This window comes from Egibacteraceae bacterium, from assembly GCA_040905805.1.
Taxonomy (GTDB): domain Bacteria; phylum Actinomycetota; class Nitriliruptoria; order Euzebyales; family Egibacteraceae; genus DATLGH01.
Genome location: JBBDQS010000136.1, coordinates 1 through 57,671 on the forward strand (window position 1 = coordinate 1; position 57,671 = coordinate 57,671).

The window sequence follows — 57,671 nt, forward strand, 5'->3', positions numbered from 1 at the left end:
CCTGTGGTGGTCGCGTGGCCCGGCGACTTCCCCGGGTGTGTGGCCGGGCCAGATGGGCCGCCCTGTGGTGGTCGCGTGGCCCGGCGACTTCCCCGGGTGTGTGGCCGGGCCAGATGACCCCTCGAAGGTCGCGTGAGCGACCGCCATGGGATGCCGACTAGGCGTGGTGGGCCGTCTGGTCGTGGGGGTCGCCGCCGGCGTGGTCGCACGGGTTGACGTGCACGAGCGCATCCTCGAGGTGGCGGATCCCGTGCAACAGCGTGTGACGCACCTGTTCGGCGATGTCATGGCCGTCGGCGACGGTGATGTCGCGGTCCACCGTGACGGTGACGTCGGTCAGGAGGCGGTGCCCCAGCCAGCGGGCGCGCACGTGATCCACGCCCTGCACCCCGTCGACGACCGTGGTCGCGTCGACGATCTCCTCGATGAGGCCGGGCTCCACCCCGTCCATCAAGCGTCTGAAGACCTGTTTGGCCGTGGAGCGCAGGATGGCGGCGATCACCACGCAGATGAGCAGACCCACGATCGGGTCGATGATCGGGTATCCCAACCAGGTGCCGCCGACGGCGACCACCACGGCGAACGACGCGAGGGTGTCGCTGCGGGCGTGGTGGCCGTCTGCCACCAGCGCGGCCGAGCCGATCCGCCGGCCCACCCGCAACCGGTAGACGGCCACGAGCTCGTTGCCCGCGACGCCGATGAGGCCGGCCAGCAGCACCCACCCGAGGTGGTCCATGGGCCGGGGGTCGAGCAGCCGGTGCACCGACTCCCATGCCACGAGCACCAGCGAGGCGGCGATCATCAGGACGATGAAGACGCCCGCCAGGTCCTCTGCACGCCGGTAGCCGTAGGGGTAGCTCCGGTTCTGCTCGCGCCGGCCCAGAACGAACGCGATCCAGAGCGGGACACTCGTCAACGCGTCCGCGACGTTGTGCAACAGGTCGGCGAAGAGCGCGACGGAACCGCTGAGCACCGCGATGAGCACTTGCGCCAGCGCGGTGGTGAGGAGGGCCGCCAGGGTGATCTTCGTCGTGCGTATCCCCAGGGTGCTGGCCTCGAGCGCCGTGTCGATCTGGTCCGAGACGTCGTGGCTGTGGGGGCGCAGCACCGCACGGGCGCGACCCCACAGGCCGGTGGGGTCGTCGTGCTTGTGGTCGTGCACGGGGCTGTGGTCGTGCACGGGGCTGTGGTCGTGCACGGGGCTGTGGTCGTGCACGGGGCTGTGGTCGTCCTGCGCATCGGCACGGCGGTGGTCGTGGCTCACGGCCCCTCCGGGGGTCGGGTCGTGTCGGACCCACCCACGGTACGTCAAGGGGTCGATCAGGCGCCGCACAGGGTTCGCAAGACGCAGTCGTCCGCAACTGCGGGCGCGCTGCTGTTGGCCGCAGGGGCCGGCCTACTCGGCGGCGATGGCCGCGAGCACGTCCACGCGCGACGCACGGCGCGCCGGCAGCACGCCCGCAACCACGCCCGCCAGCGCCGCGAGCACCACCGCGACGAGCAGCTGGCCCGCGGGGAAGACGAACCGCAGCGCGAAGTCGTCGGCCAGCGCCTGCACGAGCAGCCAGCCGAAGAAGGCACCGACGACCAAGCCGAGGACCACCCCGAGCACGGCGATGAGCATCGACTCCCAGCGCACCATCGCCTTGACCTGCCCGCGGGTCATGCCAACGGCGCGCAGCAGACCGATCTCGCGGATCCGTTCGAACACGCTCAGCGCGAGCGTGTTGACGATGCCGAAGAACGCGATGACGACCGCCAGGGCGAGCAGCCCGTAGACCAGTCCGAGCAGCTGGTTGATCTGGTCGGTCAGCTGTTCACGCACGGCGCTGCGGTCCAGCGCCTGGACGCCGGGGTAGGGGGCCAGCACCTCGTCGATTGCCGTCTGCCCCGCCTCGAGGTCGACGCTGTCGGCCAGGCGCACCCCCACGGCGAACACCTCCTCGCCCCGGTAGCGCTCCCGGTAGGTCGCGGTATCCACGAAGTAGTCGACGTCCACGCTGGCGCCGTCGAAGACGCCCACCACCTCCAAGGCCCCCTCACCTGTCGCGGGGAACGTGGCTGTCAACGTGTCGCCCACCGCCAGGTCCTGCCCCTCGGACACGATCACGCCGCCGTCCAGCAGGGCGTCCAGGGAGCCGTCCACCATGTCGAGCGCGTAGATCTGGTCGATGCGGTCGGCGTCCGCGCCGATCACGAACCGGTCGGCGCCACCGTCGCGGGTGAAGGTCCCCATGCGTTGGGTGACCGCCAGGCGCACCTCGTCGAGCCCGCCCAGCTCGTCGGCGATGTCACCGGAGATGGGCTGGAACGTCGTCGACCGGACGTCGAAGTCCAGCAGGTAGACCTCGTCGACCGCGTCGGTGATCGAGGCGGTCATCGAGGCGGCGAAGATGGTGACGAAGCTCACCAGACCGACCCCGATCATGAGCGCGGACGCCGTGGTGGCCGTGCGCCGCGGATTGCGCATGGCGTTCTCGCGCGCGAGCTCGCCGCGGACCCCGAACCAGCGGGCGACCGGCCAGCCGAGCACCCGCACGATCGGCCGGGCGACGAGGGGGGCGAGAAAGGCGACGCCGAGGAAGACGGCGACAGCGCCGCCCCCCAACGCGATCAGGTCCGCTGCGCCGAAGAGGCCCAGCAGCAGCAGGGCCACCCCGCCCAGCAGCAGCACGGACCCCACGGCGCTGCGAATCCAGCCCTGCCGGCCGGTCGGGGGCGCGGCGACGGCCTGCAGCGCCTGCACCGGCGCGATGCGGGTGGCGCGCAGCGCCGGCGCGACCGCTGCCGTGACCGTGACCACCAGGCCCACCACGACCGCCACGACCACGGTCCGTACCTGGAACACCAGTCCCTCGGCCGGCAGGTCGAGACCGAACGCGGCCAACATCGCCCGCAGCGCGATCGCGAGGAGGGCGCCGAGCGCCAGGCCGACGGTGCCCCCCAGCAGCCCGATGACCCCCGCCTCGGTGAGCACGGACACCAGCACCTGCCGGCGGCTGGCACCGACGGCCCTCAGCAGCGCGAACTCGCGGACGCGCTGCGCGACGATGATCGAGAACGTGTTGACGATGATGAAGACGCCGACGAAGAGCGCCACGCCGGCGAAGACGAGCAGGGCGGTCGAGAAGATCCCAAGCACCTGCCCGATGGACTCGGTGTTCTCGTCGATCAGCTGCTGGGCGGTGGCCACCTCGAAGTCGTCGCTGATCGCCGCAGAGATGCGTTCGGCGAGGACGTCCCCGCTCACACCCTCGGCGGCGAGCACGTCGATGGAGTCGAAGTCACCATCGGGGCTGTAGCGGGCGACCGCCGTTTCGAGGTCGAACAGGGCCACCGTCGCCCCCGCGAGGTTGTCGGCCTCACCAAAGCCGACCACCCCGACCAGGGTCACCGTCTCCGCCGCCGCCCCGGCGGCCACACCGATCTCCTCGCCGACCTCGAACCCCTGGGTGCGGGCCGTGAACGCGTCCACGGCCACCTCGCCCTCGCGTTCGGGCAGCCGACCCTCGCGCACCTCGATGCCGCCGAAACCCGGGTGGCTCGGCGCGTTGAAGCCCAGCGTCGGCGCTCCCGTGCCCCCGACGGGCTCCCCGTCGGGACGCACGATCTGGGCGATGCCGCCAACGACGGGATCCGCCGCTGTGACGCCCTCCACGACGCGGACCGCTTCGAGCAGGGCCGCGGGCACGCTCGCGCGCTCCTGGGTGAAGCCCGCGCCGAAGGCGGGGTCGGCACCCGCGGGGCGGACGTTGGCGTCCACGCCGCCGGCCGTCTGCGTGATGACGTCGGCGAACGATCGCTCGATGGTGTCGGTGAGGATGAAGCTGCCCGCGACGAACGCGACGCCGAGGACGACGGCCAGGGCCGTCAGGGCCAGGCGCAGCTTGTGGGCCAGCAGGCCCTTCCAGGTGACGCGCCACATGCCGCCTAACCCTTCGCATCCGGGGCCGGTGTCGCGGTCTCGAGGTGCTTCAGGTGGTCCAGGACAGCCTCGGCGGTCGGATCGGCCATGTCGTCGACGACCGCCCCGTCGGCCAGGAAGAGGACGCGGTCGGCGTAGGCGGCCGCTGCTGCGTCGTGGGTGACCATCACGATGGTCTGGCCGAGCTCGCGCGCAGAACGTTGCAGGAGCTCGAGCAGCTCCGCGCCGGAGCGCGAGTCGAGGTTGCCGGTCGGCTCGTCGCCGAAGACGATCTCGGGCCGGGTCGCGAGGGCGCGCGCCGCCGCCACCCGTTGCTGCTGCCCGCCGGACAGCTCGGACGGACGGTGGGTCAGCCGGTCGCGGAGCCCGACCTGGTCGATGAGCGAGTCCACCCATTCGCGGTCCGGGGTGGCGCCCGCGAGGCGGATCGGCAACCAGATGTTCTCCTCGGCCGTCAGGGTCGGGATCAGGTTGAAGGCCTGGAAGATGAACCCGACGCGGTCGCGCCGCAGGCGCGTGAGGTCGTTCTCCTTCAGGGCGGTGATCTCCGTGTCACCGATGTGCACCGTTCCCGATGTCGGCCGGTCGAGCCCGGCCAGGCAGTGCAGGAGGGTCGACTTGCCGGATCCTGAGGGTCCCATCACCGCGGTGAAGCCGCCGACGGGGAACGCCACGCTGACCCCCGCCAGCGCACGCACCTGGGTGTCACCCGTGCCGTAGGTCTTCACCAGATCGTTCGCCGCTGCCGCAACGCGTGTGCGCAGCCCTGTCTCGTCAGCCATGTCTGGTCCGCTCCTCGCCTGCGCACCGCTCGTGTGACCGGCGTGCGCGCCCACACTGGCAGGCGTCTTTCCGCGCCGCCTCCTGCGTCCGGCTGATGTTGGACTCCTCCTGCGGGATGAGGTCCTACACGCCGGGCTGGACGAGGCCCGCCTCGTAGGCGAGCACGACCGCCTGCACGCGGTCGCGCAGCCCGAGCTTGGCGAGGATGTGCCCCACGTGGGTCTTGACCGTCGTCTCGCTCACCACCAGCTCCTCGGCGATCTCCTGGTTCGCGAGGCCGCGGGCGACCAGGCGCAGCACCTCGAGCTCGCGGTTGGTCAGACGCTCGAGGGCATCGGGGGGCGGTCCGTCGTCCTGTGAGCGTGCCGCGAACTCCTCGAGCATCCGCCGGGTGATCGCGGGGGCCAGCAGGGCGTCGCCGCGCGCGACGATGCGGACGGCCCGGATGAGATCCTCCGGCGGCGCGTCCTTGAGCAGGAACCCGCTGGCGCCTGCGCGCAACGACGCGTAGACGTACTCGTCCAGATCGAAGGTCGTGAGGATCAGGACGGCCGGACGGTCTCCGTCGCGGCCCTCCACGATGCGGCGTGTGGCCTCGACCCCGTCCACGCGCGGCATGCGGATGTCCATGAGGACCACATCGGGGCGCAGCGCCAGTGCCTGCTCGGCCGCCTCCTGGCCATCGCCTGCCTCGGCGACGACCTCGAGATCGTCCTCCGCCTCGATGATCATCCGAAAACCGGCGCGCATCAACGCCTGGTCGTCGGCGATGAGGATGCGGATGCTCATGGGGCGGTGGCCGCCGGTTCGACGGTCGATGCGTGCTGGTCGAGGGGGGCTGCGGGCAGGCGGGCGGTGACCTGGAAGCCACCACCCGACCGTGCACCGGTCTCCAGGCTGCCGCCGACCAGGTGCGCCCGTTCACGCATCCCGAGGATCCCGTGGCTCCCCTCGGCGCCGGGGCGGGGTTCCCGCGGTGGTCCTCGGCCGTCGTCGGTGATCGCAACGGTCAGGGCCGTATCGCTGTAGTCGAGCCGGACGGCCGCGTGCTCGGTGGCGGCGTGGCGCAGGACGTTCGTGAGGGACTCCTGCACGATGCGGTACGTCGAGAGCTCGACGCCGGCCGAGAGGGGTCGGCGTCGGCCGAGGACCTCGATCGTCACCCGCAAGCCGGCCTCGCCGAACTCCTGGAGGAGGTCGGGAAGGTCGTCCACGGTCGGCTGGGGAGCGAAGGTCCGGTCGGCCCCCAGCAGCCGGAACACCGCGCGCATCCGCGCGAGGCTGTCCCGGCCGCAGGCGATGATCTGCTCCACCGCCTGGCGCGCGCGTTCGGGGTCCCGGTAGACGAGCCGGCGGGCCCCGCCGGCCTGCACCACCATCACGCCCAGGCTGTGCGCGACGATGTCGTGCAGCTCCCGGGCGATGCGGGTGCGCTCCTGGGCGACGGCCAGCGCGGCCTCCCGCTGGCGTGCCTGCTCCAGCCCTGTGGAGCGGTGCTCCAGCTCGTCGGCGTACGCCAACCGGACCCGCTGACGGTCACCGAGCAACCAGGCTGCGCCGATGACCACCATCTGGCTGAGCAGGAATCCGGCCCCGCCGTGCGCCAGCAGCAGCACGACCGCGAGGCACTGCGTCGCGAGCAACCACGGGACGGAGATGCGCCGCTCCCGGTGCGCCGCCACGGTGTACAGGGCGATGAGCGGGGCCCACAGCTGGGCGGGCGCCTCCAGCTGGATGATCGTCACGGCGCCGGCCAGCGTGAGGGCCAGCACCAGCTGCGGCAGACGTCGCCGCAGCACCAGGGCCCCGATCATGGCCGTGAGCGCCAGGACCGCGGGCAGCGTCAGTCCGGTGTAGCCCTCCAGCAGCACGTCCTCCGGGCGGACGACCCAGTGCAGGGACAGCTCGACAGCCAGCACCACCGCGGCCAGCGCGGCGTCCTGGAGCGCAGCAGGGCCGGACCGGACCACGTGGCGCAGCCGCCTGGCGCGCCGCGCCATGGACCTCTGCGCCGGTGGCTCCTCGCGCCGTGATGCATCGGTGGAGGCCTCCCCGGATGATGGGTGGGTGTCCCCGGGTGGGTGGGCGGACTCCCCCTGCCGCAGCAGGCCCACCAGCCGGCGGAGCTCGAGCAGGCCCGCGCGACCGCTCTCCTCGACGGTCAGCAGCGCCGCTGCCGCCCGCTCGGGGGCCACAGCGAGCGTCCTGCCGGATGCCTGCGCCTGGGTCACCATCGCCGAGATGCTGTGCGCGAGGACGTCGCGGAGCTCTGTGGCGATGCGGTCGCGTTCGTCGCTGACCGCGAGGCTCGCCCGCTCGGCACGTGCCCGCTCGAGACCACGAGCCCGACTCTCGAGCTCGGTTGTCCTGGCGCGGTCCAGGCGCCGTCGGTCGCCGAGGAGCCATGCTGCTGCCAGGACGACGACGTTGGTGCCAAGGTGACGGACGGCGTCCGCCAGCACCAGGGCCAGCAGGGTCAGGGCCGCGAAGCCCGCCAGCGATGCCAGCGCCCGACGTCGGGGCGCCTCTGCGGCGACGGTGTACAGGGCCAACACGGCGGTGAGACCCGGGTTGGGCAGTGACAGGGCTGCCGCACCGACCATGGCGCACCCGACCGCGAGAAGGGTCGTGACCGGTGCACGGCGGCGCCAGGCGATCGGCACGGTGGTCGCCATGGTGACCGCGACGGCCAGTGGTGTCGGCCCGCGGTAGCCGGGGAGCAGGGCTTGGGCTTCAGGCACCCAGAGCAGCGGCAACGACACCGCGGTGAGCGCGACAGCCGCGAGGGCGTCGGCCACGGCAATGCGGGATGTGCGCTCGTCACCCTGGGGCATCACGCGACTGACCGTAGCGGGGGACGATGCCACGGGCATCCTCCCACACGACGAGGGCCGGCTCCTCCCCGAGGAGGAGCCGGCCCTCGTCAGCAGTGGAGCGGGTCTAGCCGATGAAGCCGTTCTCCTGCAGCCACTCGCGGGCGATGTCCTCCTCGAACTCGTCCTCGACGTCGCGGCGCGCGTTCAGCTCCTGCATCGTCTCGAGGTCCAGAGCGTTGGCGATCTCAGCGAACAACTCGCTCAGCTGGTCGCCGTGCTCCTCGTGGGTCTCCTCGCGGACGGTCACCGACGGGTTGTACGGCGGGAAGAAGCCTTGGTCGTCCTCCAGCACCGTCAGGTCGAGGGCGGCGATCCGGCCGTCGCTGGCGAAGACCTCACCGAAGTTGCAGGGGTCGCGGTCGGCGGTGGCCTGGTAGACCGGGCCGATGTCCAGCACGGTGATGATGTCGGTCGGCACGTCGTAGCCGTAGTGCTCCTCCATGCCCGGCAGCCCGTCGTCGCGGCTCTCGAACTCCGACTCGATGCACAGCGTCGCGTCGTCGGGGGAGGACTCGACCAGCTCGCCGTACTCGGTGAGATTGGTGACACCGAACTCGTCGGCGGCCTCCTGGCTCTGGGCCAGCGCGTAGGTGTTGTTCAGCGGTGCCGGCTCGTACCAGACGATGCCGTTCTCCTCGAGGTCGGCTTCTCTGACCTGCTCGTACAACGCGTCGCCATCGCTGGTCACCTCGGTCTCACCGAGGAACTCGATCCAGCCGGTGCCGTTGTAGTCCCAGTAGAGGTCGATGTCGCCCGACTCCAGCGCCTGGCGGGCCACGACCGTGCCGCCCAGGTTGGTCTGGTCGGTCACCGAAGCCCCGGCTGCCTCGAGGGCCGCGATCGCGATCTGGCCCAGGATGAGCTGCTCGGTGAAGTCCTTGGACCCGACCGTGAACGAGGCGCCGGACAGGTCGTAGTCCGCGGCGATCGAGCCTTCGTCCTCATCGGTCCCACCGCTGCCGCCGACGTCGTCGCCGTCGTCACCACATGCGGTGACAACCAGCGCCAGCACGGCGAGCAGGGTTGTCAGTCGTACGAATACCGATTTCATTGGGAACAACCTTCCGAAACGAACTGGGACCAACGCCAACGGGCGAGATCCATTACGAGCATAGTAGGTCCACGCCGAGTCTACAGACCCCGCGGGCTGAGCACGTCCTCGGCGATCCCGGCGAGCCAGTCGATCATCAGCGCCAGGCCCGCGACGATGACCGCTCCGGTGAACGCGATGGTCGTCGGGCGGCCGAGCGAGAGGCCCGTGTTGATCAGCCCGCCGAGACCACGGCCGCCGATGAACGTCGCCAGGGTGGCCGTGCCGGTGTTGATGATCAGCGCCGTGCGCACCCCGGCGAGCATCACGGGGACCGCGAGGGGCAGCTCGATGCCGAACAGGACCTGTGCCTTCGTGAGGCCCATCCCGCGCCCGGATTCGATGATGAACTCGTCCACCTGGTGCAGGCCGACCATGGTGTTGCGCAGGATAGGCAGGGCCGAGTAGGCGACGAGGGCGACGATCGCCGGCTGGGTGCCGAAGCCGATCACCAGCCCGACCAGCACCATGACGCCGAGGGATGGGGTGGCCTGCGCGATGTTGGCCATGCCGACGATCGGGGTGACGAAGCGCCGCGCGAAGGGGCGTGTGAGCGCCACGCCGAGCGGCAGCATCAGCGCGAGCACGATCGCCGTGGAGATGCTGACCAGGTAGAGGTGGGTCTCGATCTGGCGGCGGATGACGGTCGGGTTGAGCCGACGCTGCTCGATGGAGTCCAGGCCGAGGGAGCTCATGTACAGGTACAGGGCGAACATCGCCGCACCCACGAGGAGGGGCGTGCCGAGGTAGCGCACGAGGCGGCGCCCCTCGCGCGAGACCGGCTCGGGTGCGTGCGAGGAGCCGGTGTCGACCGGCGCGTTGGCGGCCGTGCCCGACACTAGGTGCTCGTCCCCTGGTGCTCCGTGCCGACCCGCTTGGCCCGCTCGACCTCGGCCGCGGCCGAACGCATGGACTTGATCGCCTCGGTGATGGTCTCGATGGTGACCACCCCCTGGAACGCCCCGGTCTTGTCCACCACCACCGAGCAGCCCCCGTAGGAGGTGAGCATCTCGTTCAACGCGTCAGCCAGGGTGGCCTGCGGTTCCACGATCGCGCGCACGGGCGTACCGATCTGGTCGACCGGCAGGTTGGAGGCGGTGTCCTTGGCGTTGACCCACCGGGTCGGTTTGCGTTCGCCGTCGAGCAGCAGCACGAAGTTGCGGTCGTTGTCGTCGAGGGTTCGCCGTAGGTCGGCGTGTGTGGCCTCGGGCCCCCCGGTCGGGTAGTCCTCGAGCTCGACATCGCGGACCCGGCTGAGGTTGAGGCGTTTCAGGGAGGCGCCGGAACCGATGAAGTCCGCGACGAAGTCGTCGGCCGGGGCCGTCAGGATGGTCTCTGGGGTGTCGAACTGGGCGATGCGCGCGCTCTGGCGGAGAATGGCAATCCGGTCGCCCATCTTGATGGCCTCGTCGATGTCGTGTGTGACGAAGATGATGGTCTTCTTGATCTCGGCTTGCAGCCGGAGGAACTCGTTCTGCAAGCGCTCGCGGGTGATGGGGTCGATGGCGCCGAAGGGCTCGTCCATCAGCATGACCGGCGGGTCTCCGGCCATGGCACGGGCGACACCGATGCGCTGGCGCTGTCCGCCCGACAGCTCCTTCGGGTAGCGGTTGCGGTACGCCCCGGGGTCCATGCCCACGGTCTCGAGCAGCTCGTCGACCCGCGCCGTGACCCGCTGCTTGTCCCAACCGAGCAGCTTCGGCACGGTGGCGATGTTGTCGGCGATGGTCTTGTGGGGGAACAACCCGATCTGCTGGATGACGTAGCCGATGCGCCGGCGCAGGTCGTCCGGGTTGATCCTGGTGACGTCCTTGCCCTCGAGGAAGATCGAGCCCGAGGTCGGCTCGATGATGCGGTTGATCATCTTCATGGTGGTGGTCTTGCCACACCCCGACGGGCCGACCAGGACCACGATCTCGCCCTTGGGGATCGCCATGGTCACCCGGTCCACCGCCGGGTCCTCCAGACCGGGGTAGCGCTTGGTCAGCTCCTCCAGCCGGATCATCGGTTCGCCTGAGGTGGGCGTGGTGCGTGCGGTCTCAGTCACGGAGCCCTCGCGAGGTCGTGAGCTTCTGGATCAGGAACAGGAACGCGTCGAAGATCAGGGCGATGACGACGATGCCGACGGTGCCACCCAGGGTGATGTTGACAGCCTGCGCGCTGCCCAGGCGCGACAGTCCGCCCATGATGTCCTCACCCAGGCCACCGGCGTTGACGAACACGCCGATCGCGGCGATGCCAACGGTGATCTGGGTGGCGACTCGGATGCCCGTGATGATGACCGGCCAAGCCAGGGGCAGCTCGATGCGCAGCAGCCGCTGGCGGGCGTTCAGGCCCATGCCCTTGGCCGACTCGACGACTGCCTGATCCACGCCCCGGAGCCCCGCGATGGTGTTGCGGGTGATCGGCAGGAGGCAGTACATGGTCAGGCCGATCATCGCGGGCGTGGCACCGATGCCCACGAACGGGATGAAGAGCACAAACAGTGCGAAGGAGGGGATCGTCAGGAACGTCGATGTCACCGAGATCGTGACGCTGCGAAACCAGTTGCTGTGGTAGCTCACGATGCCGAGCAGCAAGGAGATGACGGTGCCGACGATGACGGGGACAGCGACGAGGTAGGCGTGTTCGATGCCCTGTTCCACCAGATTCGGCCAGCGATTGCCCAGGTAGTTCAGGAATTCCACGTCAGTCCGCTCGTCGGCACGGTCGCGCAGCGCTGTGGGCCGACCCTGGGGAAGGGATCAGCGTCGATCTTTTGGAGGACCGTATCCAGGCCTCCCCGCGGCTGCAAGGGACGGGCCGGAGACCGGGCCCCGTCGCGAGAGGGCCCGCGCGCTGCGCAGGCCCTCTCAGCCGATGTCAGTGCGGAGCTAGCCGATCCACTCATCGACGGTCTCGCGGTTGTCCTCGATCCAGCTCGCGGCCGCCTCCTGCCAGTTCTCCCTCTCGTCGCCGGGCTCATCGCCCGCTTCCTCGACGGCGGCGTTGAGGCTCGAGAGCTCCTCATCGCTCATCTCCCACGTGGAAATCCACTCGGCGACCTCGGGGAAGTCGTCGGCGAACCCGGTCCGGGAAATCGCGTGCAGCTGCTCCTCGTCGCCCCAGGCGTTCTCCGGGTCCTCCAGGCGCTTGAGGTCCTTCAGCCCGTACTCGGGGTGGGGAGTCCACAGCGTCACGACGATCGGCTCCTCGGCGTCGTACGCCCGCTGGAGCTCGGCCCGCATGGCGGCGGTGCTCGACGACTCGAGGGTGAACGCCTCGTCGAGGCCGTAGGTGGGAATGACGTCGTCCTCGAGGATCTGCATCATGCCGGCGCCGGACTCGATGCCGGTGATCGTGCCGTCGAACAGGTCGGCGTTCTCCGCGAGATCCTCGAGGGAGTCGACTTCCTCGACGTAGGCGGGGACGGTCAACTCGAGCGTCGCGGAGTCGTACCACACGCCGAGGTCCTCGATGTCCTCGCCGAACTCCTCCTGATAGGGAGCGTGCGTGTTCGGCAGCCACATGTCGAGCATGAGGTCGACGTCGCCGCCCGCCACCGCGGCGAAGACCGGCGCGACGTCGAGCTGGCGCTCGGTGACCTCGTAGCCCTCCTGCTCAAGAAGCTCCTTCCACATGAAGGTCGCGGCGATGTTCTCCTCCCACGGGATCCACCCGAGGGCGACCTCACCGCCGGATTCGGGGGTTTCTTCGCCGCTGACGTCCTCGCCCTCGCCGCCGTCATCGCCTTCGTCCGTGGTTCCGCACGCCGTCATGACGAGCGCCATCACCATCAGGGCGACCAGGCCACGCCAGCGGGTGTGCATATGGGGTGCGGTGCTCATGTATTGCTCCTCTCTGGGATCAATGGGTCCTACTATCGTCTCCATAGCACCCTAACGTTTTCGCTGCTACTCGTCCGGAGCCGCGCGGTCCTTCATGAAGCTCGTGATGCGGTCGAGGAATATGGCGATGATCACCACCGCAAGCCCGCTCTCGACGCCGAGCCCGATCTGCAGACGCGTGATCCCCCGGAAGACGTCTTCGCCGAGGCCCCCGGCGCCGATCATCCCGGCGACGACGACCATGGACAGGGCCAGCATGATGACCTGGTTGACCCCCTGCATGATCGTCGGCATCGCCAGGGGGATCTGGACCCGGGTGAGGACCTGGTTGTTCGTGGCACCGAACGCGCGCGCCGCCTCGACCACCTCCGGGTCGACCTGGCGGATGCCGAGCGCGGTGAGGCGTACTCCGGGCGGGATGGCGAACACGAGTGTGGCGACGAGCCCGGGCGGGGTCCCTGTGCCGAACAGCAGGACGGCGGGGATGAGGTAGACGAACACGGGCAGGGTCTGCATGAGGTCGAGGACGGGTCGCACCGCCGCACCGAGCAGATGATTTCGCGCGGCCATGATGCCGGTCGGCACACCGATCGCCACGGCGAGAATCGTGGCGACCAGGACCAGCGCGAGGGTGTCCATCGTCGAGTTCCAGAAGCCCATCGACTGGATGAGCAGGAAGGCCAGGAGGGAGAACCCCCCGAAGCGCCACCCGCGCAGCCAGAAGCCGAGCACGCCCGCCAGCAGGGCGAACAGCAGCGGGTGGGGCCACGTCAGCGCGGTCTCGAGCCAGCCGATGGATGTCTCGAGGATGCGCCGGATGAAGTCGAAGAACGCGGACATCTCCCGTACGAGAAACCGCACGAAGGCGGCCGCCCATTCGCCGATCGGGACGCGGGGAAGATCAGGCACCGGAGGCCTCCTCGGGTGTGCCGAGCGCGCCGAGCAGCAGGGCACGCGGCACCACGCCGACGAACCGGTCGCCCTCCACGACAGCGACCGGGATCTCGTACCTGGCTGCGGGCTGCAGGAGCTCGGCGATGGGGGTCTCGGGCGTAGCGCAGGGATAGTCCTCATGGAGACACCCCTCGATCGTGGTATCCCCGCGGGACGCGGCCTCGGCGAGCTCCCGGTCGCGGACGGCGCCGAGCAGACGGTGTTGGTCAACGACGTAGAGCTCGGTGCGCTGGTGCTCCTTGAGCTCCATCAGGGCCACCTTGGGGCCGTGGCGCGGTGACAGCGTAGCCACGGGCTCTCGCATCACGGCGGAGGCGGTCAAGATCCGCGAGCGGTCGACGTCCTGGATGAAATCCGCGACGTAGTCGTCGGCGGGCTTGTGCAGGATCGCCTCGGGCGTGTCGTTCTGCACGATCGCTCCCGCCTTCATCACCGCGACACGGTCGCCGAGGCGCATGGCCTCGTTCAGGTCGTGGGTGATGAACACGATCGTGCGCCGCAGCTCTTGCTGGAGCTCGATGAGCTGACCCTGCATGTCGCGGCGGATGAGCGGGTCCAGCGCGCTGAACGGCTCGTCCATGAGCATGATGTCGGCCTCCGTGGCCAGAGCCCGGGCAAGACCGACCCGCTGGCGCATCCCCCCGGACAATTGCTTGGGCATACGCTCGCCCCAGTCGGACAGCCCCACCATGTCCAGGGCCTTGGCGGCTCGTTCCCGTCGCTCGGCCTTGTCGACGCGTTGCACCTCCAGCCCGTACGCGGCGTTGTCGAGCACGGAGCGATGGGGGAACAGCGCGAACGTCTGGAAGACCATGCTGATCTTGCGGGCCCGCAAGGCCCGGAGCGCCTTGTTGTCGAGGGTGCTGATGTCCTCGTCGTCGATGAAGACCTTGCCGCTCGTGGGATCGTGCAGACGGTTGATGGTCCGGACCAGCGTCGACTTGCCGGACCCGGACAGGCCCATGATCACGAACAGCTCCCCGGCCTCCACCGTGAACGAGACGTCGTTGACGGCGCAGAACTGCCCGGTGCTTTCGTAGACGGCGTCACGATCCTCGCCGGAGCGCAGCGCCTCCAGCGCCCGTTCCGGGTGGTTGCCAAAGATCTTGAACAGGTGATCGGCCTGTATCGCGCTCATCGACTTCCTGACTACGGGGCAGCTGCGCGCTCCCCTCCACGGAGTCAGCCTGCCGCTCCTGCTCCGCCATATGCGCTGGTAGGGAGGCTATGAACAACCCTACAGGAGGGCCGGCGGCCTGCAAGGCTGCGGGTTACCGGCCGTCAGGGCCTGCCCACAGTGCGGCGCTGTGCGGAGGCAGGGTGAGCACGCCGTCGCCCGCGCTGACCTCCCCGCCGGCACCCCCGTACCGTGGTGCATCGGTGGAGACGAGCAGCGGCCATCTGCCTGGGGGCGCCGCGATCCTTGCCGGGCTCGCGGAGAGGTTGGCCGCCAGCAGCACAGGCGCGCCGCGTGGATCACCTCGGCGCAGGGACAGCTGATGGGCGTTCGGCGCGCCGGCGACCTCCACGAGGTCGCGGCGACCGTTGCCCAGGGCCGGGTGCTCTCGGCGCAGCCGGAGCAGCTCTGCCCACAGGGCGCGGCGGGAGGCCCCCTCGGGGGTCTCGGCCGCCGACCAGTCCAAGACGCTCGCGTCCCGGGTGGCGGGGTCCTGCGGATCGGGCACGTCGACCCCCGAGAAGGCCGCGAACGCGGTGAACTCCTCGGCGCGGCCGGTCCGGACCGCCGCGGCGAGCTCGGGTTCGGGGTGGCTCGTGAAGTACTGGAAGGGGCGGGTCTCGCCGTACTCCTCGCCCATGAACAGCATCGGGGTGGTCGGGGACGCGCAGAGCAGCAGGATCGCCACCCGGACGAGCGCCGGCTCGACCAGCGTCGTGAGCCGCTCACCGGCGGCGCGGTTCCCGACCTGGTCGTGGTTCTGCACGCAGGTCACGAGCCGGTGTCCGGGCACGTCGCCGAGCGGCGCGCCCACGGTGCGCTGCCGGTACTGCGAGTAGCGGCCGTCGAACAGGAACCCCCGGCGGTACGCCTGCGCCACGTCGGGCAAGCCCGCGTAGTCGATGTAGTAGCCCTCCCGCTCCCCGGTGACCGCGGTGTGGATCGCGTGGTGCAGGTCGTCGGACCACTGGGCGTGCATCCCCATCCCACCTGCCTCGGGCGGGCGGACGGTGGCCGGGTCGCAGCGGTCGGACTCGGCGATCAGCTGGCGGGGCCGCCCGGTGGCGACCTCGACGGCCTCGGCCGTGGCGGCGAGCTCGGCCAGGATGTGCACCGCCGACGTGTCGACCAGGCCGTGGACGGCATCCAGTCGCAGGGCGTCGACGTGGTAGTCGAGCAGCCAGGACCGCGCGCACTCAAGGATGAACGCCCGCACCGGGTCGCTGTGTGGCCCGTCCAGGTTGAGCGCGTCGCCCCACGGGGTGGCGTAGTGGTCGGTGAGGTAGGGGCCGAACTCGGGCAGGTAGTTGCCCGATGGACCGAGGTGGTTGAAGACGACGTCGAGCGTGACGGCCAGTCCGGCCCCGTGGGCCGCGTCGACGAAGCGCGCGAAGCCGGCCGGGCCGCCGTAGGGCTCGTGCACGGCCCACCAGGCCACCCCGTCGTAGCCCCACCCGCGCTCGCCGTTGAAGGCGTTGACGGGCATGACCTCGACGTGTGTGGCCCCGAGAGCCGCGAGCGCGGGCAGCCGTGGGATGGCCGCGTCGAAGGTGCCCGCGGCGGTGAACGTCCCGATGTGCAGCTCGTAGACCACGGCAGCCGATACCGGAGGCGCCCGCCAACCGGCGTCGGTCCACGCGAAGCGCCGGGGGTCGAGCACCCGGGCCGCCTCGTGCACCCCATGCGGCAGCCATCGAGCCGCCGGATCGGGCCGCGGCGCCCCACCGTCGAGTCGGAACCGGTAGTCGTGGCCGTGCGCGGCCTCGGCGCGTGCGGCGAACCATCCCTGTGCACCCGCCATCGCGATCTCGTGGCCACCGGTCAGCAGCGCCACGCGCTCGGCATGGGGGGCCCACAGCCGGAAAGTGGTGGTGTGGTCGTCGTGGGGCGTCGGTCCATGCCGGTGGGGGACGGAGGGCTGCTCGGTCATGAGGGTCGTCTCCTTGCTACCGGTCGGAACGCCGGGCGGCACGGGTCATGGCGATCGCCGCGGCGCCCAGCAGGAGCGCGACGGCGATGCGGACGGGGGTCACCCGCCGGGTCACGGGCCGGCCGACGGCGAGGATCTCCACGGAGTCGGCGTGGACCGCTGGGCCGCCGGCGTCCGCGGGGTGGGCGCGCAGGAACCTACCTCGGACACGGACGCGGTCACCGGCGCTGTGGGCCCCGCCCACGAGGCTGACGCGGTCGGCGTCGGCGGTCGGGATGGACACCGCCATGCCGGAGTTGGCGCCCCTGGGGCTGTGGTGGCTGGGGAGCGGGCCGATCGCCACGCCGTACGCGTCGTCGTTCAGCTGCACCCAGGCGCGCTCGCCGCGACGCAGCACCGCGCGCACGACCTCCCCGTCGAAGGTCACCGCCCGCCCGTCGAAGGCCGACGGGCACGCCAGGAGCTCGGCTGAGGTCACCGGCACGGGGCTGGCTCCCACGGCTACGGACGGGCGCGGCCGCTGGATCGTCTCGCTGGGCGTCGGGCACGGTGGCGCCGCCCGGCCCGGCACGGCCTCGGCGCGGAGGGCGGGGTGGTCGGGCTCGGGCACCAGGGCGTGCGCGCCCATCACCACCGCGCCCAGCGCGAGCACGATGACCAGCACGCCCAGCAGCGCCTCACGGGTCCTCACCTGTCCGGCCGCACGGCTCATGGTGGGCGCCTCACGTCTTGCCCCGCACGGTCGAGTAGAGGTAGCCGAACAGCGCGAACACGGAGACGAACTCCAAGCGCCCGACCCACATCTGCAGGATGTAGACGATCTTGAGTCCCGTCTCCATCTCGGGTCTGACGAGCCCGACGGACAGCCCGACGGCCGCCGCGGCCGACGTGCTCTCGAACAGCGCCTCCTGGAGGCTGTAGCCGTAGAACAGGCCCGTCACCGCGCCCGTGAGATACAGCCCGATGTAGAGCAGCAGCACCATGGCAGCGGAGCGGGCCAGCTCGTTGCTGACGATGCGGTTGCCCCCGGTGGCGTAGTAGTGCTCGACCACGACCGCGTTGCGCGGCAGCAGCATCCGCCGCAGGTCGGCGCGCACGGACTTGTACAGCAGGGCGACGCGCAGCGCCTTGATGCCGCCGGAGGTCGAGCCGGCCATCCCGCCGAGCGCCATGGCGATCACCAGCATCCCGGGCGCGAGCGTCCCCCAGTCCGTCTCGAACAGCTGCCCGGGCACCGTGTTGAACCCGGTGCCCGAGTGCGCGGACAGGATCTGGAAGAACCCACGCCGAAAGAGCATCTCGGCGCTGTCGAACGTGCCGCTGCGCGCCAGGCCGACCATCGCCACCGCGGACAACCCCGTCATGGTGAGCGCCAGCGTCCGGGTCTCGACGTTGCGGACGATCTCCCAGGGCCGGCGGTCCCACAGGTGGTGGTGGACGGCGAACGACAAGCTGCCGGCCACCATCAAGACGGCGGCGGCGGCCTCCACCCAGCCCGAGTGGTAGAAGGCCAGGTTGGCTGACGTCGGGGCGAATCCCCCGGTGTCGAACGCCGCCATGAAGAGGGTGACCGCGTGGAACAGGCCGGTGCCGAGCGGCATGCCCGCCACGAGCAGCGCGGCCCACAGCAGGCTGGTGCCGACCACCCCGTAGAACAGCGCGACCCGCCAGATGAAGCGGGCGGAGTGCACGACGTTCGGCAGGACCCGCTCCTCGCGCCCCTCACCGACGTACAGCCCCGTGAGCCCACCGCCGCCGGCGAACATGCTGAGGGCCACCAGGACGAGTCCCTGCCCACCGAGGAAGTGCATGAGGTGTCGCCACAGGTTCACGCTGTCCGACAGGTGGTCGAGGTCGTTGATGACGGCGAGCCCCGCGGTCGCGAAACCGCTCATCGCGTCGAAGTAGGCGTCGAGGAAGCTCGCGTAGTGGCCGGACAGGAACAGGGGGATCGCGCCGACGAACGCCGCCGCCAGCCAGGCCAGCGCCACCACCGCCATGGCGTGGCTCCACTGCATGTCCCGACGGATGTGCAGCCGCCACTCGGCTGTCTGTCCCACCAGCACGGCGAGAGCGGCGGCGATCACGAAGCCCAGCGCGTCGTCGACCTCGCCGCGCGCGGCGCCCAGCGACGCGGGCACCAGCATCGTGACGCCGAGGCCCGTCAGGATCCGACCGGTGTAGAGGCCGATGATCCTCATGTCCGTGCGGTCCGGCCGTACCAGCACCGTGATGTCGCCCCGATCTCCTCTGTGTGCGGCACGGTCTGGTCCGTGCCCCGCGAGGCGGATCACCGCGCCCGACGGCGCCGCGCCCCGTGGCCATCAGTCTGCCTGCTCCACTCGGGGCCGACGATCCGGTGACCGACGCATCCTGCGCCGCTGTGGGCCGGCACGCGCGTCCGGGGGTGGCTCGCCGCGGGCCCACGCGACGACCTCCTCGGTCATCGTGGGTCGCCGCGAGGCGGTGATCAGCGCCATGTCGCCGGGGCGCAGACGGGTGCCGCCCGTGGGCACGATCGCTTGGGAGCCGTGCACCAGGGCGGTCAAGAGGGCTCCGGCAGGCAGGGGCACGTCCCGGATCCGCTGCCCGGCCACGGACAGGTCGTCGGTGATGTCCACCTCGATGAGATCCACCTCGACGCCGTCCAGGGGCAGGGCCTCGGCGACGGGCGCCCAGACGCGTGCGCCCTCGCGCAGCCCGAGCAGCCGCGCGACCACACCGACCGTGGAGCCCTGGACCGCCGTCGAGGCGAGCACTACGAAGAAGACGATGTTGAAGACCGCGGCCCCCTGCGGGTATCCGGCGGTGAGGGGAAAGGTCGCGAGCACGATGGGCACCGCACCGCGCAGGCCCGCCCACGCCACCAGGGTCTTCTCCTGCCAGGTGAACGACTGGCGGGCCGTGCACAGCGCGACGGCCAGGGGACGGGCGAGAAGGATGAGGACGACCGTGATCGCCAGGGCGGGCGGGGTCACCGGCGGCAGGCTGGTGGGCACCACGAGCAGGCCGAGCACGAGGAACAACCCGATCTCGGCGACGTTGGCCAGACCCTCGTGGAAGACCCGGATGCTGCGCCGGTGGCGGGGGACCCTGACCCCGACGAGCAGGCCGGCGACGTAGACGGCCAAGAATCCGGAGGCGCCGAGCTCGGCAGCGACGCCGTAGGCCAGTCCGGCCAGGCCGAGCGCCAGGATCGGGAAGAGGCTCTCGCCGCTGAGCTCGAGCCGGTGGATCGCAGCGCTGCCGACCCATCCGGCGACCAGACCGACCGCCAGTCCGCCGCCGAGCTGCAGCACGCCGAACGCCACCCAATCCAGCGGGCCCGGCTGGGACAGCCAGGCCTCCAGCACACCCAGGGTGAGCATGATGGCCACCGGGTCGTTGGTCCCCGACTCGACCTCGAGCACGGACATGAGTCGCCGGGGCAAGGGAGCCTTGCGGACCACGGCGAACACCGCGGCCGCGTCCGTCGACGAGACCACCGCCCCGATGAGCGCAGCCGTCAGGGGCGTGACGCCGAGCAGGAAGAACACCGCGACCGCCACCACCGCGGCCGTCATCAGCACCCCGACGGTGGCCAGCAGCAGACCCGGCACGGCGGCGCGCCGGAGGTCGCTGGGTTTGGTCGTGAGGCCGCCGGAGAAGAGGATGACCAGGAGCGCGACGATGCCCGCGTGCTGGGCGACCTCGGGCTCGTCCAGGTCGATCCACCCCAGGGCGCCGATCGCCATCCCGAGCCCGAGGAACAGCAGCAGGCCCGGCACCCGCAGGCGCGCGGCGAAGCCGGCGGCCAGCACCCCCGCGACGAGCAGGGCGGCCGCCGCGAGCACGCCCGGGTCGGTGATGAGGTCGGTCGTCACCCCGCGACCCTCCGGCTCAGCCCGTCACACCGGGCGCAGCCAGAGGGTTGCCAGGGGCGGGACCGTGATCTCGGCGGAGGCCGGCAGCCCGTGCCAGGCCACGTCCTCGGCGACCACCCCACCGAGGTTGCCGACGTTGCTGCCCGCGTAGCGCTCACCGTCGGTGTTCAGGACCTCGGCGTACTCCCCGGCGACGGGCAGACCGAGCCGCAGACCGTGGCGGGGGACGGGGGCGAAGTTGCCGACGCACACCAGCGGGGGCACACCCTCGCGGCCCCATCGGACGAAGGACAGCAGGTTGTCGTCGGTGTTGTTCGCATCGATCCACGTGAACCCGCTGGGCTCGGTGTCGCGCTGCCACAGCGCCGGCTGCTCCCGGTAGACGGCGTTCAGGTCGCCGACCAGGCGCTGCAGACCGGCATGGTCCTGCTCGCCGAGCAGGTACCAGTCGAGCTGGCGCTCCTCCGCCCACTCGCGCCACTGCCCGAACTCGCCGCCCATGAACAGCAGCTGCTTGCCCGGGTGCGCCCACATGTAGCCGTACAGCGCCCGCAGGTTGGCGAACTTCTGCCAGCGGTCGCCGGGCATCTTGTCGAGCAGGCTGCGCTTGCCGTGCACCACCTCGTCGTGCGACAGGGGCAGGATGTAGTTCTCGCTCCAGGCGTAGAGCAGGCCGAAGGTCAGCTGGTGGTGGTGGTAGCGCCGGTGGATGCTGTCGCGCGAGAAGTAGTCCAGCGTGTCGTGCATCCAGCCCATGTTCCACTTGAACCCGAACCCGAGCCCCCCGAGGTGCACCGGGCGGCTGACCCCGGGCCACGCCGTGGACTCCTCGGCGACCATGAGCGCGTCGGGGTTGCGGCCGTACACCGTCTTGTTGAGCTCGGCGAGGAAGCTGACCGCCTCGAGGTTCTCGCGTCCCCCGAAGGCGTTGGGCACCCATTGGTCCTCCTCCCGCGAGTAGTCGAGGTACAGCATCGATGCCACGGCGTCGACGCGCAGACCGTCGATGTGCAGATCCTCGATCCAGAACAGCGCGTTGGCGATCAGGAAGTTGCGGACCTCGTTGCGGCCGAAGTTGAAGACCAGCGTGCCCCAGTCAGGATGCTCGCCCTGGCGGGGGTCGGCATGCTCGTACAGGGCGGTGCCGTCGAAGCGGGCGAGGGCCCACTCGTCCTTCGGGAAGTGCGCAGGAACCCAGTCGACGATCACCCCGATACCGCGCTGGTGCAGGTGGTCGACCATGAACCGGAAGTCGTCGGGATCGCCGAAGCGCGCCGTGGGCGCGAAGTACCCGGTGACCTGGTATCCCCACGACCCGCCGAACGGATGCTCGGCGACGGGCAGGAGCTCGATGTGGGTGAAGCCGAGCTCGGTGACGTGGTCGGCGAGGGGTCCGGCGATCTCCCGGTAGGTCATGGGACGGCCGTCGTCCCCGTGACGCCACGAGCCGAGGTGCACCTCGTAGATCGAGACGGGCGCATCGGACGCCCGGCGCTCGCGGCGCGTCGCGAGCCACTCGTTGTCCTCCCACCGGTAGCTCGACTGGTGGACGCGGCTGGCGGTGCCCGGAGGCACGTCGGTGGCGAACGCATAGGGGTCGGCGCGGGTCACGAGGTGGCCCTCGGCCGTGACGATCTCGTACTTGTAGTAGGCGCCGGAGCCGACCTCGGGCAGGAACAGCTCCCAGGTCCCCGAGCTGCCCAGCAGGCGCATCGGGTGCAGGCGGCCATCCCAGCTGTTGAAGTCCCCGATGACCCGCACGCCCTGGGCCGCGGGGGCCCACACCGCGAACGCCGTGCCCTCGACGCCGTCGACCGTGGTGGTGTGCGCCCCCATGCGCCGCCACAGCTCCTCGTGACGTCCCTCACCGGCGAGGTGCAGATCGACATCGCCCAGCGTCGGCCAGAACCCGTAGGGGTCCTGCAGGTCGTACGCGGTCCCGTCAGCGTAGGTCACCCGCAGGCGGTACGCGCCGGCGGTCGGCGGCTCGGGGAGCGCGACCTCGAAGAACCCCGCATCGACGCGCCGTTCGGCCGCCACGGGGTCGGAACCGTCGACGACCACCTCGACGCCCTCCGCGTCGGGGCGCCACGCGCGCACGACGCCCTTGCCGTCCACGGTGTGGAGGCCGAGCACCCGGTGCGGTTCGCGGTGCGTGCCGGCGACGATGGCGTCCACGTCGGCCTGGGCGGCTCGCCAATCGGGGGATTGCGAGACTCGGGACGTGCGGGATTTAGCCATATCGGGACTCCTACCCGAAGTCGGGCGGTTCAGCACGCGTTGGATGCCGCCGATGGGGATCGGCACCCACGCGGGACGGTTCGCGAGCTCGTAGCCGAGCTCGTAGACAGCCTTGTCGAGCTCGAAGGCCGCGAGCTGGTTCCACACCTCGACGTCCTCGGGCAGCAGGTCCTGGCGGACCAGCGCCCCGAGGTAGCCGTCGAGGAAGCGCCGGCGCGCTTCGTCGCGCCATGCGACGGACTCGGGCGTCAGCGGACCCCCGATGTTGCCGGTCGCCGCGGCGTAGTCGAACGAGCGCAGCATGCCCGCCACGTCGCGCAGCGGCGGATTGGGTCTGCGGCGCTCTGCCAACGACCGGCTCGGCTCGCCCTCGAAGTCCAGGAGCTGCCACCGTCCCTGGGCGTCGGCCAGGACCTGGCCGAGGTGCAGGTCGCCGTGGATGCGGATCGCCATGCCCGATGCGGCAGCGGGCCCCAGGTCGTGCAGGCGTGCGCGCAGCTCCTCCTGGCGCTCCAGCACCGGCGCTGCGACAGCGGATGCGACCCGGCTCGCGGTGTCGAGCACCCGCTCCGCCTGCGCGCGCATGTCGGTGACCCACGAACCCGCACCATCGGTGGCGGGGACCGCGCCGAAGGCCGCGGCCAGGGTGTCGTGCATCGCCGCGATCGCCGCCCCCAGGGTTTCCACGGCCGGCAGGACGGTCGACCTCTGGGGGTCGGCCCGTGCGACGTCATCGACCGCCAGCGCCCACCCCTCGCGCCCGCCCGCCACGAAGTCCGACAGCACCGTGAGGGCGGTCCCCATGCCCCCCGCGCCGACCAGCTCCAGAGCCCCGTGCTGGCGCGGGACCCCGGTGAACCCCCGTTCGGTCAGCGCGCGGGTCACCTCGACGTCGGGGTTCACGCCGGTCTCGATGCGCCGGAAGACCTTGAGGATCAGCTCCTCGCCGAAGACGATGGAGGTGTTGGACTGCTCGGCCGACATCCGCCGCGGCTCGCCGATCGTGACCGCGCCGCCCTCGACCGGCCTGCCGACGACCCCCGCACTGCTGCCGCCGCCCGGATGCTGGGCAGTCGAGAGGCTGAGCTCGGCCAGGAGCCGGGCCGCGGCGGGGACCGCGGTGGCGTCGGCGAGGCCGGTGCCCTCCACGTGTAGGGCGAGCGGGGTGCCGGACGCGGGTGCGGCGAGCGGCACCTGGTAGCGCTCGGCGTGCCCGTCGGCGAACGCGACATCGACCAGCGCGTCGAGCACCTGGGTGCCGTCGCCACCGGTGAGCTCGATGAGGTCGGCCACGCGCATGGAGCGCACGGTGCGCGCCTTGCCCGCGAACCACCGTTGGGCGGGAATCCATGCCGCCAGGCCGGCGGTCAGCTCGGCCGTCATTCCATGGTCTCCACGAGCTCGAACCAGTAGAAGCCGTGCTGGCCCAGGGTGAGCAGGTAGGGCCACTCGCCGATCGCCGGGAAGGGGGTGCGTCCCAGCAGCTCCACGGGCGTTCGCCCGGCGAAGCGGGAGAGGTCGAGCTCCACGGGCTGCGCCGTGGCGGCCAGGTTCGCCACGACCAGCACCGTGTCGTCCTCGGACTCCCGCAGGAACCCGAGGATCTTGTCGTTGGAGGACGTCAACGGCGTGAACTTCCCCAGGCCGAACACCGGGTGCTGCTTGCGCACGTTCACCAGGTTGCGGACCCAGTGCAGCAGGGAGTTGGGGTGACGCTGCTGCGCCTCGACGTTCACCGAGGGGAAGCCGTAGACGGGGTCGAGCACGGGGGGCGCGTACAGAGCCGCGAAATCCGCCCGGGAGAAGCCCGCATTGCGGTCGGGGTTCCACTGCATCGGCGTGCGGACCCCGTCGCGGTCACCGAGGTAGATGTTGTCGCCCATGAGGATCTCGTCGCCGTAGTACATGATCGGCGAGCCCGGGAGGCTGTAGAGCAGGGCGTGGAACAGCTCGGCCACCCTCCGGTCGTTGTCGAGCAACGGCGCGAGCCGGCGCCGGATCCCCACGTTGATCTTCATGCGGGGGTCGTTCGCGTACTCGGCGTACATGTAGTCCCGCTCCTCGTCCGTCACCATCTCGAGCGTGAGCTCGTCGTGGTTCCGCAAGAAGATGCCCCACTGGCAGTTCTCGGGGATCGTTGGCGTCTGGGCGAGGATCTCGGTGATGGGATGGCGTTCCTCGCGCCGCAGCGCCATGTACATGCGGGGCATGAGCGGGAAGTGGAAGCACATGTGGCACTCGTCGCCGTCCTCGCCGAAGTAGTCGACGACGTCGGCGGGCCACTGGTTCGCCTCTGCGAGCAGGACCTTGCCGGGGTGGGTGGCGTCGACCTCCTTGCGGAGCAGGCGCAGGTAGTCGTGGGTCTCCTTGAGGTTCTCCCCGTCGGTCCCGTCCCGCTCGAAGAGGTACGGGACGGCGTCGAGGCGGAAGCCGTCGAGGCCCAGATCGAGCCAGAACCGCACGACGTCGAGCATCGCCTGCGCGACCTCGGGGTTGTCGTAGTTGAGGTCGGGCTGGTGGTGGAAGAACCGGTGCCAGTAGTACGCCCCCGCCTCGTGGTCCCACGTCCAGTTGGAGTGCTCGGTGTCCACGAAGATGATCCGGGCGTCGCTGAAGCGCTCATCGGTGTCGCTCCAGACGTACCAGTCCCGCTTGTCCGACCCGGGCTGGCGGGCCTCCTGGAACCACTGGTGCTGGTCGCTCGTGTGGTTCATGACCATGTCGGCGATGATGCGGATGCCGCGGGCGTGGGCGGCCTCGAGCAGCTCGCGCACGTCATCGACCGTGCCGTACTCGGGCAGCACCGCGTAGAAGTCGGCGATGTCGTAGCCGCCGTCGCGCAACGGCGAGTCGTAGAACGGCACCAGCCAGATGCAGTCGACGCCGAGCCACTCGATGTAGTCGAGACGGTCGATGAGGCCCTGGATGTCGCCGGTCCCATCGTGGTTGGAATCGTTGAAGCCCCGGATCAGTGCCTCGTAGAAGATCGCTGTCTGGTACCAGAGAGCATTGGCTTCGACGGTCACGGGTCTCCTCGCCGGGGTGAGCCTGGTCGTGCGGCCGCGTGGACTAGAGCGACCGCAGTCGCAGGACGTGGGCGGATTCGATGGCAGGGTCGAGCCGGACGTAGTTCTCCGCACCGTGCCAGATGTAGGTGGTCTCCGTCAGCAGGTCGTGCGCCTCGAAGGGCCCGGCGTGCTCCAGCCCGAGCTGCCACAGGTCCAGCCAGGTGAGGCCCTCCTGGGGATGGTGGGGGTCGAGGTTGACGATCGCAAGGATCGCCCCCTGCCGGTGCTCGTCGACCTTGGAGAAGCACAGCAGCGCGTCGTTGCCGATGTGGTGGAACCAGATGTTGCGCAGCTGCGCGAACACCGGGTGGGCGCGGCGGATGCGGTTGATGCGGGCGATGTAGGGCGCGAGGGAGTCCGTCCGCTCCCAGTCACGCGGCCTGAAGCGGTACTTCTCCGACTCGAAGTACTCCTCGCTGCCGGGCTCCAGTGGCTCGGCCTCGCACAGCTCGTAGCCGGAGTAGATGCCGTAGGCGGGGGAGAGCAGTGCGGCCAGCACGAGCCGCAGCTTGAACGCCGCACGCCCCCCCGTCTGCAGGAACTCGGTGAGGATGTCGGGGGTGTTCGGCCAGAAGTTCGGACGATAGTAGTCCGCCATGTCGGTGTGGGCGAGCTCGGTCAGGTACGCCGTCAGCTCCTGCTTCGTGTTGCGCCAGGCGAAGTAGGTGTAGCTCTGGCTGAAACCGAGCTTCGCCAGGGTCTGCATCATCTTGGGACGCGTGAACGCCTCGGCGAGGAAGATCACCTCGGGGTGCTCGGTGCGGATCTCGTCGATGACCCACGCCCAGAACGGCAGGGCCTTGGTGTGGGGGTTGTCCACGCGGAAGATCGTCACGCCGTGGGCGATCCAGTGGTCCAGGATGCGTTTGAGCTCGGCCCAGAGCCCTTCCCGGTCCTCGGTGCCGAAGTTGATCGGGAAGATGTCCTGGTACTTCTTGGGGGGGTTCTCGGCGTACTGGATCGAGCCGTCGGCACGGTGCTTGAACCAGTCCGGGTGCTCGGTCACCCACGGGTGGTCCGGCGAGCACTGGATGGCGTAGTCCAGGGAGACCTCCAGGTCGTTCGCGGCGGCCTCGGCCACGAAGCGGTCGAAGTCCTCGATCGTCCCGAGCTCGGGATGGACCGCATCGTGCCCGCCCTCCTCGCTGCCGATGGCCCAGGGCACGCCAGGGTCGTCGGGCCCGGGCTCCAGGTCGTGCGGGCCTTGGCGCCCCTTGCGGTTCGTGCGGCCGATCGGGTGGATCGGCGGGAGGTACACCACGTCGAAGCCCATCTCGGCGATGGCGGGCAGGCGCTTGGCCGCTTCGGCGAAGGTGCCGCTGCGGGTCTCCGTGGCCCCCTCCGAGCGGGGGAACATCTCGTACCACGCACCGAAGCTGGCCGCCGGCCGGTCCACCCACAGAGGCAGGTCCGGCGCGCTGACGCTCTGGTCCAGACGCTCCGGGTGGCGCTCCAGGACCGCCAGGGTGTCCGGCTCGCCGGCGGCGTCCACCCGCTCCCGCAGGCCGGCGTCGCCGCGCAGGGCCGCCACGGTCTCGTTGAGGAGCTCCCGGGCGGCCTTGGAGGCGCCCTTGAGGCGACGCTCGAGGAGCGCGGCCCCTTCGAGCAGCTCCACCTCGAGGTCGCGCTGCCCGGCGGCGTGCTTCTTCTGGAGCCCGTCGAGCCAGGTCACGTAGTGGTCGGTCCAGCCCATCACCTGGTAGCGCCACGCGCCCATCCGGTCCACGGGGAAGTCCCCGTACCACCGGTCGTTGGTGTCCAGGCGCATCGGCATCTCGCGCCACCGGGTGTCCCCGGGCCCGCGGTAGCGCACCGCGGCGGCGATCTTGTCGTGCCCCTCGCGGAAGATGTCGGCCCCGACGATCACGTCGTCGCCCACCACCGCCTTGGCCGCGTACCGCCCACAGTCCACGGACGGCGTGACGTGTTGGATCTCGACGCGTCCCTTCACCCCAAGCCCTTCGATGGTCGTGGTCTCCTGCGTGGGTCTACCCGGGTGCGCAGACCTTATACGTGGCGACCCGCCCGACCCGACCCGCTGTTCCCAGGGCGACCGGCCGTCCTGCACCGACTTGCGCGCCGGCTGCGCGCCGCCGGCGCCGACCTCGACGCCATCGATGCTACGCGGCACCGCGCTCGAGTCGGGCAAGCAGGTGGCGGGCGGACAGGGCCACCAGGACCGCGAGGTAGGCGGAGCCGGCCAGCACGACCGGCCAGACCGCCGTCCCGGCGTCCGCCCGCCACAGGGTCTCGGCCGGCCAGAACGTCGGCACGACCGCGAAGACCCAGCGCCACGGGGCGTCGACGATGCCGGCGAGCAGCGGGGAGAACAGCGGCAGGCCCATCGCCTTCAGCACGGCCATCCCCTCGACCTTGTTGGTGGCGAGTCCGGCGAGCAGCAGGGCCGGCAACGGCGCGAGCAGCGCGGACAGGGCGATCGCCGGCAGGGTGGCAGCCAGCGCGACGGTGAGCAGCCCGGAGGCGGGCAACGCGATCAGCAGCGTCCCGCCCGTCAGCGTCATGGCCAGGACACTGCGGTAGGCGGTGTAGCCCCGCAGCGAGACGGGGGTGACGCGCAGCGCCGTGAGCACGCCCTCGTCGCGCTGGTCGAGGATCAACAGCCCCATCAGTGAGCCGACCAGGAACGGGAACACCATCAGCAGGAGGAAGGCGGCGGCCACCGCGTGGTGGTCGGCGGCACGGACGCCGGCCTCGGCGGCCGCCCACCGGGCGACCACCGGCTCGGCGAGGCGGACGATGACGACCAGCAGCAGCGGTCCGGCGAGCAGCAGGCGGGTGAAGGGGTCGCGCCAGACCGACCGCAGGTCGGCGGAGGCGTACGCCGCCAGGGCGTTCACCGCTCACCGCGCACGTAGCGGCGGTGCGCGCGGGCGGCGGGCGGCACGAGCGCCAGCACCCAGGCGGCTTGGACCAGTATCGCCACGGCCACCAAGCGCCCACCGATCCCGTTGACGGCACCGTCGATCAGCACCATCGCCCCGTTGGTTGGCGCCAGCCACCAGGCCGGGTGCGCGACCGCCTCGACCAGGTAGGGCACCAGGGGCAGCGCCAGGGGCAGCAGCGGCGCCTGTACACCGACGATGTAGTCGGTGATCGAGTCGAAGCGCACCGCGGTGGCGTAGGCGACGAGCAGCACGGCGAGCGACAGCAGGCCGACGCCCACCGCGATCAGCCCCGGAGCCGCGCTCCCTCCTGCCGCGGCGGTCGTGATGACCAGCGCGACGGCGATCGAGAGGACCGCCAGGGGCGCGAGCTTGGCGGTGAGGTACTCCCAGTCACGCAGCGGTGTGACCACGAGGGCGGCCTGGGTGCCCTCGTCCTTCTCGAACAAGACCGCTCCGGCCAGGAAGAACAGACCGATCACCGCCGAATCCGCGAAGACCACGACGGGGATCGCCGTGGGCATCACCGCGGCCGGAAGGGCACGCAAGACACCGACCCACACCGCCGTCACGAAGACCGCAGCGGCGAGGATCCCGTACCGCCACTGGAGTCGGATCTCGTGGGCCGCGGCGACACCCAGACGCGTCACGTCAGGGCCCGGCCGGTCACCTGCACGAAGACGTCCTCCAGGCTGGCCTCGGTGGTGTGGATGGTCTCGACCGCGCCCGAGCGCAGCAGGGCCCGGAACGCCGAGTCGTCGGCGAGACCCTCGAGGGCGAACTCGTGGGTGGCGAGACCGCCGTCCGGCTGGGCCACGGCGACCCGCACCCGCCGTGCGCCTGCGCGCAGCGTCAGCGCCGTGGGGGTGCCCAGGGCCGCGATGCGCCCCTCGACCACGAACGCCACGCGGTCGCAGAGCTGCTCCGCCACCCCGAGGTCGTGTGTGGTGAGGAACACCGTGCGGCCGGCCTGGCGCTGCTCTCCCACGAGCTCCTTGACCGTGCGGGCGTTCGCCGGGTCCAGGCCTGCCGTGGGTTCGTCGAGGAACAGCAGGTCCGGGCGGTGCAGGAGGGCACGGGCCAGGTTCAGCCGCATCTTCATGCCCTTGGAGAACGTGGAGACGCGCTGGTCGGCGGCCTGCGCAAGTCCGAGTCGCTCCATGAGCAGGGCCGGCTCCTGGCCGCCGGCGGCGTAGAGCCGCCCGAAGAACGCCAGGTTCTCCCGAGCGGTCAGCTTCCCGAAGTGGTTCGGCAGCTCGAAGCCGACGCCCACCCGTTCGTAGTAGCCCGGCCCCCATGAACCGAGCGGGCGGCCGAGCACCGCCACCTCCCCGGACCACCCCTTGAGCAGCCCGACCAGGATCCTCTGGGTCGTGGACTTGCCCGCACCGCTCGGCCCGAGGAAGCCGAAGATCTCGCCTTCCTCCACGGTGAAGTCCATGCCCTCCACCGCGGAGGAGACCGCCTTGGGGTAGGTGAAGTGCAGGTGGCGGACCGCGATGGCAGGCATGCGACGCCGGGACTATACCGGTTGGCCGTGCCCGTCGGGTGATTTCGGGGGCACGTCCGGCGGTAGAGTGCACGACACCCGAGCCCCCGGCGGAAAGTCCGACAGACCCGTGATCGCTGCACTGCGCACCTTCCGCGTCCGTCCGTCCTTGCCCCCTCAGCTCGAGACCCTCGGGGAGCTGGCGGCGAACCTGCGATGGGCATGGCATCCGCCCACCCAGGAGCTCTTCCGGTGGGCCGACACCACGCTCTGGGACGCTGTGGGCGGCAACCCTGCGGAGCTGATCGGACGGCTCTCGCCCGAGCGCCTGGCCGCGCTGGCCGGTGACGCGACCTTCGTGGCACGAGTCGGAGAGCTGCACGCCGACCTGGAGCGGTACCGCACCCAGCCGCGGTGGGCCCAGTCGCAGCCGGTCACCCCCCCGCGCGTGGCCTACTTCTCCCCGGAGTTCGGCCTGTCGCACGCGATGCAGACCTACTCGGGTGGCCTCGGGGTCCTGGCAGGCGATCACCTCAAGGCGGCCAGCGACCTGGGGCTGGACCTGGTGGGCGTCGGTCTGCTCTACCGTCACGGGTACTTCCGCCAGCGCCTGGACGCCGACGGGTGGCAGCAGGAGCAGTACCCGGACCTCAACCCGTATCGGCTGCCCCTGCGCCGGCTGGAGAGCGACGACCAGGCCGTGGTCGTCGAGGTGGAGCTCGCGGGCCGCACCGTCGGCTGCCAGGTCTGGTGCACCGAGGTCGGCCGGGTGGCGCTGCTGCTGCTCGACACCGACCTGTCTTCCAACGCCCCCGCCGACCGCACGGTCACCGACAAGCTGTACGGCGGCGACGTGGAGCACCGGCTGCGCCAGGAGATCGTCCTCGGCATCGGCGGCGTGCGCGCGCTCGACGCCGCCCGGGACGCCGGGTTGCTCGGCGAGCCCCCCGAGGTCTTCCACTCCAACGAGGGCCACGCCGGCTTCCTGCAGCTGGAGCGCATCCGCCGCCTGGTCACCACGGAGGGCCTGTCCTTCGACGAGGCGGTGGAGAGCAGCCGGGCATCCGTGCTGTTCACCACGCACACCCCCGTGCCCGCGGGGATCGATGTGTTCGCCCGGACCCTGATGGACCGCTACTTCGGCTGGTTGGCCAGCGAGTGCGGCATCTCCATGGACCGGCTGATGGCCGTTGGTCAGACCCAGGACACCCCCCCCGAGCACGACTTCAACATGGCTTTGATGGGGCTGCGCCTCTCGGCACGCGCCAACGGCGTGTCCCAGCTGCACGGACGCGTCGCCCGGAGGATGTTCAAGCCGCTCTGGCCCGGCATCGGCGAGGACGAGATCCCGATCACGTCGGTGACCAACGGCGTGCACGCCGGTACGTGGGTCGGGCCCGAGATGACCGCGGTCTACGACCGCTACCTCGCTCCGGACTGGGCTCACAACCCCACCGCGTGGGACCGCGTGCGCGAGATCAGCGACGACGCCCTCTGGCGGGCGCGGGGTCGCGCCAGGGAGCGCTTCGTGCAGCGGGTGCGTGGCTGGGTCCGCGAGCAGGGCGAGCGCCGGGGGGAGGCCCCCACGTCCCTGGCGTGGGCCGCCGAGGTGTTCGACCCCGACGCGCTGACCATCGGGTTCGCGCGCCGGTTCGCCGAGTACAAGCGCGGCACCCTGCTGCTGCGCCAGCCCCAGCGACTGCGGGCGCTGCTCACCGCCACCGACCGTCCCGTGCAGATCGTCTTCGCCGGGAAGGCCCACCCGCGCGACGAGCTCGGCAAGGACATCATCCGCCAGCTCGTGCACTTCTCCGGCGACGAGGAGCTGCGCGGGCGTGTGGTGTTCGTCGAGGACTACGACATGGACCTCGCGGCCGTGCTCGTCCAGGGTGTGGACCTGTGGCTCAACAACCCGCGGCGCCCCCACGAGGCCTGCGGTACGTCCGGCCAGAAGGCGGTGCTGAACGGCGCGTTGCACTGCTCCACGCTGGATGGCTGGTGGGACGAGATGTACGACCGCGAGAACGGCTTCGCGATCGGGTCGGCCGACAGCCACCCCGACGCCGCGCAGCAGGACGCCGCGGACGCGCAAGCCCTGTTCGACCTGCTGGAGCGCACCGTCGTCCCCACGTTCTACGACCGGACCGAGGGTCCGCTGCCCAGGCGCTGGCTCGCGCGGGTGCGCCGCTCCCTGGCGACGCTGGCGCCGCAGGTGCAGGCCACCCGGATGGTCGCCGAGTACACCCAACGGCTGTACATCCCCATCGCCGAGCGCGGCGGCCGTCTTGCGGTCGGCGATCACAAGCGCGCTCGTCAGCTCGCGGCATGGCGGTCGCACGTGGACGGCGCATGGGCCGGCGTGCGCTGCGAGGAGGTGGTGGACGACCAGGGGACCGCCCGCATCGGCGAGCGTCGGGAGGTATCGGTGCTGGCGCAGCTCGGGGAGCTGACCCCCGAGGACGTCCAGGTTGAGCTGCTGCACGGGGCGGTGCACGCGGACGGCAGTCTGGCCGAGGCATCCACCGTGGTGCTGGACCCGGTCGGCCAGGACGCGGGCGGCACGCACCGCTACACCGGCGCCTTCACGTGCACCGTGGCCGGCGAGTACGGTTTCACCGTGCGGATCGTCCCGCGCCACGACGACCTGGCGACCTGGACCTCGACGGGCTTGGTCGCCTGGGCGGGGCAGGACGCCCGGTCCTGATCCAGCGCCGTGGCCAGAGCCCCTCCGTGCACGCGCGGTAGGTTGGGCGCGACGCCCAGACCCTGGAGACGATCAGCCCGATGTCCGACGACAGCGCACGACTCCTGCCCGACCAAGAGGTCCCGAGCTTCGACGACTACGTCGCGTCAGGGGGCGGCGAGGGGCTGCGCCGCGCGCTGGAGATGTCACCGCAGGAGGTCGCCAAGCAGGTCCTCGACTCGGGCTTGCGCGGCCGGGGCGGCGCGGGCTTTCCCACCGGCATGAAGTGGTCATCGGTGGCCGACGCCGCCGAGGACGGCTCGACGGTCTACCTGGTCTGCAACGCCGCCGAGGGCGAGCCGGGCACCTTCAAGGACCGGGTCCTGATGGCCCGCAACCCCTACCAGCTCATCGAGGGCGTGCTCATCGGCATGTACGCGAGCAATGCCGAGCGGGCGTTCATCGGCATGAAGGCGAAGATGCACCACGAGCTCGAGCGCGTGGCGGACGCCCGGGACTCCATGATCGAGGCCGGGTGGCGCAGCGCGGAGCACATCGACATCATCCCCGGCCCAGACGAGTACCTGTACGGCGAGGAGTCGGCGATGCTCGAGGTGATCGAGGGCAAGCTCCCGATGCCCCGTATCCTGCCGCCGTACCAGGTGGGGCTGTTCGCGACGATGCAGTCACCGAACCCGACGGTGGTCAACAACGTCGAGACCCTGTCCCACGTCACCCACATCCTGGCCAAGGGGGTGGACTGGTTCCGGGAGATGGGCACCGAGGAGACGCCGGGGACCATGATCTTCACCGTGCTGGGCGACGTGGAGAACGAAGGCCTGTTCGAGCTGCCGATGGGCACACCCTTTCGTACCCTCATCGAGGACATCGCTGGCGCGACGGACGTCATGGCCATCCACAGCGGCACCTCCAACACGGTCATCACGCCCAACCTGCTGGACCTGCCGATGGACTTCGACTCCTTCAACGAGGCAGGCACCGGTCTGGGCAGCGGCGGGTTCATCGTCTACGACTCGACGCGTGACATCGTCCAGGTCACCGCCGTCCTGGCACGCTTCCTGGCCGTGGAGTCGTGCGGGCAGTGCAACGCCTGCAAGATCGGCACCCGCGAGCTCTTCAAGCGCCTCGAGCGGCTGGTGCAGGGCATGGGCACCCACGGCGACATCGAGGAGATCCGCAAGTTCTGCGTCTCCGTCACCGACCTGAACCGCTGCTACCTCCCGGTCGGGGCGTCACTGCTGGTCGCCAGCTCGCTCGAGGCGTTCCCGCAGGCCTTCGCCGACCATGTCGGGGTGGCCAGCGATCCCGCCGTGGCCGTCGAGGTCCCGAAGATCGACCGTGTCGACGAGGAGACGGGTCGGGTCGTCCTCGACGACCAGTACTACCGCAAGCGTCGTGACTGGTCCTACGCCCCTCCGGGCGTGGCCGCCGAGGTGGCCGACGACCCCAAGCCCTAGCCGACGTCGCTAGCGAGCAATCACGAGACATCGAGCGCCGGATCCCAGGTATAGTCGTGGCCCCGCTTTTCGACCGACTGGCGGGTCTGGACAGGAGGTATGCCCCATGGGTCTTGTCATGTTCGCCATCCTCGGTGCGTTGGTCGGGCTCCTCATCGGTGCCAGCCTGGAGATGGCACCGCGCGGATCGCTGCCCGCCGTCATCGGCCTCACCGGGGGCGTGTTCGGCGGCACCGGCGTCGCCTTCCTCGTCGGCATGGACCCCCTCGCACAGGCCTGGAGCCTGCTGGCCTGGGTGGGTGCCCTGGCCGGCGCCGTCGTCGTGATGGCGCTCTACGCCCTGATCGTCGCCCCCGGCTCCAACCCGGCGCAGAGCGCGACCGGCAGCGGCGACCGAACGACCGGCGCCGGTTCCCACTGATGTCGGGCTCGTCTAGGCCGGCGGCTCCGCCGGCCTGGCCGAGACCGTGACCGCGTAGTCGCCGCCGTCGTAGGGCGCACGATCCCAGGTGGCGTAGCGCTCCACGGTGACCAGCCCCGCGGCGCGGCAGTGCTCGTCGTGGAGCGCCAGGGGCAGGCGGTCCTCGGACAGCTGGAACCCGGCGACCAGCCGGCCGGCGGGGGCGAGGTGGCGCGCCAGGTTGGCCACCACTGCCGCCTCGGTCCCCGGCGTCAGGAAGATCAGCACGTTTCCCGCCGCCACCGCGACGTCGAAGCGCCGGCCCAGATCGACCGTGGCGAGGTCCCACTCGACCCAGCGCAGCTCGGGCGCCTTGCCGCGGGCCACCTCCAGCATGCCGGGGTCGAGGTCCACCCCGACCACGTCGACGCCCCGTCGGGCGAGCTCGATGGCCACGCGCCCGGTCCCGCACCCGGCGTCGAGCACCGTGGCGGGACCCAGGCCATCGACGAACGACGCCTCCCCGTGGACGTCGGCGCCGGTGGCGGCCAGGCGCTCCCAGCTCGCGTCGTAACCCTCCGCTCGCGAGCCGGCGTCGGAAGACGCGGAAAGCCAGCGGTTGGTGGGCCCGGGATCGGTCACGGCGTCACGCTCACCGCTCGACGGCTGCGGCGTCGCCGATCTGCTCGGCCTCATCCTCGGGACGGGCGACCGCGCGCTCGACCTCCTTCGGCTGCGGGTAGGCGATGCGCGGGTGGTACACCCCGACCAGCGTCTCGGTGAAGGTCTCCTGGACGATCGCCAGCTCGCGGAACGTGAGCGACGACTCATCGAGCTGGCCGTCCTCGACCCGGTCCGCCACCAGCGTGCGGACGATCTCGGCCAGGTCCTCGCGGCTCAAGTTGCGGTTGTGTTGGGCCGCGGCTCGGCTGGCGCCCTCACAGCAGTCGGCGAGCATGAGGATCGCCATCTCCCGCGACGACGGCTTGCGGCCCTTGTAGCGGAAGTGCGCCTCGTCGACCTCGTGGCCGTTGGACGCCTGGTTGATGGCCTCCTGGTAGAAGTAGGAGACGCGCGTCGTGCCGTGATGGGTGGCGATGCCCTCGACCACCTCGGCCGGCAGCCGGTAGGTGCGCCCCATCTCCAGCCCGTCGGTCACGTGGCGCTGGATGATGACCGCCGAGGTCATGGGATCGAGCTCGTCGTGCGGGTTGGCGATACCGTACTGGTTCTCCACGAAGAAGTAGGGCTGCGCGACCTTGCCGATGTCGTGGTAGAGCGCGGCGACGCTGGCCAGCAGGCTGTCAGCGCCGATCCGGCGGGCGGTGCGCTCGACCAGCGTGGACACCATGATCGAGTGGTTGTAGCTGCCCAGGGCCTTCTGCTCCAGCTCGCGCAGGAGGGGATGGTTGCGGTCGGCGAGGTCCAGCAGGCTCGTGGCGGTGAGGATGCCGAACACCGACTCCAGGAACGGCAGGCTGCCGTTGACGATCACCGCGGTCGCGACCCCGTTGGCCAGCCCCGCGGCGAGTGCGGTCGGCACGGTCTCGGGCGTGGAGAAGATCAGCGCGAAGGCCCCGGCCAGGACGGTGTAGCCCAGAGTGGACTGCCACGCCGCACGGCGCAGGTCACCCCGGGCCGACAGGCGTGAGACCAGCGGCACGCTGGCGAGCGAGGCCACCGCCACGAAGGCCACGATGCCGACCTCGCCGGGCACGGTGTAGGCCACGAGCGACGTCATGGGGATCGTCACGAGCACGCCGACGGGCGGGTCGAACAGGATGGTGGCGAGCATCGCCACCGAACCGATCGGCACCGCGTACAGCCACGCGGACGACGGGGCGGTGAGGACCACCGCTTGCAGCGTCCCCGCGAACAGCACGGCGAGCACGCCGAGCAGCACCAGGCGCTTGCCCGATTCCCACACCTGCGGCCGGTAGACGCGCAGGTAGGCGCCGACGGCCACGGTCAGCAGCGCCGACAGCAGCAGGCCCCGCAGCAGCCCGTCCCACGGCTCCCTGCCCTCCAGGCCACGGCGCTGCAACGCGGCGAGCTGCAGCTCGTCGACGACGTCGCCGGCGCGCACGATGACGCTGTCGCCGAGGTATACGCGCTCGACGTCAGCGACGGCCCTCGCGGCCTCCCTGCGCGCCTCCTCGGTGGCCGCCGGGTCCACGCGGACGGTGGGACGCAGGGCGTGGCGGATGATCGGGGCCACCACCTGCTCGTCCACCCCGTCGGGGAACGACCGCACGACCAGCTCCGTCGGCAGCTGCTCGTCGAGGGCCTCGTCGACGCGGTCCTCGGTGATCTGCTGCCGCGCGAACTGCTGCGCGATCTGGGTCGACTCGGCAGCGACCCGCTCGAGCTGGTCGGCCGTCAGCCCGACCAGCAGGGACAGCCCGTCCTCGTCGAGCATCGGCAACCCGTCCTGCAACGCCTCGATCTGCTCGTCGCGGCTCGGTGCGGGTTCGTCCTCGCTTTGCTCCCGGGCGGCTGCCGCGCGCGCGAAGACATCGCTGACCTGCGCGACGATCGCGGCCTTGGCCTCTTCGTCGTCGTCGAAGACGGGCTGGACCGCCTCCGCGGCGTCACGCTGGGCGCGCGCGGTCGCCGCCAGGTCCACGATCCGGATGGTGTCGGGGGCCACGATGGTGCGGGGGGAGGGCTCCCCGACCCGCACGGGGGTGTCCTGCAGGAACTCGGACACGCCGAGTATGGCCGGGACGCCGAGCACCATGATGGCGAGCGCCAGCACGCGGGGCAGCCAGCTCGAAGCGGTCGAAGCCAGGAGGTCACCCCCCTCCGTCGGCGAGGGCCCAGGGCGGGCATGGGTCTCCCGCCACGGTACACCTGCGGGCCGGGCCCCGCGGAGCGGCTCGTCCGCCCGGGTCGGCGTCGGAATCCCAGTCCGTCATGTGCCGTGGATGCCCACCAGGTACCCCCGCAGGGCAAGCGCGAAGATGACCAGCCCCACCACACTGAAGATGGTGTGGGGGTTGTACCGGCCGTCGCGGGACCACTTGTGGCCCACGATGAGGACGATCAACGGGAAGCCGGCGCCGTACAAGAGGTGGAAGCTCACGTTGAAGGCCCCCCCGCCGCCCGGGCGGCGGCCCATGGCGAGCAGGACCAGACCGATCACCAACTGCACGACCAACAGGATCTGCGCGACCGAGACGGCCCGCCAGAAGGTGGGGGTCTCCTCCCGACGGGCCAGTCGCAGCACGAGCGCCCAGAGGGCGACGACCGCCCAGATCCCGATGGAGGCGATGCCGATGATGTAGCCGTGCAGGGCGGTCAGATCCATCCCGGCACCCTACCGCCGGTTGCCACGAACGGTCAGCCGGGTTCGGAAGGGGCCGCCGTCCGGCGCTACGCTCCGGGGTATGCTCACCCTCTCAGGCGTCAGCAAGTCGCATGGTCTGCGCACGCTGTTCAGCGATGTGTCCCTGCAGGTCACGGGGGGTCGGCGCATCGCGCTGGTCGGGCCCAACGGAGCCGGCAAGACCACCTTGCTGGAGATCCTCTCGGGGGACCAGCGCGCCGACGACGGCCAGGTGACCCGAGCCAAGGGCACCGTCGTCGGCTACCTGCCCCAGGACGTCGCGGACATGGCCGGGCGGCCCATCATCGCGGAGGTGCTGGCCTCCGCCGGGGACGTCACCAACCTGGAGCAGCGGCTGCGCACCCTGGAGGTCGAGGTCGCCGAGGCCCCGCCCGGGAAGGCGCAGGAGGAGCTGCTCGCCGAGTACGCGTGGGTGCACGAGCGCTTCGAGCACCTCGGTGGCTACGGGCTCGAGTCGGAGGCGCGGCGGGTGCTCGGCGGTCTCGGCTTCGCCGACGCGGATCTCGAGCGTGACATCGGCGAGCTGTCCGGTGGCTGGATGATGCGGGTGGCGCTGGCCAAGCTGCTGCTCGCCGGTCCGGACGTGCTGCTGCTGGACGAGCCGACCAACCACCTCGACCTGGCCAGCGTCTCCTGGCTCGAGGGCTTCCTCGGTGACTACGGCGGAGCGCTCGTGCTGGTCAGCCATGACCGCGACTTCATGAACAGCACGGCCAACCGGATCGTGGAGCTCGCCCACGGGACGGCAACGGAGTACGTCGGCGACTACGCCGACTTCGTCGAGGCCCGGGCCCTGCGGATGGAGCAGCTCGAGGCGGCCGCACGCAACCAGCAGCGCAAGATCGCCCACACCGAGCAGTTCATCGAGCGGTTTCGCTACAAGGCGTCCAAGGCCCGACAGGTCCAGAGCCGGGTCAAGCAGCTCGAACGCCTCGACCGGGTCGAGACCCTCGACGACGCGCCCCGGGCCATGCGCTTTCGGTTCCCGGCGCCGCCCCGCTCCGGACGCGACGTCGTGCGCCTCGAGCAGATCGTCAAGCGCTACGGGGACCACACCGTCTACGACGGCCTCGACCTCGTGCTGGAACGCGGGCAGAAGGTCGCCCTGGTCGGCCCGAACGGCGCGGGCAAGTCGACGCTGCTGAAGGTCCTCGCCGGGGTGCTCCCCCTCGACGGCGGCGAGCGGGTGCTCGGCCACAACGTGTCCGTGGCCTACTTCGCCCAGCACCAGGTCGAGGCGCTGGACGCCGAGAAGACCGTCCTGGCCGAGATGTCCGACGCCGTGGACACCGCGCGGGTCAACCCCCGCAGCATGCTCGGGGCGTTCCTGTTCTCCGGGGATGACGCCGACAAGCGCGTGGGGGTGCTCTCCGGGGGCGAGCAGAGCCGCCTGGCCCTGGCCAAGCTGCTGGCCCACCCCGCCAACCTGCTGTGCATGGACGAGCCGACCAACCACCTGGACATCGCCAGCCGCGACGTGCTGGAGGACGCCTTGCTGGAGTATCCCGGCACGGTGGTGCTGATCACCCACGACCGCCACCTGATCCGCTCGGTGGCCGACACCGTCGTCGAGGTGGCGGATGGGACCGCGACGGTCTACCCGGGCGACTACGAGTACTACCTCGGCAAGGTCGGCACCGAACCGGGCGCCGGACCCGAGCCGGCGCCCGCCGCCCCCCCGCCCACGGGCGGCAAGGCGGCGCGCAAGGCCGGCGCCGACAAGCGCGCCGACGCGGAGCGCCGTGACCGCCTGTACCGCCGGACCGGCGACCTGCGCAAGCGGCTCGCACGGGCCGAGACCGACCTCGCCACCGCCGAGAAGGAGGTTGCCGAGCTGAACCGCCTCCTGGCTGACCCGGAGGTCTACGAGGACAGCGAGCGCGTGACGGCCCTGATCCTCGCGCACAGCACGGCCAAGGACCGCGCCGCCGCGCTCACCACGGAGTGGGAGCGGCTCTACCTGGAGGTCGAGGCGGCCACGGAGCAGGCCGAGTCGGCGTAGGAGGCCGCGCGCCGCCCGTGCCGCGGGGGGGCGTGCGATGCTGGTCGGGTGAGCATGCACGGTATCGGCGGGCACGGGATGGGTGGCCACGGCATGATGACCGGGACCCGCCTGGTGCGCGAGGGTGCGCGGCTTCCGGAGGGCGGGAAGCTGCCGAAGGGGCTGATCGCGCGGGTCTGGCGGGAGTTCGCGCGGCCGTACCGCCGGCGGCTGCTGCTCCTGCTCCTCGCGATCGGCGGGGCCTCGGCGGTGACCGTGGTCCCGGCGCTGATCTTCCGGGGGATCGTCAACGTGATCTCCGCGCCCGGACCGGCCGCCGCACGTGATCTGAACCTGCTCGCGTTGGCCGCGCTGGTGGCTGCCGTGGTCGCGGCCGGTTTCAACCTGTGCCAGCGATACCTGACCTCCTGGATCGGCGAGCACCTGGTCTTCGACCTGCGCAGCACGCTGTTCGACCACGTCCAGCGCATGCCCCTGGCCTTCTTCACCCGCACGCAGACCGGCGCGTTGATGAGCCGGCTGAACAACGACGTGCAGGGCGCGCAGCGCGCGTTGACGGGCACCTTCGGCACGCTGGCCGCGAACGTCGTGCAGGTGGTGGTGGCGGTCGGGGTGATGTTCGCGCTCGAGTGGCGTCTCACCCTGCTGGTCTTGTCGGTGCTGCCGGTGTTCGTCCTGCTCGCCAAGCAGGTCGGTCGGCGGCTGCAAGACCTCACCCGTCAGCAGATGGGGCTGAGCGCCGACATGCACACGGTCATGAGCGAGCGCTTGAACGTGGCGGGTGCGATGCTCGTCAAGCTCTTCGGCGATCCCCGCGAGGAGTCGTCGGGCTTCGCCGAGACCGCCCGGGAGCTGGCCGAGGTGGGGGTACGCACCTCGGTCGTGAGCCGCCTGTTCTTCATCACACTCACGCTGATGGGTGCCATCGGGACCGGCGCCGCCTACTGGCTCGGGGGGCACTTCGTCCTGGCGGGGGACTTCCAGCCCGGCGACGTCGTGGGGTTCGCGCTGCTCGTCGGACAGGCCTACGGGCCGCTGTCGGCGCTCAGCAACGCGCCCGTGGAGGTGCTGACGGCTCTGGTCAGCTTCGACCGCGTCTTCGAGATCCTGGACGCCAACCAGCCGATCGCCGACACGAAGGACGCCGTCGAGCTGACCGACCCGCGCGGCGAGGTCATCTTCGACGACGTCACCTTCGCGTACCCCTCCGCGGCCGACTCCTCGATCGCGTCGCTCGAGCGCGGGTTCGGTGAGGTGCTCGACACGGCCGCGGGCGCCACGGTGCTGCAAGGCGTGTCGTTCACCGTGCGCCCGGGCGAGACGGTCGCGCTGGTCGGCCCGTCCGGGGCTGGCAAGACGACCATCTGCTACCTCGTACCGCGGCTGTACGACGTGACCACGGGGGCGGTGCGCATCGATGGGCACGACGTCCGCGATCTCGCGCTGGAGTCGCTGGCCGCTGCCGTCGGCGTCGTCTCGCAGGACACCCACCTCTTCCATGACACCGTCCTCGCGAACCTGCGCTACGCCCGCGGGGACGCGACCGACGCCGAGATCGCGGCGGCGTGCAAGGCCGCGCACATCGACGGGGTCATCGCGGGGCTCCCCGAGGGGTACGACACCCTGGTCGGGGAGCGGGGATACCGGTTGTCGGGCGGGGAGAAGCAGCGCCTGGCGATCGCACGGGTGCTGCTGAAGGACCCGGCGATCGTGGTCCTCGACGAGGCCACGGCCCACCTCGACAGCGGCTCGGAGGCGGCGGTGCAGCAGGCGCTGGCCACCGCGCTGGCCGGACGGACCTCCCTGGTGATCGCCCACCGCCTGTCGACGATCGTCGGTGCCGATGTGATCCTCGTCGTCGACGAGGGCCGCATCGTGCAGCGCGGCACGCACGCCCACCTCGTGGATGACGGCGGTCTGTACGGCGAGCTCTACCGCACCCAGTTCGCGCGCGCCTGATCCGAGCCGCTATCATGACCGGTCAGAGCGATGGCGCTCCGCACTTGGTGCGGGCGCCATTTTTTCGTCCCGAGGAGATGGCCATGGCAGCATCTTCAGGGCGGTCGCTGCGCGACCGCCACACCCGGCACAGCAGCGAATCGCCTCCGCAGGCTCCGGCGATTCACAAGTCAGGGCTGTACGACCCCCGCTTCGAACGAGACGCCTGCGGCATCGGCTTCGTCGCCGACTCGGGTGGCACCCCGTCACGCGCCATCGTGGAGGCGGCGCTCACCGGCCTGTGCGGCGTGCGCCACCGCGGCGCCGTCGCCGCCGACGCGAAGACCGGCGACGGGGCGGGCCTGCTGCTGCCCCTGCCGGGCGCGTTCTTCGCCGAAGCGCTCGGCCGTCCCGATGCCGCTGATCGCGTCGGGGTCGCGATGTGCTTCCTGGACGGTGCTGAGGACGCCGACGGCGACCGCTCCCGTGCGCAGGCCCGTGCCTGCGTGGAGGAGGCGCTGGCGGCCGAGAAGCTGGAGCTGCTCGGCTGGCGGGACGTCCCGGTCGAGCCGCAGGCGCTCGGCGAGGTCGCTCGCCGGGGGATGCCGTCGGTCGCCCAAGCGGTGTTCACCCGCCCCGTCGAGCTCGACGCCGACGCCGCCGAGCTCCGGGCCTACCTCGCCCGCAAGCGTGCCCAATCGGCCTGCGACCAGACGGGAGCGCGGGCGTACTTCGCCTCCTTCGGGTTCCGCACCGTCACGTACAAGGCGATGAGCGCGGCGGACCAGCTCGCCGACTTCTACCCCGACCTGCAGGAACGGGGTATGGCGGCCTGGTTCGGGATCTTCCACCAGCGGTACTCGACCAACACCTCGCCCACCTGGGAGCGGGCACAGCCCTTCCGCTTCCTCTGCCACAACGGGGAGATCAACACCATCGAGGGCAACGTCAACCTCATGCGCGCCCGGGTCGGCCGGCTGGGCGCGGACTGGCCCGAGCTCGGGACCGCGGGCGAAGCGCTGCTGGAGCCCCTGATCGACAACTCCGACTCGGACTCGGCGAAGCTCGACAGCGTCTTCGAGCTGCTGGTGCGCGGGGGGCGTGACCTGGCCCACGCGATGGCGATGCTGGTGCCCCAGGTCTGGGAGGGGCGCCGGGACCTGCACCCGAAGGTGCGGGACTTCTACCGCTACCACGCGGCGCTCGCGGAGCCGTGGGACGGCCCCGCGGGGCTGGTGTTCTCCGACGGCCGGCGCATCGCCGCAGCCCTTGACCGCAACGGCTTGCGACCGCTGCGCTACCTCGTCTGCGAGGACGGGTTCGTCGTCGCCAGCTCCGAGGTGGGCGGCGTCTCGGTCGTCGGCCGCGGCAGCGTGCGCCGGGAGCGCCTCGGGCCCGGCCAGATGCTGCTGGTCGACCCGGAGGCCGGCGGGCTCATCGAGGACGAGGCGATCAAGCGACGCCTCGCCGAGCGACGCCCCTACGGCGAGTGGGTGCGCACCCACCAGCATCCGGTGACCCCGGGCCAGCCGGTCACGGTGGCCGACCCCGACCTGCTCGCCCGCCAGATCTGCGCGGGGTTCACCAGCGAGGAGAAGACCACCATCTTCCGGCCCATGGCGAACCAGGGCAAGGAGCCGATCTCCTCCATGGGCGACGACACCCCTCTGGCCGCTCTGTCGGGCCGGGCGCGCACCATCTACCACTACCTGAAGCAGCGCTTCGCGCAGGTCACCAACCCCCCGATCGACCACCTGCGGGAGTGGCAGGTGATGAGCCTGCGCACCCAGCTGGGACCGCGCCACCCGATCCTGTCCGAGGAGCCGGAAGCGGCACGGCTCCTGGCGCTCGACGGCTTCATGATGTACCCGCAGGGGCTCCAGGACCTCGTGCTCGACCCCAAGATCCCCTTCGCCGTCGCCGGGCTCGACGCCACGTTCGCCGTGGCCGACGGGCCCGGGGCCCTCGCGGCGCGGCTGCGCACCCTCGGGGACGAGGCGGTCGCCGAGGTGGGCGCCGGCGCGGTGCTGCTGATCGCGAGCGACCGCAGCGTGGACGACGAGCGGGCGCCGGTGCCGGCCCTCCTGGCGGTCGGGGCCATCCACCACCGCCTTGTCGCGGAGGGGCTGCGGACCAAGGTCAGCCTCATCTGCGAGACCGACGACGCCCGGGAGACCCACACGTTCGCCTGCCTGCTCGGTTACGGCGCCGACGCCATCTGCCCCCGCCTGGCGCTGGAGACGATTGTCGACCTGGTCGACGCGGGGCGTCTCGGGCCGGGCAGCGGGGACGCCGGGGAGGCCCAGGAGGCGTTCCGTCGGGCCGCCGAGGACGGCGTGCTGAAGATCATGTCGAAGATGGGCATCTCCACGCTGGACTCCTACCGGTCGGCGCAGATCTTCGAGGCGGTCGGCCTGTCGGCCGAGGTCGTGGACGCGAGCCTCGTCGGGACGCCCTCCAAGATCGGCGGGATCGGCCTGGCCGAGCTGGCTGAGGACGTGCTGGAGCGCCACGCGTTGGCCTTCAGGGAGGATGCCAAGCTCGCCAGCCCGGGCTTCTACAAGCACAAGCCCCGCGGTCAGGAGTACCACGCCACCAACCCCGACGTGGTCGACGCGCTGCACCGCACGGTCGGTCTGAAGGGCGACCTCGACCCGCTCGGGTCCGACGGCGTCGAGCTGCGAGCGGCCCACCTGCTCAGCCTGGCGACCGACCAGGGACGCTGGGAGCTGTACACCGAGTTCTCCCGGCTGGTCAACGAGCGGCCGCCGTCCACGCCGCGCGACCTGCTGGAGATGGTCCCGGCCACCGAGCCCGCTCCGCTCGACGAGGTCGAGGCGGTCACGTCGGTCGTGCAGCGCTTCTTCACCGGCGCGATGTCGCTCGGGGCGTTGAGCCCCGAGTCGCACGAGACCCTGGCGATGGCGATGAACCTGCTCGGGGGATCGTCCAACACCGGCGAGGGCGGCGAGGACCCGGCTCGCTACGCCACCCGCGGCTCCGCCCGGGACCGCAACTCCAAGTCGAAGCAGGTCGCCTCCGGACGGTTCGGTGTCACGCCGACCTACCTCGCGTACGCCGACGAGCTGCAGATCAAGATGGCCCAGGGCTCCAAGCCCGGTGAAGGGGGGCAGCTGCCCGGTCACAAGGTCAGCGACCTGATCGCGAAGCTGCGCCACACCCAACCCGGTGTGGCGCTGATCTCCCCCCCGCCACACCACGACATCTACTCGATCGAGGACCTCGCCCAGCTGATCTACGACCTGAAGCAGGTCAACCCGTTCGCGACCATCAGCGTCAAGCTGGTGTCGTGCGCTGGGGTGGGTACCGTCGCGGCGGGCGTGGTCAAGGGTCTGGCCGATGCCGTGCAGATCGCCGGCGCCGACGGCGGCACCGGCGCGTCGCCGCTGTCGTCGATCAAGCACGCCGGCCTGCCCTGGGAGCTGGGGTTGGCCGAGACCCAGCAGACCCTCGTCGCCAACGGCCTGCGCAGCCGCGTGCGGCTGCAGGTGGACGGCGGGTTCAAGACCGGCCGGGACGTCCTGCTGGCCGCGCTGCTCGGCGCCGACGAGTACGGCTTCGGCACCGCGGCGCTGCTCGCCGAGGGCTGCATCATGGCGCGGGCATGCCACCGCGACACCTGTCCGGTCGGCGTCGCCACGCAGCGCCCGGACCTGCGGGACAAGTACCAGGGGACCCCCGAGATGGTCGCCGCCTACCTGCTGTTCGTCGCCGAGGAGGTCCGGCGCGGGCTCGCGGCGATGGGCCTGCGCTCGATGGAGGAGGCCATCGGGCAGGTGGAGCTCCTGCGCCCCCGCACGCTTGACCCCGCGGCGACCCGGGCGCTGTCCCTGGACCCGGCGCCGCTGCTGTTCGTCCCCGACGGGGACGCGCGCAGCCACCAGGAATCCGTGCCCCTGCAGGCGCCGCGCAGCAAGCTCGGCGACCGGGTGTTCGACGACGCCTTCGAGTCGCTGTGGGACGGCACGTTGCTCAACCTCAAGTACGACATCGGCAACGCCGATCGCACCGTCGGGGCCCGCCTCGGCGGAGCGGTCGGTCTGGAGTTCGGCGAGGAGGTCAACCCGCCCGGCAGCGTCAGCGTGCGCTTCGCCGGCAGCGCGGGGCAGAGCTTCGGCGCGTTCCTGTCGCACGGCATCGAGTTCGTGCTCACCGGCGAGGCCAACGACTACGTGGGCAAGGGCATGGCCGGCGGTCGGATCGTTGTCCGCCCACCGGCCAACGACGCGGGCAACCCCGTCCTGGTCGGCAACACCGTGCTGTACGGGGCGACCGGGGGCGAGCTGTTCGTCGCCGGCCGGGCGGGGGAGCGCTTCGCCGTCCGCAACTCCGGCGCGTGGGCGGTCGTGGAGGGGGTGGGGGAGCACGCCTGCGAGTACATGACCGGCGGCGTGGTGGCCATCCTCGGCTCGACCGGCTTCAACGTCGGCGCCGGCATGACCGGCGGCGAGTGCTACGCGCTGGACGCCCAGTCGGAGATCCTCGCCCGTCTCAACGCCCAGCTCGTCGAGGCGCGCCGACCCGACAGCGTGCAGCTGTCGCGGCTGCGTGAGCTGATCGCCCGGCACGCCGAGCTGACCGGCTCGGCCCGTGCGATCGAGCTCCTCGATGATTGGGACGACCGGTCGATGCACTTCTGGCGGATCGCCCCCCGCGGTGAGATGGCCCGCGTAGAGGTCGCCAACGAGGGCTCCGTGGGGGGCTCCGCGTAGCGTCGGCGAGGGGTCTGGGTAGGATGGCTTCCAATGCATCCCATCGTCATCTACTGGCGCCCCATGTGCGGGTACTGCGAGGTCCTCAAGGCGGATCTCACCGCGCGTGGCGTGGCCTTCACCGACGTGGACATCTGGCACGATCGCGCGCAGGCCGACATCGTGCGGGACGCCAATGGTGGCGACGAGGTCGTGCCCACCGTCCAGGTCGGTGACCGCTTCCTGGTCAACCCGACCGCGGACGAGGTGATCGCGGCGACGAAGGCCGCATAGCGACCACGGCGGTGGCAACCGCGGGTGACCCCCCGCTGGTCTACACGGCGTGCCCGCAGGGGGAGTGCGGGCTGTTCGTGCGCGATCCCGAGCCAGACCCAGCGCTTCGACGATGTGCCCGCGGCCACCACCCACTTCGCCGCGGTCGCCAGTAGGGGGTCACGTCGCGTCGAGGGCGGGTGGGCACACCCGGTGGGTCACGGACCCGGCCGATCCGGCATGCCCGCACGGGCGACCCTGGTCGCCGACGCCTGTGCGGTAGGCAAGATGACGAGGTCGGTGACCTGCACGTGGGCGGGTCGGTCGGCGACCCACACGACCGCGTCGGCGACGTCGTCCGCCGACAGCGGCGTCATGCCGGCGTAGACCCCCTCCGCCCGATCCCGGTCCCCCTGGAAGCGCACGACGCTGAACTCGGTGTCGACCAGGCCGGGGTCGACGGTGGACACCCGCAGGCCGCTGCCGAGCACGTCCATGCGCAGGCCCGCGGTGATGCGGTCGGCTGCGGCCTTGGACGCGCAGTACACCGCCCCGGACGGGTAGGTCTCGCGGCCTGCCACCGACCCGATGGTGATCAGGTGGCCCGTGCCGCGTGCGACCATGGCGGGCACGACCGCCCGGGTCACGTTGAGCAGGCCGCGCACGTTGGTGTCGATCATGCGGTCCCAGTCGTCCGGATCGCCTTCCTGCAGCGGCGCGAGCCCGACGGCCAGCCCCGCGTTGTTGACCAGCACGTCGACGTCGCGCCATTCGGCGGGGAGCCCGCCGACCGCGGCGTCGACCGCCTCGCGGTCGCGGACGTCGAGAGGGAAGTGGTGGACCTCGGCATCGAGGTCGCCGGCCAGCCGAGCCAGCCGGTCGTCGCGCCGCGCGCACAGCAGCAGACGGGCGCCAGCCGCGGCGAACGCCCGCGCGCAGGCCTGCCCGATGCCGCTGGACGCGCCCGTCACGAAGACGGTGGCGTCAACGAGCATGGATGGCCCGCCCGGGCGGGGGGTGTGGGATGGTGTCCATGGCGCGGGTTGTAGCAGACAGGGGGGGGGGTAGGATCGTGCACCCGATGGATGTCCAGCTGTTCGGTCACGCCAAGTCCAAGGCGACGCGCAGCGCGCAGCGCTTCTTCAGCGAGCGGCGCCTGCCGGTGCACTTCGTGGATGTGCGCAAGCGACACCCGGCGCCGGGGGAGCTGCGCCGGTGGGTCCAGCGGTTCGGCGTGGAGGGTGTCCTCGACACGGCGTCCAAGGCCTACGTGGAGCAGGGCCTGCGGTACGTATCGGCATCTGACGACGACTGGATCGAGCGGCTGTCGGCGGACCCGAGAGCCCTGGCCTTCCCCCTTGGCCGGTGCGGCACCGAGCTGACCGTGGGCGAAGACCCCGAGGGCTGGCAGCGGCTCGCGGATGCCGCGACGGGGCGTGCAGGACGCTGACCGGGCCGGTGTGGTCAGCGCGGCGGGCAGCCCCCGCGGGTCAGCTCATGCGGTCAGCTCGTGATGACGGGCAGCTCGCTGTTTCGCGTCCAGTACTCGGCGACCTGCTGCAGGTGGGCAACCAGCCGTCGGCCGGAGGCCTTGCTCACGTAGGAGTTGGAGCCCAGTGCGTAGGCCGTGTCGATGTCCTCGCGCTGTCGGGAGGACGTCACCACGATCACCGGGATCGCCGCCAGCTCAGGATGTCCCTGCAACCGCTCCAGCACGTCGAAGCCGCTCGCCTTCGGCATCTGCAGGTCGAGGAAGACCAGGTTGGGCGGTGCAGCGTGTGCGTGCGCCCCCCTGCCGAACAGCCAGTCGAGCGTCTCCTCGCCGTCGCGCGCCTCGAGGATCTCCGTGGACCCCTGCATGGTCCGACGCAGCGCGCGGACAGTCAGGTAGCGGTGGTCATCGTCGTCCTCGGCGACGAGCACGCGCAACGTCGTCATGCGACCTCCCGGGGGTGGGCAGAGTCAGGCGTGACCGGCGGCAACTCTACCCGTACGTGGGTGCCCTCGTCGCTGTCGGTGATCCAGATCCTCCCGGCGGCGTGCTCGACGATGCGCCGGCACATGGCCAGCCCGATCCCCGTGCCGGTACCGGTCGCGTTCAGGCGCTGGAAGAGACCGAAGACCTTCTCCCGGTCGGCCGTGGGGATGCCGCGACCGTTGTCGGCGACGGTCACGCCACCGGGCGTGCCTGCCGGGCTCACCCGCACCGTGACGTCGGGCCGGCCACTGTGGACCAGGGCGTTGCTCAGCAGGTTGGCGAACAGCTGGTGCGCCCGGGTCGGATTCATCATGACCGTCGGCAGGACACCGACCTCCAGGGTGGCCTCGGGATGCTGGCGAGCGAGCTCCTCGCTCGCGTGGCGGACGACCGCGGTGAGGTCGACGGGTTGGGGCTCCTCGTCGACCTTGCCGACGCGTGACAGCTGCAGGAGGTCGCCGATGAGCTCGTCCATGTGCTCCACGTTGCGGCGCAGCCGGGCGAGGAAGTGCGCGCCGTCGCCCTCCAGGACGAGCCCGTAGTCCTCCGCGAGGCAGTCGGCGTACCCGAGGACCGACACGATCGGGCGGCGCAGGTCGTGGGAGAGGCCGTACACGAGCGCCTCGAGCTCGGCGGCGCTCTCCTCGGCCTGCGCCCGCGCGGCCTTTTCGCGATCGAATGCCTCGCTGCGGGTCAGCGCCAGGTTCATCATGGTCCCCAGCCGACCGAGCAGCTCGAGCTCGTCCCTGCCGAACAGCGGCGTGACGGGGGTGACCATGACACCGAGCCGGCCGCCGCGAAGCTCCAGGATGACGAGGTCGTCGGTCTTGGTGACAGCCCCGGGCCCGGGCTCGTCCCGCGCCATCAGGCGCGCCCGGAGGGCATCGGGGATCGTGCCGTGGGAGAACTCCTCGCCGGACTCGTCCTGGAGGAGCACGGGTCGATCCCCGAGCATCCGGCTGACGTGGGGCAGCATGGAGGCCGCGATCTCCCGGCTCGTGACCGCAGCCATGAGATCGCCCTCGGCCCGCCACAGGGCCTGCTCGTCCTTGCGGCGCCACGCCTGTCGCAGCAGCGCCGGCGGGGCGAAGGCGGCGTAGAAGAGCAGCGCGCTGATGAGCGCGCCGGCCTGGATGGTGGTGGTCAGCGCGGGTGGCGCCTCGGGGACGCTGAGACCAGCCAGGACCAGGGCGAGGTTCAGCATCGCCACCGCCAGCGCGAGGGTCCGCAGTCGCAGTCGCGCCACGTTGGACTGCGACCGGCTGGAGCGCCACAGCCGCCACACGACCCAGGACGACAGGAGGGTCCACATGACGAGGACGCCGGCGACGTAGAGCAGGTACCAGGTCGGTGGCGGGCCTTCAGTCGCTGGCGCGGAGACGACCACGGTGACGGCCAGGACCGCGCCGGCCAGGACGCCGGCCGCTGCCAGGATGCGTCGGCTGACGGGCTGGAAGGAGGCGGTGAAGCGGAACAACAGGTACGGGAAGGCGACCAGCAGCACCCGTTGCAGTCGCGCGAGGGTGGCACCGACGTCATCGGGCAGGAGCGGGGCGAGGCGCCCGGTGAACAGGGCGGCACCGAGGGCACCCAACGTCCACGCGAGCCAGGCGGTGGTCGGAGACCGGTTGCGCCACCACAGCCGCACCGCGGTCAGGCCCAGCAGCATGAACGCCACGGCGACGGCCAGCTGCAGGACATCCATCAGCGCGGTCCGTGACGAAGGGCTGGTATGGGCCGAGCGGATGCTACACAGGCGCCCCGGCACCGCAACCACTGTGTCCGTCCGGGCGGCCTCCGTGTGATACTGCGGGCGACATGAAGCGCGCCGGAGGGAGGTCGCAGCGCTGATGGGAGCACGTCATCGCGCACGTGGTGCCGTGCCGCTCTCGCGCATCGAGCGCCTGCAGGAGCTGACCGCGGAGCTGTCCCGCGCGCCCACCGTCGCGGCCGTGACCGATGTGGTGGTCACGACCATCACCGAGGAGCTCGGTGCGGGGTCTGCGCTGGTCGCGCTGCTGGAGGGTGACGACACGGCCACATTCGAGATCGTGCGGGCCGTCGGATATCTGCCCACGACCCTGGAGCAGTGGACGTCGTTCTCGATGGATGCCCCCCTGCCTGCCGGTGATGCCCTGCGGCGGGGCGCCATGGTGGTCTTCGAGTCCCTGGCCGACCGAGACCAGCAGTACCCGGCGTTGCGGGGGGTGCCCTCCGCCCACGAGGCGTGGGCGATCGTCCCCCTGATCGTCGACGGTGAGCCGGTGGGCATCGTGTCGTTCGGGTTCGCCAGCCCCCGGCGTCTGGTGGCCGCGGACCGCTCGTTCGTCCAAGCGGTGGTCGACCAGTGCGCGCAGGCTGTGCACCGGGCGCGGCTGTACGACGAGCAGCGCACGGTCGCCCGCCAGCGGGGCTTCCTCAACCGGGCAGGTGAGGCGTTCGCGGAGGCGAGCTCCTACCGGGACGTCCAGCAGCTGGTGGTGGAGCTCGCCACCCCGGAGCTGGGTGACGGGGCCGCCCTCTTCCTCGGTGTGCCCGGCGGGCTCAGCTCGGCGGCCTCCCGACACACCGACCCCGGTGCCGGTGCGGTGCTGAGCGGGCTCGACGGCGGGCGGGCGTTCACGGCCGATCCGCTGCTGCACGAGGTGTTCCGCACGGGGACCCCCCGAACGCTGCGGACGGATGAGGCGCTGCCGGACCCAGCGGGTGCCGCCGGCCCTGCGGACAGGGCGGCGGGCGACCTGCTGGTGCTGCCGCTGCAGTCGCGCGTGTCCACGCTCGGCGTCCTGGTGCTGGTGCAGCGCGGGGCCGGCACCTCGGCCGCGTCTGACTGGTCGCTGGCCGAGAGCTACTGCTCGTTGGCGGGGTTGCACTGCGACAACGCCCGGTTGCTGGAGGAGCAGACGCGGATCGCCCAGTACCTGCAGGCAAGCCTCCTGCCCCCGATGCTGCCCCACATCCCGGGCCTGGAGGTCGCGACCGCCTACGTCGCGGGCGGGACGGGCGCGGACGTCGGCGGTGACTTCTACGACCTCTTCGACGCGGGGGAGGGACGGTGGGTCGCCGTCACCGGCGACGTGCGGGGCAGGGGCGTGGATGCCGCCGCGACGACGGGCCTGGCGCGCCACACGGTTCGGGCCGCCGCCGTGCCGCGGGCCGACCCGAGCGCGGTCGTCAGGCGCCTGAACGAGGTGCTGCTCGCACACGAGCCCCTGGGTCTGGAGCCGCGGTTCTGCGCCGTGTGCCTCATGGCCTGCTCGCTCACCAGCGCCGGAGCGACCATCACGGTGTGCTGCGCCGGGCATCCGCTCCCGTGGCTGGTGCGGGCGGACGGTGTCGCCAGGGAGGTCGGCGTGCCGGGGACGGTCGCCGGCGTGGTCGCCGACCCCGATCTGGCGGACGAGACGATCGTGCTCGGTGCGGGGGACACGCTGGTGGCCTTCACCGACGGGATCAGCGAGCGGCGTTGTGAGGGCGTGTTCTTCGAGGACCTGCTGGCCACGGTGCTGTCGGGCACCGCCGACCTCGACGTGCGGGCCGTCGCCGCTCGGGTCCGTGACCAGGCCACCGCGTTCGGCGCCGAGGAACCCGACGACGACATGGCCGTGCTCGTGCTCCGCGTCGCGGGACGGGCGCCGCCCGCTGGCCGGCCCGCGACGATCGGCGAGCGCCTGGACGAGACCGGCTCCGCGGCAGGGACCGTGCTGCCACGCGCCGTCAGGAGCAGCATGCCGGTCGAGGGCAGGCCGTAGATGGCCACCCCCCCGTACCGGGTGCTGCTGGTGGACGACGACACCGACGTGCGCACGCTCGCGCGCCGTCACCTCGAGCGGTCCGGCGACTTCTCGGTGATCGCCGAGGCCGCCGATGGGGACGAGGCGACCAGGGTGGCGGCGGCTCACCAGCCCGACGTCGCCCTCCTCGACCTGAACATGCCCGGCACGGACGGCTTGACGGCGCTGCCCCGCATCCGGGCGGTGGCGCCGCAGTGCACGGTCGTCGTCCTGTCCGCCATGCAGCGGCCCGAGGCGGAGGAGCAGGCCAAGGCTGCGGGGGCGAGCGGCTTCCTGGTCAAGCAACGATCGTGGCGCGCTCTGCCGGCTGACCTGATGGACGTGCTGCACCGAGCAGAGGACGCGTCGCCCCACGACACGGGTGTTGAGCTGCCCGCCTCGCTGACCAGCGGCCGGGAGGCCCGCCGGTTCCTTCGGGCAACGTTGCCCGGCTGGGGTGCGGAAGACCTGCTCGACGATGCGCAGCTGCTCACCAGCGAGCTGGTCAACAACGCCATCGTGCACGCGTCGTCCGCGGTGCGCGTGCGGCTGCGGTTCGCGGACCGCTGCCTGCGGATCGAGGTCACCGACGCGGGCGCCGGCGCCCTGCAGCGCCAGCCGGGCAGGCGGGGCGACACCAGCGGTCGCGGGCTGCACCTCGTGGACGTGCTCGCCGCCTCATGGGGCACCTCGGCGGACCGGGACGGCAAGGTGGTGTGGTTCGAGCTGGAGGAGCAGGCTGCGGCGGAACCCGGGCACGGGGCAAGCCCGTCCGCGGGTCGTGACGGGGCGCGCGAGTGACGCCGGTGGGTCAGGACGGCGGGTCGTGCTCGATGCGGTGATGCCCTACCTGCGGTGCCCGTATTGCGCCGGCGATCTGGACCGGGAGGGTGGCGTCGTGCGGTGCACCGACGCGCACGCCTTCGACATCGCTCGGCAGGGCTACGTCAACCTGCTCGGGGCGCAGCCCGCGGTCGGCACCGGTGACGGCCCGGACATGGTGGCGGCGCGGGAACGGTTCCTCTGCGCCGGACACTACTCGGCCCTGGCCGACGTGGTGGCCGCAGCGTGCGCCGGCGGGGTCGGTGACGCGGGGCCCGGGTGTGTGGCGGACGTCGGTGCCGGGACGGGCTATTACCTGCGGCGGGTCGTCGAGCGGCTGCCGGACCGCGCGGGGCTGGCCCTGGACCTCTCCCGGTACGCGCTGCGCAGGGCGGCGCGGGCTCACCCGCGCATCGGTGCGGTGGCCTGCGACGTGTGGCAGTCACTGCCGGTCCGCGGCGGCGCGGTGGTCGCGGCGCTCGGGGTGTTCGCGCCCCGCAACGGCGCCGAGATCCGGCGGGTGCTCGCGCCGGGCGGGGTGCTGGTGGTCGTGACCCCCACGGCCCGCCATCTGGTCGAGCTCGTCGAGCCGCTGGGCATGTTGACCGTGGACGCGCGCAAGGACGAGCGTCTGCGGATGCATCTGGGGCCCCACCTGGCCGCGGGCGCTCGCACCACCGTCGAGATAGCGCTCACGCTCGACCGGGACGCCGTCACGGACCTGGTGACCATGAGCCCCACAGCCTGGCACACCCCTTCAGAGGTGACCGTCCGCCGGGTCGCCGCGCTGTCCCAGCCCATCTCGGTGACGGCCTCCTTCGTCGTGTCGGTGTTCCATGGAGGGCGGTGACCCGGCTACCGGGCATCGGGCCGCTGGAGGCCGTATCGTGCGGGCCGTCCACCGTCGAGCGGTGGTCGGGACCCGGAGGAGCGCTCGTGGGAGACGTGGAGTTCACCGCTGGGATCACCCTGCGCAGCGGGGCGGTGCTGACGGCCGACGTGACCACCCTTGACGCGGCGGGGATCGCCTACCGGACGGAGCACGGCAGCGGTTTCGCGTCGTGGGGCGAGATCACCGCCGTCATGCTCGCCACGACCGACCACATGCTGCAGACCGCCGGCCAGATGCTGTCCGCAGCGGAGGTCCTTCGCCAGCAGGAGGAGCGTGGCCCCTACGATGCGGAGGCTCTGCGCCAGCGCGCGCTCGGCCTGCTGCGAGAGGTGGCCCCGAGGCTGTGCCCCCAGGGCCAGACGTGTCCCCTCGGCGCTCCGCGGTAGGTCCCTGCTTGCCTTCCCCGGCGAAACCAGGCACCGTAACCCGTTGACTTGAGTTCCCCCTTCCCATTCCGAACAGGAGCACACCTATGAACAAGTCCGAGCTCGTCGATGCTGCCGCCGCCTCCTCCGGCCTGCCCAAGGCCGACATGCAACGCGCCCTGGACTCGGTCCTGGACGAGATCACCGCTGCGGTGAAGAAGGGCGAGAAGGTCGCCCTCACCGGCTTCGGGAACTTCGAGCTGCGCGAGCGCGCCGCCCGGACCGGCCGCAACCCGCAGACCGGTGCCGAGATGCAGGTCCCCGCTTCCAAGGCTCCGGCCTTCAAGCCCGGCAAGGCGTTCAAGGACGCCGTCAACGTCTGAACCCGGCGGCAGCGCCGCGGTCCGATCGCGGCGCGCCAAGCAGGACTGGAACACGCCGCGGCCCCGGGGGTTGTGCCCCCGGGGCCGCTCGCGCGCTGGGTGGTTGGTCAGGCCGCTGCGCGCGCTGCGCGCTGTGCGGGCACGGCCGGAGCCGCCGGCGTCTCCGCGCGGTGGGCGATCGCGTCCACGATGGCGCGGGTGAACTCGCCGATGGCGACGAGGACGAGGCCGGTCACGACCGGGTGCATCCACTCGGCGCGCAGCTCCTGGCCGAAGGCCGTGAAGGCCGAGTAGCCGAGCATCCACGCGAGACCGGCGGCCACGGCGATCGTGACCACGCGGGTGAGCGGGGCGGGGACGGTGACGGGAGCGAGCTCGTCGAGGGCCTGGCGAACGACGGACAGACCCAGCGCGAGCGCGACGAGGACGAGGAAGGCGTACATTGCACCACTCCTGACGGTCGGGCCGGCGAGGCTGTCTGCCTCGCTCACCGGGTTGGACCGCCGCGGACCGCGATCGGTTACATCGCCCGCGCGGCTGCCGCGACAATGGCAACCGTGGACGTCGACCCGGAGCTGGTGCGTGCGGTGCAGCGCGGTGCGCCCGGCGCCATGGACGCGCTCATCCGCGCCACCTACACCAACGTCTACGCGCTCTGCCGCCGCCTGCTCGGCGACCCGGCCGACGCCGCGGACGCGACTCAGGAGGTGTACGTGCGGGTGGTGCGGTCGGTGCTCGGCTTCCGCGGTGAGGCCGCCTTCGGCACGTGGCTGCACCGGGTCACCCTGAACGTGTGCGCGACCGCGCTCCGCCGCCGCGGGGACGTCCGGGCCCGCGGGCAGGCGGCGGGGGCGAGTGCGTTCGCGGCACCGGGGTCGGCTGACGTGCTCGCCTCACCCGACGACACCGAGGAGCGGGTGGCCGTGCTCGACCAGGCCCGCCGCATCGCCGACGCCATCGCGGCGCTTCCCGCGGCCGCCCGGGCGGTCGTGGTGCTCCGCGACGTGCAGGGGTTGTCCACGAAGGAGGCAGCCGCCATGCTCGGCATCAGCGAGTCCGCGGTGAAGGTGCGCCTGCACCGCGCTCACGCCAAGCTCCGGGAGCAGGTGGCACCGTGAGGGAGGCAACGCGCGTGGGGCGGATCTGCCAGGAGGTGCAGGCGCACCTCCCGGGCCTCGTGGACGGCACGCTGGGGGCGGGTCGGCGGCGGCTCGTCAGCGTCCATCTCCGCCGGTGCCCCGTCTGCCGTGAGGAGCACGACCGGCAGCATGCGGTGGCCGCGGGCCTCGACCGGCTCGGGACGGCGGCCGCCGAGGATCCGGTCATGCCGCCCGACGAGCTGCTCGACGAGCTGCTCGCACAGGCCCGGCGACCCGGCGTGCGGGGACGGGCGGCCGTTCCCGCACGGGGCGCGGTGAGCGGAGCCCGGCCGGCCCTGTCCGTGGCACTGCTCGCGGCGGGCGCCGTGGCGGGCACTGCTGCCGGCTACGCCGGCTGGCGGGGGATGCGCACGGTCAGCGGGGCGATGGGCCACCGGAGGCGGGGAACGCGGGGTGCCGGCCGGGGACGTGGACGTGGCAGCGGTCGCCGGGGAGCAGGTCGGTGACGTCAGCGCAGGCCCAGGTGGTCCAGCAGGTGGTGCGGCTCCATCACCAGGCCGGTGACGAACGGCCCGAACTCGCCGTAGCGAGCGCTGACCTCGTCGAAGCGCATCTCGTAGACGATGTCCTTCAGCGCCTTGGGGTCGTCGGCCAGGAGGGTCACCCCCCACTCCCAGTCGTCCAGGCCGACCGAGCCGGTGATGAGCTGCAGCACCCTGCCCCGGTAGGTGCGGCCCACCCGGGCGTGACCCGCCATGAGCCGCTTGCGGTCAGCCAAACCCAGGACGTACCAGTTGTCGGTCCCCTCACGGCGTTTGCTCATCGGGTAGAACGACAGCACCCGTCGGGCCGGCAGCTTGGGGTGCAGGCGGTGCTCGGCGTAGTCGGCCATGCGGCGCGTGAAGGCCTCGAGCGCCTCCGCGTGCTCGGCCGAGCCCTCGACCAGCCCCTCCTCGGCGGCCAGGCGCCGTGCCTCGTCCTCGGGCGTGGAGGTGTACTCGCTCAGCTCTGTGAGCGAGACATAGGATGCGGCGGGCAGCAAGGCGGCGCCCAGCGGGGAGGCCGCCAGCTCGATGCTGAGCTGATCGAGCTCCACCAGGTCGGGACCCAGCACCATCAGGCCGATGTCCGCCTTCTGTCCCAGGACGCTGAACGCGAGCGCCTGGTAGTCGTCGCGGGCGTTGAACCGCTGGAGCCGACCGATGAAGTCGTCGGCGGCCGCCTCGGAGTCCTCGAGCATCTCCCGGCGCAGGTGGAAGAACAGGTGGAGGACACCCCAGCCCTCGCCGGACACGACAGGATCGACCATGCCGACAGCGTAGCGGCCACGAAGCCCCGGTCAGCGCCGGAGGCGCCTGGTCCTGAACGCCGTGAAGACCCGGGGCAGGGCGACCGCG

46 protein-coding genes (1 of these 46 running past the window's edge) are annotated in these 57,671 nt (G+C 71.4%); 15 read left to right on the forward strand and 31 right to left on the reverse strand.

Annotated elements, in window-relative coordinates; all coding sequences use genetic code 11:
* Window positions 1-157: 157 nt before the first annotated feature.
* The 22 genes from WD250_14715 to WD250_14820 all read right to left on the reverse strand — a co-directional run bounded on the left by WD250_14715 (window position 158) and on the right by WD250_14820 (window position 30,147).
* Window positions 158-1,264, reverse strand: coding sequence for a cation diffusion facilitator family transporter (locus WD250_14715; GenBank protein ID MEX2621465.1), 1,107 nt, complete (start codon window positions 1,262-1,264; stop codon window positions 158-160).
* A gap of 132 nt (window positions 1,265-1,396) precedes the next feature.
* Window positions 1,397-3,925 carry an FtsX-like permease family protein gene (locus WD250_14720; protein ID MEX2621466.1) on the reverse strand — a complete coding sequence of 843 codons (2,529 nt, stop codon included), beginning with the start codon at window positions 3,923-3,925 and terminating at the stop codon, window positions 1,397-1,399.
* A 5-nt stretch (window positions 3,926-3,930) separates the two neighbouring features.
* A complete protein-coding gene (locus WD250_14725) occupies window positions 3,931-4,707 on the reverse strand; it encodes an ABC transporter ATP-binding protein (GenBank protein MEX2621467.1) in 777 nt (258 codons plus the stop codon).
* A gap of 124 nt (window positions 4,708-4,831) precedes the next feature.
* Window positions 4,832-5,497 (reverse strand): response regulator transcription factor, encoded by a 666-nt coding sequence (locus WD250_14730; protein MEX2621468.1) that lies wholly within the window; start codon window positions 5,495-5,497, stop codon window positions 4,832-4,834.
* Window positions 5,494-7,542, reverse strand: coding sequence for a histidine kinase (locus WD250_14735; protein ID MEX2621469.1), 2,049 nt, complete (start codon window positions 7,540-7,542; stop codon window positions 5,494-5,496). The genes WD250_14730 and WD250_14735 overlap by 4 nt, the downstream gene beginning before the upstream one ends.
* A 106-nt stretch (window positions 7,543-7,648) precedes the next feature.
* A complete protein-coding gene (locus WD250_14740) occupies window positions 7,649-8,635 on the reverse strand; it encodes a glycine betaine ABC transporter substrate-binding protein (protein ID MEX2621470.1) in 987 nt (328 codons plus the stop codon).
* 80 nt (window positions 8,636-8,715) lie between these two features.
* A complete protein-coding gene (locus WD250_14745) occupies window positions 8,716-9,513 on the reverse strand; it encodes an ABC transporter permease (GenBank protein ID MEX2621471.1) in 798 nt (265 codons plus the stop codon).
* Window positions 9,513-10,721: an ABC transporter ATP-binding protein gene (locus WD250_14750; protein ID MEX2621472.1), complete on the reverse strand. Its 1,209-nt coding sequence runs from the start codon at window positions 10,719-10,721 to the stop codon at window positions 9,513-9,515. Before WD250_14750 ends, WD250_14745 begins: the two co-directional genes overlap by 1 nt.
* Complete coding sequence (locus WD250_14755; protein ID MEX2621473.1) at window positions 10,714-11,361, reverse strand: ABC transporter permease; 648 nt, start codon at window positions 11,359-11,361, stop codon at window positions 10,714-10,716. Before WD250_14755 ends, WD250_14750 begins: the two co-directional genes overlap by 8 nt.
* Before the next feature lie 186 nt (window positions 11,362-11,547).
* Window positions 11,548-12,501: a glycine betaine ABC transporter substrate-binding protein gene (locus WD250_14760; protein MEX2621474.1), complete on the reverse strand. Its 954-nt coding sequence runs from the start codon at window positions 12,499-12,501 to the stop codon at window positions 11,548-11,550.
* Window positions 12,502-12,567: 66 nt separating this feature from the next.
* Window positions 12,568-13,410, reverse strand: a complete 843-nt coding sequence (locus WD250_14765) for a proline/glycine betaine ABC transporter permease (protein MEX2621475.1) — start codon at window positions 13,408-13,410, stop codon at window positions 12,568-12,570.
* Complete coding sequence (locus WD250_14770) at window positions 13,403-14,593, reverse strand: glycine betaine/L-proline ABC transporter ATP-binding protein (GenBank protein MEX2621476.1); 1,191 nt, start codon at window positions 14,591-14,593, stop codon at window positions 13,403-13,405. The genes WD250_14765 and WD250_14770 overlap by 8 nt, the downstream gene beginning before the upstream one ends.
* Window positions 14,594-14,726: 133 nt before the next feature.
* A complete protein-coding gene (gene treZ / locus WD250_14775; GenBank protein ID MEX2621477.1) occupies window positions 14,727-16,562 on the reverse strand; it encodes a malto-oligosyltrehalose trehalohydrolase in 1,836 nt (611 codons plus the stop codon).
* 16 nt (window positions 16,563-16,578) lie between these two features.
* On the reverse strand, window positions 16,579-17,274 hold the full coding sequence (locus WD250_14780; GenBank protein ID MEX2621478.1) for a hypothetical protein: 696 nt from the start codon (window positions 17,272-17,274) through the stop codon (window positions 16,579-16,581).
* Between the two features lie 10 nt (window positions 17,275-17,284).
* Window positions 17,285-18,763 (reverse strand): TrkH family potassium uptake protein, encoded by a 1,479-nt coding sequence (locus WD250_14785; GenBank protein ID MEX2621479.1) that lies wholly within the window; start codon window positions 18,761-18,763, stop codon window positions 17,285-17,287.
* Window positions 18,764-18,886: 123 nt separating this feature from the next.
* Window positions 18,887-20,425: a potassium/proton antiporter gene (locus tag WD250_14790; GenBank protein ID MEX2621480.1), complete on the reverse strand. Its 1,539-nt coding sequence runs from the start codon at window positions 20,423-20,425 to the stop codon at window positions 18,887-18,889.
* A gap of 24 nt (window positions 20,426-20,449) precedes the next feature.
* Window positions 20,450-24,049 carry a 1,4-alpha-glucan branching protein GlgB gene (glgB, locus tag WD250_14795; protein ID MEX2621481.1) on the reverse strand — a complete coding sequence of 1,200 codons (3,600 nt, stop codon included), beginning with the start codon at window positions 24,047-24,049 and terminating at the stop codon, window positions 20,450-20,452.
* Window positions 24,046-25,692: a maltose alpha-D-glucosyltransferase gene (gene treS / locus WD250_14800; GenBank protein MEX2621482.1), complete on the reverse strand. Its 1,647-nt coding sequence runs from the start codon at window positions 25,690-25,692 to the stop codon at window positions 24,046-24,048. The genes glgB and treS overlap by 4 nt, the downstream gene beginning before the upstream one ends.
* A 43-nt stretch (window positions 25,693-25,735) precedes the next feature.
* Entirely contained in the window at window positions 25,736-27,865 is a 2,130-nt protein-coding gene (locus tag WD250_14805; protein MEX2621483.1) for an alpha-1,4-glucan--maltose-1-phosphate maltosyltransferase, read from the reverse strand.
* Window positions 27,855-28,592: a hypothetical protein gene (locus WD250_14810; GenBank protein MEX2621484.1), complete on the reverse strand. Its 738-nt coding sequence runs from the start codon at window positions 28,590-28,592 to the stop codon at window positions 27,855-27,857. Before WD250_14810 ends, WD250_14805 begins: the two co-directional genes overlap by 11 nt.
* Entirely contained in the window at window positions 28,589-29,287 is a 699-nt protein-coding gene (locus WD250_14815; protein MEX2621485.1) for a hypothetical protein, read from the reverse strand. Before WD250_14815 ends, WD250_14810 begins: the two co-directional genes overlap by 4 nt.
* On the reverse strand, window positions 29,284-30,147 hold the full coding sequence (locus WD250_14820; protein MEX2621486.1) for an ABC transporter ATP-binding protein: 864 nt from the start codon (window positions 30,145-30,147) through the stop codon (window positions 29,284-29,286). The genes WD250_14815 and WD250_14820 overlap by 4 nt, the downstream gene beginning before the upstream one ends.
* 109 nt (window positions 30,148-30,256) lie before the next feature.
* Between WD250_14820 and glgP the strand changes: the two genes are divergently transcribed.
* The 3 genes from glgP (at window position 30,257) to WD250_14835 (ending at window position 34,708) form a co-directional block, all read left to right on the forward strand.
* Window positions 30,257-32,830, forward strand: a complete 2,574-nt coding sequence (glgP, locus tag WD250_14825) for an alpha-glucan family phosphorylase (protein ID MEX2621487.1) — start codon at window positions 30,257-30,259, stop codon at window positions 32,828-32,830.
* A gap of 80 nt (window positions 32,831-32,910) precedes the next feature.
* On the forward strand, window positions 32,911-34,287 hold the full coding sequence (locus WD250_14830; protein ID MEX2621488.1) for an NADH-ubiquinone oxidoreductase-F iron-sulfur binding region domain-containing protein: 1,377 nt from the start codon (window positions 32,911-32,913) through the stop codon (window positions 34,285-34,287).
* A gap of 106 nt (window positions 34,288-34,393) precedes the next feature.
* The gene (locus tag WD250_14835; protein MEX2621489.1) at window positions 34,394-34,708 is read left to right on the forward strand and encodes a hypothetical protein; all 315 of its coding nucleotides are present in this window, start codon (window positions 34,394-34,396) and stop codon (window positions 34,706-34,708) included.
* A gap of 12 nt (window positions 34,709-34,720) precedes the next feature.
* Here WD250_14835 and WD250_14840 read toward each other — a convergent pair whose 3' ends face one another.
* The 3 genes from WD250_14840 to WD250_14850 all read right to left on the reverse strand — a co-directional run bounded on the left by WD250_14840 (window position 34,721) and on the right by WD250_14850 (window position 37,997).
* Complete coding sequence (locus WD250_14840) at window positions 34,721-35,329, reverse strand: class I SAM-dependent methyltransferase (GenBank protein ID MEX2621490.1); 609 nt, start codon at window positions 35,327-35,329, stop codon at window positions 34,721-34,723.
* 10 nt (window positions 35,330-35,339) lie between these two features.
* On the reverse strand, window positions 35,340-37,445 hold the full coding sequence (locus WD250_14845) for an HDIG domain-containing metalloprotein (protein ID MEX2621491.1): 2,106 nt from the start codon (window positions 37,443-37,445) through the stop codon (window positions 35,340-35,342).
* Window positions 37,446-37,601: 156 nt separating this feature from the next.
* The gene (locus tag WD250_14850) at window positions 37,602-37,997 is read right to left on the reverse strand and encodes a hypothetical protein (protein MEX2621492.1); all 396 of its coding nucleotides are present in this window, start codon (window positions 37,995-37,997) and stop codon (window positions 37,602-37,604) included.
* A gap of 79 nt (window positions 37,998-38,076) precedes the next feature.
* Between WD250_14850 and WD250_14855 the strand changes: the two genes are divergently transcribed.
* From WD250_14855 to WD250_14870, 4 genes are all read left to right on the forward strand, one after another.
* Entirely contained in the window at window positions 38,077-40,038 is a 1,962-nt protein-coding gene (locus WD250_14855) for an ABC-F family ATP-binding cassette domain-containing protein (GenBank protein MEX2621493.1), read from the forward strand.
* Window positions 40,039-40,092: 54 nt separating this feature from the next.
* The gene (locus tag WD250_14860) at window positions 40,093-41,997 is read left to right on the forward strand and encodes an ABC transporter ATP-binding protein (protein ID MEX2621494.1); all 1,905 of its coding nucleotides are present in this window, start codon (window positions 40,093-40,095) and stop codon (window positions 41,995-41,997) included.
* Window positions 41,998-42,080: 83 nt separating this feature from the next.
* Entirely contained in the window at window positions 42,081-46,709 is a 4,629-nt protein-coding gene (locus WD250_14865; GenBank protein ID MEX2621495.1) for a glutamate synthase-related protein, read from the forward strand.
* Between the two features lie 33 nt (window positions 46,710-46,742).
* A complete protein-coding gene (locus WD250_14870) occupies window positions 46,743-46,982 on the forward strand; it encodes a glutaredoxin domain-containing protein (protein MEX2621496.1) in 240 nt (79 codons plus the stop codon).
* A gap of 197 nt (window positions 46,983-47,179) precedes the next feature.
* Here the strand turns inward: WD250_14870 and WD250_14875 are convergent, their stop codons facing one another.
* Entirely contained in the window at window positions 47,180-47,956 is a 777-nt protein-coding gene (locus WD250_14875; GenBank protein MEX2621497.1) for an SDR family NAD(P)-dependent oxidoreductase, read from the reverse strand.
* Between the two features lie 86 nt (window positions 47,957-48,042).
* Between WD250_14875 and WD250_14880 the strand changes: the two genes are divergently transcribed.
* The gene (locus WD250_14880; GenBank protein MEX2621498.1) at window positions 48,043-48,411 is read left to right on the forward strand and encodes an ArsC/Spx/MgsR family protein; all 369 of its coding nucleotides are present in this window, start codon (window positions 48,043-48,045) and stop codon (window positions 48,409-48,411) included.
* A 53-nt stretch (window positions 48,412-48,464) separates the two neighbouring features.
* Here the strand turns inward: WD250_14880 and WD250_14885 are convergent, their stop codons facing one another.
* Together WD250_14885 and WD250_14890 are read right to left on the reverse strand one after the other, a co-directional pair.
* Window positions 48,465-48,899 (reverse strand): response regulator, encoded by a 435-nt coding sequence (locus WD250_14885; protein MEX2621499.1) that lies wholly within the window; start codon window positions 48,897-48,899, stop codon window positions 48,465-48,467.
* Window positions 48,896-50,644 (reverse strand): HAMP domain-containing sensor histidine kinase, encoded by a 1,749-nt coding sequence (locus WD250_14890; GenBank protein ID MEX2621500.1) that lies wholly within the window; start codon window positions 50,642-50,644, stop codon window positions 48,896-48,898. Before WD250_14890 ends, WD250_14885 begins: the two co-directional genes overlap by 4 nt.
* A gap of 175 nt (window positions 50,645-50,819) precedes the next feature.
* On the opposite strand from WD250_14890, the gene WD250_14895 reads away from it, so the two are divergent.
* From WD250_14895 to WD250_14915, 5 genes are all read left to right on the forward strand, one after another.
* The gene (locus WD250_14895) at window positions 50,820-52,691 is read left to right on the forward strand and encodes a SpoIIE family protein phosphatase (protein ID MEX2621501.1); all 1,872 of its coding nucleotides are present in this window, start codon (window positions 50,820-50,822) and stop codon (window positions 52,689-52,691) included.
* Window positions 52,692-53,513 carry a response regulator gene (locus WD250_14900; protein ID MEX2621502.1) on the forward strand — a complete coding sequence of 274 codons (822 nt, stop codon included), beginning with the start codon at window positions 52,692-52,694 and terminating at the stop codon, window positions 53,511-53,513. It abuts the gene before it with no gap.
* 25 nt (window positions 53,514-53,538) lie between these two features.
* Window positions 53,539-54,384, forward strand: a complete 846-nt coding sequence (locus WD250_14905; GenBank protein MEX2621503.1) for a methyltransferase domain-containing protein — start codon at window positions 53,539-53,541, stop codon at window positions 54,382-54,384.
* Window positions 54,385-54,470: 86 nt separating this feature from the next.
* Window positions 54,471-54,812, forward strand: coding sequence for a hypothetical protein (locus WD250_14910; GenBank protein MEX2621504.1), 342 nt, complete (start codon window positions 54,471-54,473; stop codon window positions 54,810-54,812).
* Window positions 54,813-54,898: 86 nt separating this feature from the next.
* Complete coding sequence (locus tag WD250_14915) at window positions 54,899-55,174, forward strand: HU family DNA-binding protein (protein MEX2621505.1); 276 nt, start codon at window positions 54,899-54,901, stop codon at window positions 55,172-55,174.
* A gap of 107 nt (window positions 55,175-55,281) precedes the next feature.
* Here the strand turns inward: WD250_14915 and WD250_14920 are convergent, their stop codons facing one another.
* A complete protein-coding gene (locus WD250_14920) occupies window positions 55,282-55,617 on the reverse strand; it encodes a hypothetical protein (GenBank protein ID MEX2621506.1) in 336 nt (111 codons plus the stop codon).
* Between the two features lie 114 nt (window positions 55,618-55,731).
* Between WD250_14920 and WD250_14925 the strand changes: the two genes are divergently transcribed.
* Together WD250_14925 and WD250_14930 are read left to right on the forward strand one after the other, a co-directional pair.
* Window positions 55,732-56,292 carry an RNA polymerase sigma factor gene (locus WD250_14925; GenBank protein ID MEX2621507.1) on the forward strand — a complete coding sequence of 187 codons (561 nt, stop codon included), beginning with the start codon at window positions 55,732-55,734 and terminating at the stop codon, window positions 56,290-56,292.
* Window positions 56,289-56,780, forward strand: a complete 492-nt coding sequence (locus tag WD250_14930) for a zf-HC2 domain-containing protein (GenBank protein ID MEX2621508.1) — start codon at window positions 56,289-56,291, stop codon at window positions 56,778-56,780. The genes WD250_14925 and WD250_14930 overlap by 4 nt, the downstream gene beginning before the upstream one ends.
* Window positions 56,781-56,782: 2 nt before the next feature.
* On the opposite strand, the gene hemQ is transcribed toward WD250_14930, so the two are convergent.
* Together hemQ and WD250_14940 are read right to left on the reverse strand one after the other, a co-directional pair.
* A complete protein-coding gene (gene hemQ / locus WD250_14935) occupies window positions 56,783-57,583 on the reverse strand; it encodes a hydrogen peroxide-dependent heme synthase (GenBank protein MEX2621509.1) in 801 nt (266 codons plus the stop codon).
* A gap of 30 nt (window positions 57,584-57,613) precedes the next feature.
* A protein-coding gene (locus tag WD250_14940; protein ID MEX2621510.1) for a hypothetical protein crosses the window boundary here: on the reverse strand, window positions 57,614-57,671 show its end. The gene runs 299 nt beyond the window's last position; only the last 58 of its 357 coding nucleotides appear in the window; its start codon lies beyond the right edge, outside the window; its stop codon occupies window positions 57,614-57,616.

Coding starts and splice junctions, on each gene's coding strand:
- WD250_14720 (MEX2621466.1), bottom strand. CDS start 3,925: ATGTGGCGCGTCACCTGGAAGGGCCTGCTGGCCCACAAGCTGCGCCTG.
- WD250_14725 (MEX2621467.1), bottom strand. CDS start 4,707: ATGGCTGACGAGACAGGGCTGCGCACACGCGTTGCGGCAGCGGCGAAC.
- WD250_14730 (MEX2621468.1), bottom strand. CDS start 5,497: ATGAGCATCCGCATCCTCATCGCCGACGACCAGGCGTTGATGCGCGCC.
- WD250_14735 (MEX2621469.1), bottom strand. CDS start 7,542: ATGCCCCAGGGTGACGAGCGCACATCCCGCATTGCCGTGGCCGACGCC.
- WD250_14740 (MEX2621470.1), bottom strand. CDS start 8,635: ATGAAATCGGTATTCGTACGACTGACAACCCTGCTCGCCGTGCTGGCG.
- WD250_14760 (MEX2621474.1), bottom strand. CDS start 12,501: ATGAGCACCGCACCCCATATGCACACCCGCTGGCGTGGCCTGGTCGCC.
- WD250_14770 (MEX2621476.1), bottom strand. CDS start 14,593: ATGAGCGCGATACAGGCCGATCACCTGTTCAAGATCTTTGGCAACCAC.
- treZ (MEX2621477.1), bottom strand. CDS start 16,562: ATGACCGAGCAGCCCTCCGTCCCCCACCGGCATGGACCGACGCCCCAC.
- WD250_14780 (MEX2621478.1), bottom strand. CDS start 17,274: ATGAGCCGTGCGGCCGGACAGGTGAGGACCCGTGAGGCGCTGCTGGGC.
- WD250_14785 (MEX2621479.1), bottom strand. CDS start 18,763: ATGAGGATCATCGGCCTCTACACCGGTCGGATCCTGACGGGCCTCGGC.
- glgB (MEX2621481.1), bottom strand. CDS start 24,049: ATGACGGCCGAGCTGACCGCCGGCCTGGCGGCATGGATTCCCGCCCAA.
- WD250_14820 (MEX2621486.1), bottom strand. CDS start 30,147: ATGCCTGCCATCGCGGTCCGCCACCTGCACTTCACCTACCCCAAGGCG.
- WD250_14830 (MEX2621488.1), top strand. CDS start 32,911: ATGTCCGACGACAGCGCACGACTCCTGCCCGACCAAGAGGTCCCGAGC.
- WD250_14835 (MEX2621489.1), top strand. CDS start 34,394: ATGGGTCTTGTCATGTTCGCCATCCTCGGTGCGTTGGTCGGGCTCCTC.
- WD250_14850 (MEX2621492.1), bottom strand. CDS start 37,997: ATGGATCTGACCGCCCTGCACGGCTACATCATCGGCATCGCCTCCATC.
- WD250_14855 (MEX2621493.1), top strand. CDS start 38,077: ATGCTCACCCTCTCAGGCGTCAGCAAGTCGCATGGTCTGCGCACGCTG.
- WD250_14860 (MEX2621494.1), top strand. CDS start 40,093: ATGCACGGTATCGGCGGGCACGGGATGGGTGGCCACGGCATGATGACC.
- WD250_14865 (MEX2621495.1), top strand. CDS start 42,081: ATGGCAGCATCTTCAGGGCGGTCGCTGCGCGACCGCCACACCCGGCAC.
- WD250_14870 (MEX2621496.1), top strand. CDS start 46,743: ATGCATCCCATCGTCATCTACTGGCGCCCCATGTGCGGGTACTGCGAG.
- WD250_14875 (MEX2621497.1), bottom strand. CDS start 47,956: ATGCTCGTTGACGCCACCGTCTTCGTGACGGGCGCGTCCAGCGGCATC.
- WD250_14880 (MEX2621498.1), top strand. CDS start 48,043: ATGGATGTCCAGCTGTTCGGTCACGCCAAGTCCAAGGCGACGCGCAGC.
- WD250_14885 (MEX2621499.1), bottom strand. CDS start 48,899: ATGACGACGTTGCGCGTGCTCGTCGCCGAGGACGACGATGACCACCGC.
- WD250_14890 (MEX2621500.1), bottom strand. CDS start 50,644: ATGGATGTCCTGCAGCTGGCCGTCGCCGTGGCGTTCATGCTGCTGGGC.
- WD250_14900 (MEX2621502.1), top strand. CDS start 52,692: ATGGCCACCCCCCCGTACCGGGTGCTGCTGGTGGACGACGACACCGAC.
- WD250_14915 (MEX2621505.1), top strand. CDS start 54,899: ATGAACAAGTCCGAGCTCGTCGATGCTGCCGCCGCCTCCTCCGGCCTG.
- WD250_14920 (MEX2621506.1), bottom strand. CDS start 55,617: ATGTACGCCTTCCTCGTCCTCGTCGCGCTCGCGCTGGGTCTGTCCGTC.
- hemQ (MEX2621509.1), bottom strand. CDS start 57,583: ATGGTCGATCCTGTCGTGTCCGGCGAGGGCTGGGGTGTCCTCCACCTG.